Source organism: Brevibacterium paucivorans, from assembly GCF_016907735.1.
GTDB classification, from domain to species: domain Bacteria; phylum Actinomycetota; class Actinomycetes; order Actinomycetales; family Brevibacteriaceae; genus Brevibacterium; species Brevibacterium paucivorans.
In genome coordinates, this window is record NZ_JAFBCP010000001.1 from 745,382 (window position 1) to 802,794 (window position 57,413).

The 57,413-nt window shown below is 58.1% G+C and carries 56 protein-coding genes, 1 tRNA gene and 1 pseudogene (2 of these 58 running past the window's edge); 25 read left to right on the forward strand and 33 right to left on the reverse strand.

Annotated features, from left to right (window positions below; all coding sequences use genetic code 11):
• The 5 genes in view from JOE56_RS03480 to JOE56_RS03495 are tightly spaced (at most 6 nt apart) and all read right to left on the reverse strand, a layout consistent with a single transcriptional unit that may run on beyond the window.
• Positions 1–781: the 5' portion of a glycosyltransferase family protein gene (locus JOE56_RS03480; RefSeq protein ID WP_204514848.1), read on the reverse strand. 722 nt of this gene lie to the left of the window's left edge; only the first 781 of its 1,503 coding nucleotides appear in the window; its start codon is at positions 779–781; the stop codon falls past the left edge of the window.
• On the reverse strand, positions 778–1,257 hold the full coding sequence (locus JOE56_RS03485) for a GtrA family protein (protein WP_204514849.1): 480 nt from the start codon (positions 1,255–1,257) through the stop codon (positions 778–780). The genes JOE56_RS03480 and JOE56_RS03485 overlap by 4 nt, the downstream gene beginning before the upstream one ends.
• Positions 1,258–2,226 carry a glycosyltransferase family 2 protein gene (locus tag JOE56_RS03490; protein ID WP_204514850.1) on the reverse strand — a complete coding sequence of 323 codons (969 nt, stop codon included), beginning with the start codon at positions 2,224–2,226 and terminating at the stop codon, positions 1,258–1,260. It abuts the gene before it with no gap.
• Positions 2,174–2,401: a hypothetical protein gene (locus JOE56_RS11725; protein ID WP_420867783.1), complete on the reverse strand. Its 228-nt coding sequence runs from the start codon at positions 2,399–2,401 to the stop codon at positions 2,174–2,176. Before JOE56_RS11725 ends, JOE56_RS03490 begins: the two co-directional genes overlap by 53 nt.
• Before the next feature lie 6 nt (positions 2,402–2,407).
• The gene (locus JOE56_RS03495; RefSeq protein WP_204514851.1) at positions 2,408–4,531 is read right to left on the reverse strand and encodes an acyltransferase family protein; all 2,124 of its coding nucleotides are present in this window, start codon (positions 4,529–4,531) and stop codon (positions 2,408–2,410) included.
• Positions 4,532–4,705: 174 nt separating this feature from the next.
• Between JOE56_RS03495 and JOE56_RS03500 the strand changes: the two genes are divergently transcribed.
• From JOE56_RS03500 to JOE56_RS03510, 3 genes are all read left to right on the forward strand, one after another.
• A complete protein-coding gene (locus JOE56_RS03500; protein ID WP_204514852.1) occupies positions 4,706–5,776 on the forward strand; it encodes a methionine ABC transporter ATP-binding protein in 1,071 nt (356 codons plus the stop codon).
• On the forward strand, positions 5,766–6,428 hold the full coding sequence (locus tag JOE56_RS03505) for a methionine ABC transporter permease (protein ID WP_204514853.1): 663 nt from the start codon (positions 5,766–5,768) through the stop codon (positions 6,426–6,428). Before JOE56_RS03500 ends, JOE56_RS03505 begins: the two co-directional genes overlap by 11 nt.
• A 65-nt stretch (positions 6,429–6,493) precedes the next feature.
• Positions 6,494–7,330 carry a MetQ/NlpA family ABC transporter substrate-binding protein gene (locus tag JOE56_RS03510; protein WP_204514854.1) on the forward strand — a complete coding sequence of 279 codons (837 nt, stop codon included), beginning with the start codon at positions 6,494–6,496 and terminating at the stop codon, positions 7,328–7,330.
• A 129-nt stretch (positions 7,331–7,459) separates the two neighbouring features.
• Here JOE56_RS03510 and JOE56_RS03515 read toward each other — a convergent pair whose 3' ends face one another.
• A complete protein-coding gene (locus tag JOE56_RS03515) occupies positions 7,460–9,199 on the reverse strand; it encodes a formate--tetrahydrofolate ligase (RefSeq protein ID WP_204514855.1) in 1,740 nt (579 codons plus the stop codon).
• Between the two features lie 44 nt (positions 9,200–9,243).
• On the opposite strand from JOE56_RS03515, the gene JOE56_RS11555 reads away from it, so the two are divergent.
• From JOE56_RS11555 to JOE56_RS03530, 3 genes are all read left to right on the forward strand, one after another.
• Positions 9,244–10,041: a DUF805 domain-containing protein gene (locus tag JOE56_RS11555; protein WP_204514856.1), complete on the forward strand. Its 798-nt coding sequence runs from the start codon at positions 9,244–9,246 to the stop codon at positions 10,039–10,041.
• A gap of 153 nt (positions 10,042–10,194) precedes the next feature.
• Positions 10,195–10,794: a DUF805 domain-containing protein gene (locus JOE56_RS03525; RefSeq protein ID WP_204514857.1), complete on the forward strand. Its 600-nt coding sequence runs from the start codon at positions 10,195–10,197 to the stop codon at positions 10,792–10,794.
• 100 nt (positions 10,795–10,894) lie between these two features.
• Entirely contained in the window at positions 10,895–11,110 is a 216-nt protein-coding gene (locus JOE56_RS03530) for a hypothetical protein (RefSeq protein WP_204514858.1), read from the forward strand.
• Here the strand turns inward: JOE56_RS03530 and JOE56_RS03535 are convergent.
• The gene (locus tag JOE56_RS03535; protein ID WP_204514859.1) at positions 11,087–11,542 is read right to left on the reverse strand and encodes an NUDIX hydrolase; all 456 of its coding nucleotides are present in this window, start codon (positions 11,540–11,542) and stop codon (positions 11,087–11,089) included. The two genes, JOE56_RS03530 and JOE56_RS03535, sit on opposite strands and share 24 nt — an antisense overlap.
• 59 nt (positions 11,543–11,601) lie before the next feature.
• Positions 11,602–12,981, reverse strand: a complete 1,380-nt coding sequence (locus tag JOE56_RS03540) for an NAD-dependent succinate-semialdehyde dehydrogenase (RefSeq protein WP_204514860.1) — start codon at positions 12,979–12,981, stop codon at positions 11,602–11,604.
• Positions 12,982–13,151: 170 nt separating this feature from the next.
• Here JOE56_RS03540 and JOE56_RS03545 point away from each other — a divergent pair, with 170 nt between their 5' ends.
• Complete coding sequence (locus tag JOE56_RS03545) at positions 13,152–13,502, forward strand: nuclear transport factor 2 family protein (RefSeq protein WP_239530357.1); 351 nt, start codon at positions 13,152–13,154, stop codon at positions 13,500–13,502.
• A gap of 42 nt (positions 13,503–13,544) precedes the next feature.
• Positions 13,545–14,405 (forward strand): hypothetical protein, encoded by an 861-nt coding sequence (locus JOE56_RS03550; protein ID WP_204514862.1) that lies wholly within the window; start codon positions 13,545–13,547, stop codon positions 14,403–14,405.
• A gap of 27 nt (positions 14,406–14,432) precedes the next feature.
• Here the strand turns inward: JOE56_RS03550 and JOE56_RS03555 are convergent, their stop codons facing one another.
• The 4 genes from JOE56_RS03555 to JOE56_RS03570 form a co-directional block, all read right to left on the reverse strand.
• Complete coding sequence (locus JOE56_RS03555; RefSeq protein WP_204514863.1) at positions 14,433–16,061, reverse strand: long-chain-fatty-acid--CoA ligase; 1,629 nt, start codon at positions 16,059–16,061, stop codon at positions 14,433–14,435.
• Positions 16,054–16,824: an enoyl-CoA hydratase-related protein gene (locus JOE56_RS03560; protein ID WP_204514864.1), complete on the reverse strand. Its 771-nt coding sequence runs from the start codon at positions 16,822–16,824 to the stop codon at positions 16,054–16,056. The genes JOE56_RS03555 and JOE56_RS03560 overlap by 8 nt, the downstream gene beginning before the upstream one ends.
• Positions 16,825–16,840: 16 nt before the next feature.
• Entirely contained in the window at positions 16,841–17,803 is a 963-nt protein-coding gene (locus JOE56_RS03565; protein ID WP_204514865.1) for an NADPH:quinone oxidoreductase family protein, read from the reverse strand.
• 146 nt (positions 17,804–17,949) lie between these two features.
• Positions 17,950–18,915, reverse strand: a complete 966-nt coding sequence (locus JOE56_RS03570) for an ornithine cyclodeaminase family protein (protein WP_204514866.1) — start codon at positions 18,913–18,915, stop codon at positions 17,950–17,952.
• Between the two features lie 34 nt (positions 18,916–18,949).
• Between JOE56_RS03570 and JOE56_RS03575 the strand changes: the two genes are divergently transcribed.
• Positions 18,950–19,249, forward strand: a complete 300-nt coding sequence (locus JOE56_RS03575; protein WP_204514867.1) for a GNAT family N-acetyltransferase — start codon at positions 18,950–18,952, stop codon at positions 19,247–19,249.
• Between the two features lie 39 nt (positions 19,250–19,288).
• The gene (locus JOE56_RS03580; protein ID WP_204514868.1) at positions 19,289–20,746 is read left to right on the forward strand and encodes an NAD-dependent succinate-semialdehyde dehydrogenase; all 1,458 of its coding nucleotides are present in this window, start codon (positions 19,289–19,291) and stop codon (positions 20,744–20,746) included.
• A 2-nt stretch (positions 20,747–20,748) separates the two neighbouring features.
• Here the strand turns inward: JOE56_RS03580 and JOE56_RS03585 are convergent, their stop codons facing one another.
• From JOE56_RS03585 to galU, 4 genes are all read right to left on the reverse strand, one after another.
• Positions 20,749–22,059, reverse strand: coding sequence for a hypothetical protein (locus JOE56_RS03585; RefSeq protein WP_204514869.1), 1,311 nt, complete (start codon positions 22,057–22,059; stop codon positions 20,749–20,751).
• 69 nt (positions 22,060–22,128) lie between these two features.
• Positions 22,129–22,740, reverse strand: a complete 612-nt coding sequence (locus JOE56_RS03590; protein WP_204514870.1) for a GNAT family N-acetyltransferase — start codon at positions 22,738–22,740, stop codon at positions 22,129–22,131.
• Positions 22,741–22,742: 2 nt separating this feature from the next.
• Positions 22,743–23,312 carry a hypothetical protein gene (locus tag JOE56_RS03595; RefSeq protein ID WP_204514871.1) on the reverse strand — a complete coding sequence of 190 codons (570 nt, stop codon included), beginning with the start codon at positions 23,310–23,312 and terminating at the stop codon, positions 22,743–22,745.
• Complete coding sequence (gene galU, locus JOE56_RS03600; protein ID WP_204514872.1) at positions 23,309–24,205, reverse strand: UTP--glucose-1-phosphate uridylyltransferase GalU; 897 nt, start codon at positions 24,203–24,205, stop codon at positions 23,309–23,311. The genes JOE56_RS03595 and galU overlap by 4 nt, the downstream gene beginning before the upstream one ends.
• 22 nt (positions 24,206–24,227) lie before the next feature.
• On the opposite strand from galU, the gene JOE56_RS03605 reads away from it, so the two are divergent.
• Both JOE56_RS03605 and JOE56_RS11560 read left to right on the forward strand, forming a co-directional pair.
• The gene (locus JOE56_RS03605; RefSeq protein WP_204514873.1) at positions 24,228–24,857 is read left to right on the forward strand and encodes a 5-formyltetrahydrofolate cyclo-ligase; all 630 of its coding nucleotides are present in this window, start codon (positions 24,228–24,230) and stop codon (positions 24,855–24,857) included.
• 74 nt (positions 24,858–24,931) lie between these two features.
• Positions 24,932–25,075: pseudogene (locus JOE56_RS11560) on the forward strand (FmdB family zinc ribbon protein); the annotation flags it as partial.
• 14 nt (positions 25,076–25,089) lie between these two features.
• Here JOE56_RS11560 and JOE56_RS11565 read toward each other — a convergent pair.
• Complete coding sequence (locus tag JOE56_RS11565) at positions 25,090–25,368, reverse strand: hypothetical protein (RefSeq protein ID WP_338028676.1); 279 nt, start codon at positions 25,366–25,368, stop codon at positions 25,090–25,092.
• An 11-nt stretch (positions 25,369–25,379) separates the two neighbouring features.
• On the opposite strand from JOE56_RS11565, the gene JOE56_RS03615 reads away from it, so the two are divergent.
• Both JOE56_RS03615 and mscL read left to right on the forward strand, forming a co-directional pair.
• Positions 25,380–26,036 (forward strand): SAF domain-containing protein, encoded by a 657-nt coding sequence (locus JOE56_RS03615; protein WP_204514875.1) that lies wholly within the window; start codon positions 25,380–25,382, stop codon positions 26,034–26,036.
• Between the two features lie 136 nt (positions 26,037–26,172).
• Positions 26,173–26,649, forward strand: a complete 477-nt coding sequence (gene mscL / locus JOE56_RS03620; RefSeq protein ID WP_204514876.1) for a large conductance mechanosensitive channel protein MscL — start codon at positions 26,173–26,175, stop codon at positions 26,647–26,649.
• 70 nt (positions 26,650–26,719) lie between these two features.
• Here mscL and JOE56_RS03625 read toward each other — a convergent pair whose 3' ends face one another.
• Both JOE56_RS03625 and JOE56_RS03630 read right to left on the reverse strand, forming a co-directional pair.
• Entirely contained in the window at positions 26,720–26,914 is a 195-nt protein-coding gene (locus JOE56_RS03625; protein WP_204514877.1) for a hypothetical protein, read from the reverse strand.
• The gene (locus JOE56_RS03630; protein WP_204514878.1) at positions 26,901–31,319 is read right to left on the reverse strand and encodes a DUF4011 domain-containing protein; all 4,419 of its coding nucleotides are present in this window, start codon (positions 31,317–31,319) and stop codon (positions 26,901–26,903) included. The genes JOE56_RS03625 and JOE56_RS03630 overlap by 14 nt, the downstream gene beginning before the upstream one ends.
• Positions 31,320–31,460: 141 nt before the next feature.
• On the opposite strand from JOE56_RS03630, the gene JOE56_RS03635 reads away from it, so the two are divergent.
• Both JOE56_RS03635 and JOE56_RS03640 read left to right on the forward strand, forming a co-directional pair.
• Positions 31,461–32,603 carry a thiolase family protein gene (locus tag JOE56_RS03635; protein ID WP_102239103.1) on the forward strand — a complete coding sequence of 381 codons (1,143 nt, stop codon included), beginning with the start codon at positions 31,461–31,463 and terminating at the stop codon, positions 32,601–32,603.
• Positions 32,604–32,719: 116 nt separating this feature from the next.
• Positions 32,720–32,792 (forward strand) — tRNA-Arg (locus JOE56_RS03640).
• Between the two features lie 72 nt (positions 32,793–32,864).
• Here JOE56_RS03640 and JOE56_RS03645 read toward each other — a convergent pair.
• The 5 genes from JOE56_RS03645 to JOE56_RS03665 all read right to left on the reverse strand — a co-directional run bounded on the left by JOE56_RS03645 (position 32,865) and on the right by JOE56_RS03665 (position 37,816).
• Entirely contained in the window at positions 32,865–33,152 is a 288-nt protein-coding gene (locus JOE56_RS03645; RefSeq protein ID WP_204514879.1) for a GlsB/YeaQ/YmgE family stress response membrane protein, read from the reverse strand.
• 127 nt (positions 33,153–33,279) lie between these two features.
• Positions 33,280–34,857: a polysaccharide deacetylase family protein gene (locus JOE56_RS03650; protein ID WP_204514880.1), complete on the reverse strand. Its 1,578-nt coding sequence runs from the start codon at positions 34,855–34,857 to the stop codon at positions 33,280–33,282.
• A 60-nt stretch (positions 34,858–34,917) separates the two neighbouring features.
• Positions 34,918–35,910: a universal stress protein gene (locus tag JOE56_RS03655; RefSeq protein WP_204516056.1), complete on the reverse strand. Its 993-nt coding sequence runs from the start codon at positions 35,908–35,910 to the stop codon at positions 34,918–34,920.
• Between the two features lie 203 nt (positions 35,911–36,113).
• A complete protein-coding gene (locus JOE56_RS03660) occupies positions 36,114–36,632 on the reverse strand; it encodes an HNH endonuclease (RefSeq protein ID WP_102239100.1) in 519 nt (172 codons plus the stop codon).
• Between the two features lie 347 nt (positions 36,633–36,979).
• The gene (locus tag JOE56_RS03665; RefSeq protein WP_204514881.1) at positions 36,980–37,816 is read right to left on the reverse strand and encodes an NlpC/P60 family protein; all 837 of its coding nucleotides are present in this window, start codon (positions 37,814–37,816) and stop codon (positions 36,980–36,982) included.
• Positions 37,817–38,253: 437 nt separating this feature from the next.
• On the opposite strand from JOE56_RS03665, the gene JOE56_RS03670 reads away from it, so the two are divergent.
• Positions 38,254–39,675, forward strand: a complete 1,422-nt coding sequence (locus JOE56_RS03670; protein ID WP_204514882.1) for an MFS transporter — start codon at positions 38,254–38,256, stop codon at positions 39,673–39,675.
• Between the two features lie 77 nt (positions 39,676–39,752).
• Here the strand turns inward: JOE56_RS03670 and JOE56_RS03675 are convergent, their stop codons facing one another.
• Positions 39,753–41,267 carry an AMP-binding protein gene (locus JOE56_RS03675; protein ID WP_338028616.1) on the reverse strand — a complete coding sequence of 505 codons (1,515 nt, stop codon included), beginning with the start codon at positions 41,265–41,267 and terminating at the stop codon, positions 39,753–39,755.
• Positions 41,268–41,384: 117 nt separating this feature from the next.
• Here JOE56_RS03675 and JOE56_RS03680 point away from each other — a divergent pair, with 117 nt between their 5' ends.
• The gene (locus JOE56_RS03680; protein ID WP_204514884.1) at positions 41,385–42,185 is read left to right on the forward strand and encodes an SDR family oxidoreductase; all 801 of its coding nucleotides are present in this window, start codon (positions 41,385–41,387) and stop codon (positions 42,183–42,185) included.
• A gap of 3 nt (positions 42,186–42,188) precedes the next feature.
• The gene (locus JOE56_RS03685; RefSeq protein WP_102239095.1) at positions 42,189–43,391 is read left to right on the forward strand and encodes an acyl-CoA dehydrogenase family protein; all 1,203 of its coding nucleotides are present in this window, start codon (positions 42,189–42,191) and stop codon (positions 43,389–43,391) included.
• Between the two features lie 100 nt (positions 43,392–43,491).
• Here the strand turns inward: JOE56_RS03685 and JOE56_RS03690 are convergent, their stop codons facing one another.
• Entirely contained in the window at positions 43,492–44,178 is a 687-nt protein-coding gene (locus tag JOE56_RS03690; protein WP_204514885.1) for an iron-dependent transcriptional repressor DtxR, read from the reverse strand.
• Positions 44,179–44,287: 109 nt separating this feature from the next.
• The gene (pdxH, locus tag JOE56_RS03695; RefSeq protein ID WP_204514886.1) at positions 44,288–44,941 is read right to left on the reverse strand and encodes a pyridoxamine 5'-phosphate oxidase; all 654 of its coding nucleotides are present in this window, start codon (positions 44,939–44,941) and stop codon (positions 44,288–44,290) included.
• Positions 44,942–45,046: 105 nt separating this feature from the next.
• On the opposite strand from pdxH, the gene serC reads away from it, so the two are divergent.
• On the forward strand, positions 45,047–46,174 hold the full coding sequence (serC, locus tag JOE56_RS03700) for a phosphoserine transaminase (RefSeq protein ID WP_204514887.1): 1,128 nt from the start codon (positions 45,047–45,049) through the stop codon (positions 46,172–46,174).
• A gap of 26 nt (positions 46,175–46,200) precedes the next feature.
• On the opposite strand, the gene JOE56_RS03705 is transcribed toward serC, so the two are convergent.
• The 5 genes from JOE56_RS03705 to JOE56_RS03725 all read right to left on the reverse strand — a co-directional run bounded on the left by JOE56_RS03705 (position 46,201) and on the right by JOE56_RS03725 (position 49,628).
• Complete coding sequence (locus JOE56_RS03705) at positions 46,201–46,695, reverse strand: DUF456 domain-containing protein (RefSeq protein ID WP_204514888.1); 495 nt, start codon at positions 46,693–46,695, stop codon at positions 46,201–46,203.
• Positions 46,696–46,739: 44 nt separating this feature from the next.
• Complete coding sequence (locus tag JOE56_RS03710; RefSeq protein WP_204514889.1) at positions 46,740–48,014, reverse strand: MFS transporter; 1,275 nt, start codon at positions 48,012–48,014, stop codon at positions 46,740–46,742.
• Positions 48,015–48,095: 81 nt separating this feature from the next.
• A complete protein-coding gene (locus JOE56_RS03715) occupies positions 48,096–48,956 on the reverse strand; it encodes a DUF3027 domain-containing protein (protein ID WP_204514890.1) in 861 nt (286 codons plus the stop codon).
• The gene (locus tag JOE56_RS03720; protein ID WP_102239088.1) at positions 48,956–49,318 is read right to left on the reverse strand and encodes a cold-shock protein; all 363 of its coding nucleotides are present in this window, start codon (positions 49,316–49,318) and stop codon (positions 48,956–48,958) included. Before JOE56_RS03720 ends, JOE56_RS03715 begins: the two co-directional genes overlap by 1 nt.
• 55 nt (positions 49,319–49,373) lie before the next feature.
• Entirely contained in the window at positions 49,374–49,628 is a 255-nt protein-coding gene (locus tag JOE56_RS03725; protein WP_204514891.1) for a hypothetical protein, read from the reverse strand.
• A 181-nt stretch (positions 49,629–49,809) separates the two neighbouring features.
• Here JOE56_RS03725 and JOE56_RS03730 point away from each other — a divergent pair, with 181 nt between their 5' ends.
• Positions 49,810–51,810: a helicase-associated domain-containing protein gene (locus tag JOE56_RS03730; protein WP_204514892.1), complete on the forward strand. Its 2,001-nt coding sequence runs from the start codon at positions 49,810–49,812 to the stop codon at positions 51,808–51,810.
• Positions 51,807–53,435, forward strand: coding sequence for a DNA repair helicase XPB (locus JOE56_RS03735; protein ID WP_204514893.1), 1,629 nt, complete (start codon positions 51,807–51,809; stop codon positions 53,433–53,435). Before JOE56_RS03730 ends, JOE56_RS03735 begins: the two co-directional genes overlap by 4 nt.
• Here the strand turns inward: JOE56_RS03735 and JOE56_RS03740 are convergent.
• A complete protein-coding gene (locus JOE56_RS03740; protein ID WP_204514894.1) occupies positions 53,432–54,520 on the reverse strand; it encodes an EamA family transporter in 1,089 nt (362 codons plus the stop codon). The genes JOE56_RS03735 and JOE56_RS03740 overlap by 4 nt on opposite strands.
• A 173-nt stretch (positions 54,521–54,693) precedes the next feature.
• Between JOE56_RS03740 and JOE56_RS03745 the strand changes: the two genes are divergently transcribed.
• The 3 genes from JOE56_RS03745 to JOE56_RS03755 all read left to right on the forward strand — a co-directional run.
• Positions 54,694–55,452, forward strand: a complete 759-nt coding sequence (locus JOE56_RS03745) for a response regulator transcription factor (protein WP_204514895.1) — start codon at positions 54,694–54,696, stop codon at positions 55,450–55,452.
• Positions 55,453–55,547: 95 nt separating this feature from the next.
• Entirely contained in the window at positions 55,548–57,221 is a 1,674-nt protein-coding gene (locus JOE56_RS03750; protein ID WP_204516057.1) for a sensor histidine kinase, read from the forward strand.
• Positions 57,218–57,413, forward strand: the 5' end (the start) of a protein-coding gene (locus JOE56_RS03755; RefSeq protein WP_204514896.1) for a trypsin-like peptidase domain-containing protein. Its footprint extends 1,169 nt past the window's final position; the window shows 196 of its 1,365 coding nt (coding positions 1–196); its start codon is at positions 57,218–57,220; its stop codon lies beyond the right edge, outside the window. The genes JOE56_RS03750 and JOE56_RS03755 overlap by 4 nt, the downstream gene beginning before the upstream one ends.

Sequence of the window (57,413 nt, forward strand, 5' to 3'; positions counted from 1 at the left end):
CATCGTCAAGAATGACTTGATAAATCTGGTGCGTCGGTTTTACATTCCATTTCTTCGCGATTGCACCGTCCAAAGAAACCGCTGACGTGCCTACAAGTCCCACGATGGCACAACCTATGATAAACGCACTTATCGATTGTTTGACTCGCCCTTCTCCCAGCTTCGGGATGAGATTCCGTAGCTTTGGGGCGAAAAGTGGAGCAAGCCGCCAGCCAATAAAAATGCACATTGGCACAACAGCAGTGGCCGCGTTTTTCCTCACTACTGTCGCAAATATAAGCAACAAAAACGCTGGCACAATAAACCAAAGCGTTTTCTTGTTCTTGGGAATGACAAGCGCTAAACATCCGGCGGCAAAAAGTAAAAGTGCTGCCATGATGGTGTCTTTCCACATAACAGCCAGCTGGCTATAGGCCCAAGGCGAAACCAAAATCGCAATCATCGCCAAAGACGCTAATTTACTCTTTAGAATGCGGTGCGCAAACACGGCGAGCAGAAACACCGCCAGGAAATAGATACCAAGCTGGAAGGCTAGGAGCGAACCGAGCTTGCCCGTTACTGCATACAGACCCCGCCACAGAATAGCGACGATAGGCGGGTGCCAGTCAGAAAGATTCTTCATTCCCAGCATTTGTTTCGCTTGTTCAGAGATGTCGAATTCAGCACGCCCTGGGTAAAAGCCTAAGAAGGTAGCGGCGGCAAGTGCGAGGCACAGAAGCAAGAGCCCGACGTCCCACAGTAGCGCCTTGTTGTGTTTAGAAAGGCTCATCACTTTCGTCACTTTTCCTCGATTTTTTCTGTACGGGGAGCATCCGCCTCTTTGAAAACCCATGTTCTGTACGCATAGAACCTAAACGCCATAGCAAGAGCGATTCCCACGATGTTGGTGGAAATGTTGTACGAGATCGGGTCACGTAAGTTGAGCAGATACCACGTCACGCCCAGCGGAAGCACCGTGATAACCATGCCAATGGCATTCACAACCACAAAGAGAAGGAACCCGCGTACGTTAGACCCAGTAGTACGGTCACCATACGTCCATAGTTTGTTTCCTAGCCAAGCGACGATGACCGAGGCAACCGTTGAAATGATTTTTGCTTTTACCGGGCTTCCCGGCATAGTGGCGGGGATGCCCAAAAAACCGTACACTAGCAGGTTGGATAGGCCCACATCCACGATGTATCCGGCTCCACCAACCATGAGGAAGCGCATGACTTCCACACATAAGGAACGCCATTTTTGAGAGTCAGCGGGCATTTAGGATGAAGACTCGCTCAGGCCCACTGTTTTACTGGGCGGAAGTAGTTCCAGATAATGTAGGCGTGCCGTTTCACGTCGCACACGCCGCAACGCATCGCCAATAATGCCGACGGTTGCAAAGATGGCGGCGATAATCATAAGTGCCACTGCCAAAAGCGCTGTGGGAAAACGCGGCACCAATCCAGTGTTCATGAACTCAACGATGATGGGTACACCACATACAAGCGACGCAATCACCATGAGAAGGGCAAGTGAACCATAGAACAAGTTAGGACGTTCGTGTCGCATCATTTGCGCAATCGTCCCAAGGATCTTAAAGCCATCCGATACGGTGGAAAGCTTCGACTCGCTTCCTTCAGGACGGTCACGGAAGTCGATGCTGTATTCAGCGCAAGGAAGACGGAGCGACATCATGTGGATGGTCAGTTCAGTCTCGATTTCGAATCGTTTGCTCACTGCCGGGAATGATTTGACGAAACGGCGTGAAAAGACGCGGTAGCCGGAAAGCATGTCGCTGACGTGGGTGCCAAAAAGCTTACTCGTGATGACGTTGAACATGCGGTTGCCAAACTCGTGCCCTGCGCGGTAGGAGGACTCGGGGTTCGTGTCGCGCCGAACACCCAGAATGTGGTCATACGGACCGTTTACCAGCATTTCAATCATGTCTGGGACATGAGAGGCTTCGTACGTATCGTCGCCGTCTACCATGACGTAGATGTCGGCTTCGACATCAGCGAATGCCCGCCGAACAACGTTTCCTTTTCCGGGGCGTTCTTCATGCCGGACGATTGCTCCTGCCGCGATGGCTTCCTCAACAGTCCCGTCAGAAGAGTTGTTGTTGTACACGTACACGTCCATTGACGGAACGGCTGCTTTAAGGTCAGTGACTACTTTGCGGACAGTCACTTCTTCGTTATGGCAAGGCACAATGGCAGCAATTTTGTAAGTAGACAGATCCACTGTCATTTAGGCGTTCCATTCGTCTACTCTCCAGGCTCAATTGGTCTTGGAGAAACGGTGTCAAAGCTCGTACGTATGTCGCACTAACATGGTCATGATCACGATATACAAGGACGTTTGCAACAACAACGGGACACTCCTGTTCCGTGCAGAAATGTTGAAGCAGCTTAACCCGCTTCACAGCGCTTTACGTCTGAGCCTCCGTCATTTCGGCAAAAATTGGCTCTAACCACGACTCTAGAGTCTCTGCGTATGCCGGCGACACGTGGTTAGTGTCGCGGTACACAAGCCGTGAGCCAGCAACTGCGGGGCACACACCCTTGACGCAAAACGCGTCTGCCGTCTCCACGAGCTCCACATCGGACACTTCACGCGCTGCTTCGCGCATGGCGGCGTTCGTGCCCTGGTCCAGTTTCGCGTCACTTCGCTTAAAGTCACACGCTGACGGATCGTCCAAGTTCTCACTCACGCACTCAGGCATGTCCCCCGGCGGGTTGGGTGTATCAACAAAAGCCAATACCTTGGTGCCTTCACCACTCAGCTCCCGGAATACGTCCGCAAACCCTTTAGTCCCCGGCACCTTCTCACCATCCTGAGCCACAGCGTCACCTCGGACCAGGCCCGAGGTGAGAACGACCTCGGGCCGATCCTTCTTCAACCTCTCCACAACGTCACGGTTCGCGTCTTGACACTGCAAGCCCCCGGACCGCTCAGCGTTGAACGCACCCACCGTGAACGGGCACTTCTGTCGCAAGTACACCACTACCCGCCAATCGGTACCCTCGATGACCTTTCGCAAGGCCGGCACCCACTGCGCCGCGTGCGAATCACCCACGACAGCAATTGTCCGCCCGCCGTCCGAACCCGCAATCACACAATCTCGCGTGCGCTTTTCAGACACCGGAACGGGCACCTCAAAGGAGCACTCTGGAAATTTGGGCTCGCTCTCACGCGCGCTAATAGGAGCAGGTTCAATGGTGGTGTCTTCGCCAAAGAACACGTCGTAGTCGTACTCGCGCAATGACCCGTACCCAGGCGCCAACTTAGTAGGCAGATCAACAGTAGGAGCAGCCAGCACATCGTCGCGCAGGTTCTGCTGCCTGAGCTCGTGCGCGCTCACCCACCCCGGGACCACAGCGACCACGGCACCAACTGCCGCCACAGCCACCGCACCCACAACCGTGTGCGCGTTGCGGGTCTTAAGCCACGTCCACGACAAGATTGGCCTTTCCACCAGGTAGTAGCTGGCGCACGCCAGTGCCAGGCTCACCGCAAAAACCAGCAGTCCGCCCAGCGCGGTGATGCCTCCGTCGATGCGGGCTCCCGCGAACACCACTACCGGGAAGTGCCACAAATACAAGGAGTACGACCAGTCCCCCACCCGCTGGATGGGTGCCAAGCGCATGACGCAGTCTGGGGAACCCACGCCCGAGGTGGTCCCCGCTGCGATGACCGCCACCGTCCCAGCGATGGGCAGCAACGCGGCGACACCGGGGAACGGAGTAGCCGCCGAATACATGACCGCACTGCTCACGATGGCCGCGAGTCCACACCACTGAAGGGCCAGCCGCAACCACGGGTGTGACGTCCATTCGATGAGCACACACGCCAACAGCCCACCGGCCCCCAACTCCCACAGGCGCGTCCATGTCACGAAATACGCGGCCGGGTCACCGCTTGCCAGATGCACCACGCTGGCAAGGAAACTGATCGCGACAAACACAGAGAAGAACACCACCGTGATGCCTCTGAAGCGCCTGCGATGCTGATAAAACCCGGTTGGATACCGACGCAAAACCTGCCCGGCGATCAAACCGGCCGCCACCACCAGTAGAGGCCACACCACATAGAACTGTTCTTCTAAGGACAGCGACCAGAAGTGTTGGAACGGAGTGGGCTTTGCATCAGCTGCCATGTAGTCCACGGACTGGCGTGCAAGGGCGAAGTTCTGGATGTAAAGCGCTGAAGCGATCCCCTGCGTGGCCACATCTTTCAACCGAGTCAAAGGCAACAGCCACAACGACAGCACCGACACCACCACAATGGTCACCGTGGCTGCTGGCAAGATCCGGCGAGCGCGGTTTGCCCAAAACTGCATGAGCGAAAACTGTCCTGTGGTTTCGATGCGGTTGAGGATTCCGGCCGTAATGAGGAATCCGGAGATCACGAAGAACACATCCACACCCACAAAACCACCGGGCAACCAAGCGGGGTTGATGTGATAAACGACGACAGCGACCACGGCTAGTGCTCGCAAAAACTGAATCTCTGGCCTAAAGCGTTGTGCAGAGCTTGGCCTCGAAGTCGTCATAATGAACCATTCAACACCACTCGCCACGCGCCTCATTGGCAATCCCTGCCGTGTCTCCTTCTGACTGCCCCAAACGCCGCCGAATGTCATACGTGTCACATTCAGGAGTGCTCCGGGTCACACTATGTCATTTCATGACAAACCCGACCCCACTTAGCATCAACGTTCCGCAATATGAAAGACGCTAAACCACACAAGGAGTACCACGTGATCGAACTGCGCGATCTTCGCAAAGAATTTGCTGGCACTCCGGCACTGGATGGAATTAACCTCACCATCCCCGACGGTCAGATCCACGGAATCGTGGGACGTTCGGGTGCCGGAAAGTCCACGCTCATTCGATGCATCACCGGGCTAGAAACGCCCACCAGCGGCACCGTCACCATCGACGGCACCGCCATCACCGGGCAATCAGCCTCGGGTCTCAGGCGTGCCCGCCGGTCGATCGGCATGGTGTTCCAGCACGCGAATCTGCTGGACTCCTTGACTGCACAAGGCAATGTGGAGCACCCGCTCAAGGTGGCAGGCGTTCCGGCCGCCAAGCGGAAGGCACGGGCACAAGAACTCCTCGAGCTCGTGGGCCTAGCCGACCGGGCCAACAATCACCCCGCACAGCTGTCCGGCGGTCAACGTCAGCGTGTGGGTATCGCCCGCGCCCTTGCCACGGAACCCTCGCTCTTGCTGTGTGACGAGCCCACCTCGGCGCTGGACTCACAGACCACCAGCCAGATTCTGCAGCTTCTGCGTTCCTTGCGTGACCGCCTGGGCATCACTGTGCTCATCATCACCCACGAAATGTCGGTCGTGCGCGAAATCTGTGACGCGGTTACCCACCTTGTCGACGGAAGGATCGCCCACACCGGAACGCTCGAAAGTGTTCTGAGCGACCCCGCCTCACCACTTGCGAAAAGCCTCATTCCTCTTCCAGAAGGCACCGACATCACGGGAACCTTGGAAGTTGCCCTGCCTGCCACCTCGGTCACTGGCGCCGAGGCGGGAGCCGGCACAGTCTCGGGTGTCTTCGAAGCTGCCTCGCAGGCTGGGGTGCCGATCTCGGCCGTCCAAGCTGGCACCGTCGAAGTCATCGCTGATCGTCAAGTAGGCCGCTTGCGCGTTTCCACCCAACGACCCGAAGATCTGCCCCGCCTTTCCCAGGCACTCCAGAAGGCCGGGTACACGGTAGGTGGAACGACCTCGGCAGACAACGCCCACAACAACGGAAAGGAGGCCGGCGATGTGGCTTAACAACCCCGTCATCGCGAATGAACTGTGGCCCGCATTCTGCGAAACCCTGTTCATGACGTTGCTGTCAGCCTTGTTCTCCGTTGTCTTGGGACTGCCATTGGGAATCCTGCTGTGGCGCACAGCCAAGAACTCCCTGTCCCCCAACCCGGTTCTGTACCGGATCCTGTCAACGATCGTCGACATCGGGCGTTCGATCCCGTTCATCATTTTGATGATCGCGCTCATCCCGTTCACGCGCTTTATGGTGGGAACCGCACTGGGATGGTACGCAACGGTCGTGCCACTGACGGTAGGTGCGATCCCGTTCTACGCCCGCCTAGTTGAAGCGGCCTTGCGCGAAGTCTCCACCGGCAAGATCGAAGCCGTGACCATGATGGGAGCCAGCCGCGGGCAAATCATTCGCCAAGTCATGATTCCCGAGGCGCTGCCCGGCCTGGTTTCGGCAGCCACCGTGACCACCGTGACCCTGGTTGGATACACCGCCATGGCAGGCGCGGCCGGCGGCGGAGGTGTTGGCGCCCTCGCCATTTCCTACGGCTACCAGCGCTACCAGGGAGACACGATGCTGGTGTGCATCATCGTGCTCGTGGCACTCGTTGGCGTGTTGCAGTTCGTAGGCGACCGGATCGCACACGCCGTGGACCACAGGTAAACACCGGAACTTAGTGGCACCTGGCCCGCACTCAAGAATTTCACTCAAAGAGAAAAGGAAAACAGATGAAACTCCGCATTGCCGCAGCTGTTGCAGCTGCCAGCCTTCTGCTCACCGGTTGTGGTCTTGCAGGTGGCGGCTCCCAGGAAGTGGGTAAGAAGAACGGCGACGTCACCACGCTTACTGTGGGTGTTTCACCGGTTCCGCACGGTGACATCCTCAAGTACGTCGATGAAAACCTAGCAAAGGACGCCGGCCTTGACATCGAGATCAAGGAGTACACCGACTACACGCTACCTAACCGCGCGCTCGTTGACGGTGACCTGGACGCCAACTACTTCCAGCACAAGCCATACCTTGAGTCCGAAGCCGAAGGTCAGGGGTACAAACTCCACGCTTTCGAAGGTGTTCACATTGAACCGATCGCCCTGTTCTCCAAGAAGGTGAAGTCGGTTGACGAACTGCCTGACGGCGGAACAATCGGCATCAACAACGACCCAGCCAACCAGGGTCGCGCGCTGGACATGCTGGCCAAGGAAGGTGTCATCACCCTGGCTGACGGCAAGGACGCAACCACTGCGACCATCCACGACATCAAGGACAACCCCAAGAACCTGAACTTCAAGGAAGCCGACGCAGCCCAGCTGGCACGCACCTTGGACGACACGGACGCGTCGATCATTAACGGAAACAACGCGCTTGAGTCTGGCCTGTCCCCCACTAAGGACTCGATCCTGGTGGAATCCGCCGAGAACAACCCGTACGCCAACTTCCTGGCCGTGCGTGACGGCGACCAGGACAACGAGTCGATCAAGAAGCTCGACGAACTTCTGCACTCGCCTGAGGTCAAGAAGTACATCGAAGACACCTGGACCGACGGCGCTGTTCTTCCAGCGTTCTAAGGTACTTGGGATTTAGCTGGCTCTGATCGGCTGAGCACGGCCATGTGAATGCACAAAGCGGGGAGCCCCTGGTAGATCACCAGGGGCTCCCCGCTTTGCGTCTGCTACGTGAGCGTCAACGTGAACTGCTTAGAACAAACCGCTGATGTTGCCGTCGTCGTCAACATCAATCGTGTTGGCGGCAGGTTTCTTTGGAAGCCCCGGCATGGTCATGATGTCGCCACAGACCACCACGACGAAGCCCGCACCTGCAGACAAACGCACGTCGGCCACCTCGAGCACGTGTCCGGTTGGGGCACCCAGCTGGGTTGCGTCAGTCGAGAACGAATACTGGGTCTTGGCGATGCACACCGGCAGGTTGCCGTAACCGTCCTCGGCGAACAATGCCAACTTGTTGCGCACCTTCTTAGGAAGTTCTACCCGGTCAGCGCCGTAGACGCGCTGTGCAACGGCCGTGATCTTTTCTTCCAGCGTGGCGTCAAGTGGGTAGGTGAATTGTGGTTCGTCGCCCGAGGTGTCCGTCGCTTCCGCAACCGCGATCACCTTGCGTGCAAGGTCGGTTGCTCCCTTTCCACCCTGCGCCCAGTGGCGTGCAAGCGATGCTTCCACTCCACGTTCTTTGAGTGCGTCAAGCAGGGCTTCGTGCTCGGCATCGGTGTCAGACGGGAACGTGTTGACGGCAACGACCGGGGTAACCCCGTAAACGTCGCGCACATTTGAAATGTGCTTATCCAGGTTCACCAAACCGGCAAGCATTGCGTCGACGTTCTCATTCTCCAGATCAGCTTTAGCGACTCCGCCGTGGAACTTCAGAGCGCGCACGGTAGCCACAATCACGGCAGCTGAAGGGAAGATTCCCGCAGCCCGGCACTTGATGTCGATGAATTTCTCGGCACCCAAGTCAGCGCCGAATCCAGCCTCGGTGATCGCATACTGGCCGTAGTTCATCGCAGCTGTTGTCGCGAGAACCGAGTTGCACCCGTGGGCGATGTTTGCGAATGGACCACCGTGGATGAACGCTGGGGTCCCTTCAATCGACTGCACCAGGTTAGGCGACAGTCCCTTAGCCAAGAGCGCTGCCATGGAACCGGCAACTTCAAGGTCAGCGACGGTGACCGGTTTCTTGTCAAACGTGCGCGCAACGACGATGTTGCCCAAGCGTTCCTTCAGGTCGGCGATCGACGTGGCCAGGCAGAACACTGCCATGACTTCGCTTGCCACAACAATGTCGAAGTGGTCTTCGCGAGTCATTCCGTTGTTGTAGCCACCCAGACCGATTGCAATATCGCGAAGAGCACGGTCATTGAGGTCTACAACGCGACGGATCTCAACCCGGCGAGGGTCAATCCCCAGTGCGTTTCCCTGGTGGATGTGGTTGTCCAATGCCGCACATGCCAAGTTGTTAGCCAGAGCAATAGCCGCAAAGTCACCCGTGAAGTGAAGATTAATGTCTTCCATAGGCAGCACCTGGGCGTATCCACCGCCTGCGGCTCCACCTTTCATCCCAAAAACGGGGCCCAGGCTCGGTTCACGTAGCGCAAGAACTGCCGGGGTTTTGTCTTCCGGAACTTCCCAGCCTTCTTCACGGGCTACTTCGTTGATGCCGTCTGCAAGGCCAATCGAAGTGGTGGTTTTTCCTTCTCCTGCAGGTGTGGGACTCATTGCGGTGACGAGAATGAGTTTGGCAGGCGTGGTGGACGGAGTTGATGAATCGGCAGCTTCGCGGTCAGCAACGACAGTGGTTGCAGGGACCTTTGCCTTGTCATGGCCAAAAGGGATGATTTCCTCGACGTTGAGACCCAGTTTGGCTGCGATTGATGAAATAGGACGGACGGTTGCGTTACGCGCAATCTCTAAGTCAATGCTCATAGTCATAATGTTTACATAAACATCTTCCGGGTACTATAAAGAGCGTGAGTAATTACCCTCAATACCCAAACACGCCCGGATCCGGCAACGGCCCCCAGTCTGGTGGTAATAGCCCCTACGCATCCGGAGCGCCCAACCAATCACACAACTACGGTTCTCAGCCATACGGCTCCCAGCCAGCAGGTGCTGCTCAGCCATCACATGGCTCCCAGCCGGTAGGCAGCCCCGGTCAGCAGCCCTATGGTTCCCAGCCAACGGGTGGCGCCGGTCAGCAGCCTGCTTACGGAAACTCTTATGCAAACCAGGGCATGGGCGGAGGAATGCCTGCAGGATTCGGACAGCCCGGACCCGACGGAACCGTTCCTCTGGACCAGCCCCACTACGGCGCGTCGATGAAGGAAGCGACAGTCCGCTTCTTTAAGAAATACGTCCGCTTCAACGGATTTGCCTCACGTAGCGAATTCTGGTGGCCAGTGATCTCCCTCATGGTCATTAACGCCATCCTCTGGATCCCCTACATGATCGGCTTTTTCATGGCGACAGCTGGCTCCGCCGCAGCCGCTTCATCGTACTCTTCAACGGGTGCATCTGGTGGCAGTGGTGCTGCTGCCATCGGCAGTATCCTTATGATCATTTTTGGTGGAATCCTCTTTCTGTGGAGTCTTGCCATTGCCCTGCCTTCCATCGGGGTTACTATCCGTCGCCTCCACGACGCTGGTTACAGCGGATGGTGGATCCTCCTGTCCTTGGCACCTTTTGGAAGCCTCGTCGTACTTATTTTCTGCGCGCTTGAAAGCAAGCCTGAAAAGTGGCAACCCGAATGGTATGACCAAGGCGCATAACAGCAATAACAATATTTCACGAGTGGGAGTCACAGACGTGGCTCCCACTTTTGTTTTGCAACGTAACCGAACAGCAACGCGAACAAGGCCAGCCGAGCCCAAAGGTCTCGTAGGATAAACATGACATCGTCACGAACCCTTTTGGAGCAAACCATGTCACAGTACAACTATGGGTACCCACAAGCGACACCGTACCCACAGCCTCAGGCACAGCCATATGTGAACGTGCCACAGGGGTTCGGCTACCCCGGCCCCGACGGAACTGTTCCGCTTAACCAGCCGTGGTACGGAATCGGTTTCATGGAAGCAAACAAACGCTTCTTCAAGAAATACGTACGCTTCAACGGCTTCGCCTCACGTGGCGAATACTGGTGGTCATACTTGGGCATAATGCTGATCTCGCTGATTCCCGGAACCATCTTCGTGATTGGCTACGTCATGGTTTTCGCCGGCATCATTGGTGCTGCAGCGTCAGCATCATATAACGGAAGTGGCACCGGAGGAGGCGTGGCCGCCGGGTTTGGAATGATTCTCCTGTTTGTGGGCGGTGGACTTACGTCGCTCATAAGCCTTGCAATAATGCTCCCCTCACTGGGAGCCACCATTCGGCGGCTGCATGATGCCGGCTATTCCGGATGGTGGTACCTGCTAGCTTTTGTGCCGTTCGGAAGCATTGTCGTGCTGGTGTTTCTTTTCATGCCCACTAACCCAGAGAAGTGGCAGGCAGACTGGTTCGACACCTCGGAGGGCTAATCAACAACGACCTGTTTCGGGACTGCCACATGTGGCAGTCCCATTTTTTGTGCCTGTGACGTTGACTGAATGTGGCACACAAAAAGGAAAGTGAACAGGCATGCAACCATACAAGTCCGATCCGTGGTCAACTGATCTCTACGGTCTCCCGTCGGGCCCGAACACAGATCCACGCCCCTCACCAGCTCCCCTGCACGGTCCGCTCGCCCGCCCCCGCAAACGCCCGCGCGCACGCTTGGCTGTCGCCTCGGGCATTATCGCAGCGAGCGTGCTCGTGGTGGCGGTGGTGTGTTTAGCCCTGTTCTTTGCGCCCTAGGCTCCAGTGCTTCACAAGAGCCGGAATGACTTGCGTGCGCGTCAGCGGTGCGAACTGCCGGCCTGCCGTGTCTGGCGGAAGATCCACGTAGCTAAACCAATCAATGTCTTCGATCTCCTGTAAACACTGTGGCGCGTCAATATTGAGATCAGCCGGAACCGTTTCGCACACAAAGACGTGTCCGGTCACTGTGTGCCGGGCTTCGTTGGCCGCGGGGGCTGTGAAGGTCCCTAAGAAAAATAGCTGGCTTTCATCCAGGCGCAGCCCCAGTTCTTCGCGAATTTCACGCACCACCGTGTCCTGAGCTGTCTCGTCTGGCTCGGGTTTTCCTCCCGGCAACATAAACGACGTGGTCCCCTTCTTGCGAACCATGAGGAGCGCAGGTTTGCTGGGGTGCTGAATGACCAGGGCTGAAACGGTGATGTTTTTCATGGGATCCTTACACGAACAGGCCCGAGGTGGTGCTCACCTCGGGCCCGAATCGCTGTGTCTTATGCGTTCTTCTTAAAGAAGAGTTGCTTGTTTGCGAATTCGTCCATTGCGAGTGGTCCTAGTTCGCGACCAATGCCAGAACGTTTCACACCACCGAATGGCAGGTATTCGCGTGTTTCTTCTGGAGTGTTGATGTATACCATTCCGGAGTCGATCTGCGCTCCGACCTTTTCTGCGCGGGATGAGTCCGAGGAGAAAATCGCTGAGCCCAGACCAAAGGGAGTGTCGTTAGCCAGTTCGATTGCTTCTTCTTCGCTCGAAACCTTGAACACCATGAACGCGGGGCCAAAGAGCTCTTCGTAGTATCCGCGTGACCCTTTCTTCACGTCGGTGAGAACAACCGGGCGAACCCACGCACCTGGACCGTCGTAGTCTTCGCCACCAGCCAGGAGGGTTGCCCCTTCAGCTACGGTCGCCTTGACCTGTTCAGTAAAGCGTTCCTTTGCCCCGGTCGAGGACAGTGGAGCGAGCGTGCCTGGGTCTTCCCATGGGTTCTCCACGGCGATGTCTTTAGCGGCCTGGGTAATCGAAGAAACGAAGTCGTCGTAAATGTCTTCCATGACGATCATGCGCTTAGGCGAGTTGCACGCCTGACCCATGTTCCCCATACGGGTGTTGAACAGGAGATCTGCGGTCTTGGCAACATCTGGGGAGTCCAGCACCACATACGGGTCAGATCCGCCAAGTTCCAAGACGACCTTCTTGAGGTTCTTTCCGGCTTCAGCGGCCACGGCTTTACCTGCGCGTTCCGAACCCGTGAGCGAAACGCCCTGGTTGCGTGGGTCAGGCAGAATGACGTCTGCGACCTGTTCGTTGGTTGCGTAGATGTTGATGTATGCGTCGGCAGGAAGGCCAGCTTCTTGGAAGATCTGTTCCATGACTTCTGCTGACGACGGGCACTGTGGAGCGTGCTTGAGCAGGATCGTGTTTCCCAGAGCCAGGTTAGGTGCCGCGAAACGAGCCACCTGGTAGTACGGGAAGTTCCACGGCATGATTCCCAGAATCGACCCGGTTGGTTTACGCAACAGGTACGCGTCACCGTCGTTAGCGCCACGCAGTTTTTCTTCTTCGATGAACGCCTTGGCGTTGTCTGCGTAGTACTCGTAAATGCGAGCCGAAATTTCGACTTCACCCTGGCCAGCAGGAATGACCTTACCCATTTCAGTCTGGATGATCTTCGCCAGCTCTTCCGAGCGTTTCCGGTAAATCGCAGCGACCTTACGCAGGATCTCCACACGTTCTTCTACCGGAGTGGTTTTCCAACTTGCGTACTCCTTGTGGCTACGTTCCAGAGCATCCTTGATCTGGTCATCTGTAGCAGTGGGGTACTCTTTGACGGTTTCGCCATTTGCCGGATTTACAACTTTGTATTCAGACACGGTTTATCCCTTCTGTTGACGGGCTCACATGAGCCAGTTAGTTACACGTTATCAACGTTGACGACATGTCAAACGCCATCGCCACGGATTTCTAAACTGCGGACTCAGAACCCGTTTCACACTTCAGTTTCTCTGTCATTTCCAGCGCTTCTATGACTAGGCTGAAGAACATGGATATTCGACAGCTCGCACTCAACTACTACGCAACCGTGGACAAAGGTGACCCGGAAGCCACCTCGGACCTTTTTGCACAAGACGCAACCTACGACCGCCCCGGTTACGACACGTTCAAAGGTGAGGAAATCCGCGAGTTCTACCGCAACTCCCGCGTGATCGAATCCGGCGCTCACACCATCAACATGGTGGTCGTCGAAGGCTCCACCGCGGCCGTTCACGGCACGTTCGACGGAGTTCTCAAAGACGGCACAGAAGCCCACGAAGGGTTCGCCGACTTCATCCAGTTCAACGACGAAGGACTCATCGAAGCACGCAGGTCATTCTTCTATCGCGCAGCAGTGTGAAACGCGCGTGACTTCACCGGGGACGCCTGGCAAACTTTGAGCATGAGTACTACAAGCTCCGCCGTTTTGGCGCTCGCAGAAAACGAACTTGCCCAGGCCCAAGAAGCCGCCAACGTCAGCATGCGTGAAATTCACGACGCACACGAAGCTGCTGAAGCGTCGTTGTTGTTGGACAACGTGTGGAATGTGGGCAAAGCGGGAACTACCCAACTGGAACCCGGCTTGCTTGTGGCGCTTGCCCACTCTGGTAACTACGTAGGTGGCGCCTTTGACAACGACACAAACGAACTCATTGGTGTCACGGTTGGGTTCTTTGGCCGGCCACTTGGTAAAGCTATGCACTCGCACATTGCGGGGGTGCGTCACGACCAAGTGGGACGCGGAACCGGTGCCGCGATGAAGCTCCACCAACGCCTGTGGTGCCTCAACCACGGCATTATGCAAATGACGTGGACGTTCGACCCGCTGATCGCACGCAACGCGGCGTTTAACTTCCGCAAGTTGGGTGTCCACTTCGTTGACTACTACCAGGACTTTTACGGCCAGATGCGCGACGGCGTCAACGCAGGTCAAGCATCAGACCGCATGATGGTCAGCTGGAGCTTGGACCGTGCGCCTAAAGAAACGTCATCTAAACGTCTTGACGCGATTGATGACATTGATATGAACTACGCGCTCCACGTTGGCGAGTCGGGCGAACCGGTGGAAAGCGACGTGCCTCGATCCACTACGTACGCGGCGTTGCAGATTCCAGCAGACGTTGAGACCCTGCGTGGCGCCGACGCAGAGCTTGCAACCCAGTGGCGTCACGCTCTGCGCCGTGGCATTGTGCAGCTCACCCAGGACGGGTGGGACCTGGCGGGTCTGCGGAAAGACAACACTTATATCTTCACCCACGACTGAGCCAGTCCCACCCAATCTAGTGGGCCTTTATCCGTTCCACTGCTCCCGCAGCAGCTTCTTGTCCAGCTTTCCGACCGAGGTGCGTGGCAGTTCTCCTGTAATGATCACTTGGTCTGGCAACTGCCATTTGGCGAACCGGTCGCTCAGGGTTGCGTAGACGTCGTCTTGTGTAACGGTGCTACCTGGACGAGGTACCACGTACGCTACTGGGCGTTCTTGGTATTTGGGGTCAGGAACACCAATCACTGCAGCTTCCAGGACCTTGTCGTTGTCGAGGATGGAGTTTTCCATGTCGATTGACGAAATCCATTCCCCACCAGACTTGATGACGTCCTTGAGGCGGTCGGTCAGACGCAGGTGTCCTGTTGGCTCGATGACACCGACGTCACCCGAACGCCACCATCCGTCCATGAAGCGATCAGAGTTGTCGTCAAGCTTGTAGTAGCTTTCGGTAATCCACGGTCCGCGTAGCAGAAGTTCGCCTGCGGACTTACCGTCCCGCGGTAGTTCTTCACCAGTTGGGTCCACGATCTTCATTTCTACAAGCAAGCTTGGAAGACCTTGCGAGCGCTTGAGGTCCCATTCTTCGTCTTCGGTGAGCGTTGACCCTGGCTTGGTACGCACGTTCGCGGTGACAAGCGGGGTGGTTTCAGATGCCCCGTATGCGTGGATGACATTGGCTCCGGCCACTTCTTTGAATCCCTTAATGAGGGCCAAAGCAGGCGCCGTCGAACCAGATACCAGGCGCAGTCGCGACAGGTCTGGCACATTGTCCAGTGTCTTCAAGTATTCGAGCACTGGCGCAAAAATGGCAGGAGCTCCATTGGCAAGTGTCACCTGTTCGGTGACTAGCGCAGGCGCCACTTCAGCGATGTCGTTCGCACTGAACTTGCCGGGCAACACCATCTTGGCGCCAACTGCCACACCCGACTGTGGGAAGCCCCACGACATCACGTGGAACATAGGCGTCCAGGGCATGACCGTGTCTGCTTCTGTCACTGACAGGATCTGGCACAGGTTCAAAGCGTGGAGCACTACGGAACGGTGGGAGTAGAAGATTCCCTTGGGACGCCCAGTGGTTCCGGTGGTGTATCCGGCAAATGCGGCGGTGTTTTCCTCGACGAACTCAAAGTCATACTCTTCGCTGGCTTCTGCCATGAGGTCTTCAAAGAAGACAACATTGTCCAGCGTTGTGGAGATCTCGGATGACGGCTTGTCCGTCATGACGACCCACTTCTTGACGTACACCTTGGGTGCCAGTTGCTCCGCAATTGGCAGAAGTGATTCGTCAACAAAAACGGTTTCGGTACCTGAGTGGGACACCACGTATTCGAGGTCGTGGGTGGCCAACCGCAGGTTCAGCTGTACCAGGGTGGCTGCTACTGCCGGAATACCAAAGTACAGCTCCAGGCACCTCAGTGAGTTCCAGTCGAGCACCCCAACGGCACTACCTGGACCAATGCCCAAGTCACCCAACACATTGGCCAGCTTCTTGACGCGGCGTCCCAGTTCGGCGTAGTTGCTACGCTGCCATTCGCCGTCGATTGTGCGGTGGACAATTTCACGCTCTGGGAACACGCTCACTGAACGTGTCAGGAACGTGGTGAGGTTGAGCGGGAAGTTGTCGCCTTGAGTTGAGGCGCGTCCTTTAAGCACGGTTAACTCCTTTGAATACTGCGGGTCGTTTCTCCAAAAATGCGGCTACGCCTTCTGCATAGTCTTCTGTTTCACGAAGAGCGTCTTGCCCTGTTGCCTCCCGGCCCAGAGCCGCATCAAGTTCAGTGAGTGTCGCGTCGTTGATGGCACGTTTGGTGCGTCCCAACGCGACGGTCGCGGAGTTCGCGAATGTGGCCGCAATTTCGCTGGCCCGGGTATCCAAAAGATCGGGGGCAACGACCTCGGACGCCAGCCCCCATTCCAACGCCGAGGTGGCAGGCAGTTTCTCTGCCGTCAGCGCCATTCGGAGGGCACGGTGGCGGCCAGCGCTGGCCGCGACTAACGCGGTTGCCCCACCGTCAGGCATGAGTCCGATCCGAGTGAACGCGAGCATGAGGTATGACTTTTCGCTCATGAGAACGTAGTCGGCCATGAGGGCCAAGGAGCACCCGATCCCTGCAGCTGGACCGGACACCGCAGCAATCACGGGGACTTCGACGTCGCGGTAGGTCTGCATGAGTTGGGTAATTTTTTCCATGCCCAGGCTCCCTTGACCTGGGGACATGAGACTCACGTCAGCGCCGGAACAGAAAGCGCGTTCGTTGCCTTTCACGATGATCGCTTGCACCTCTGGGGACAGGTCAGCCAGTGCGGATTCAAGCGCAAGAAAGGCGTCGAGGTGCAACGCGTTCATGGCTTCGGGACGGTTGAACTGAATCGTGAGAATACCGTCGGTGAGATCGGTGAGCACTCCTTGGCTCATGGGTCCTCCAGTGTGTTTATGGGGTGAGTAGGATCTTGCCCATGACTGTCCGGTTGTCCAGTTCAGCTAGGGCTGCGGATGCGTCTTCAAGTGGGAACGTTGCGTGGATGCGCGGGTTGAGTTTTCCGGCTTTCACGTGCGGAAGCAGGGTCTGCCACTGTTCCTGAATGAGTCCCGGGTTAGGCACGGTTGCCGCACCCCAGCCCACACCTGCAACGGAAATGTTGTTCAAAAGCAGGCGGTTGACTTTGACCTCGGGGATTCCACCGGCGGTGAATCCCAGGACCAGGAGGGTTCCGTAGGTGGCCAGGCAACGGAGTGAGTCGGTGAAGCGGTCACCGCCCACAGGGTCTGCGACCAGGTCGACGCCACGGGGCTTGATCTTTTTTACGCGGTCTTTGAAACCGTCGGCAAGAACCACATGTTGTGCGCCCAGTTCTTTGACGATCGTTGCTTTTTCTTCGGTTGAGACGACTGCGATGACTTCAGCTTCCATCGCGAGCGCGACCTGGACAAGGGCGCTTCCCAAACCGCCTGCTGCGCCGTGGATGAGCACACTTTGTCCGGCTTGGAGCTTGCCGCGGTGGCGCAGTGCGAAGTCTGCGGTGAGAACGTTCATAGGCATTCCGGCGGCTGCTTCGAAGTCCACTTCGTCGGGGAGTTTCACGGTGTGCGTTGCGGGGGCTACTGCGTACTGTGCCCAGGCGCCTTTGTCGGTGATGAAGGCGACGCGGTCGCCCACCTGGAAGTCGGCACCTTTGCCAACTGCGTGGACGGTTCCTGCACCTTCGGAGCCGATGACGAACGGGACTTGGTGTTTCGTTTGGTACATGCCGCGGGTCTGCAGAAGTTCCGGGAAGGTCACACCGGCCGTGTGTACTTCAACGACGACGCATCCGGCTGGTGGTTCCGGGATGTCGGTGTCGATGACTTGCAGGGCCTCAGGGCCTGAAAGTTCTGGTAGCTGAACTGCTTTCATGTGTCTCCTTTGACGTTTTAGCACCAACGAGCTCATCTTAACGCTCGATCAGTAAAGGAGCGAAAAATTTTGTGACTCATATCATGCTGTGGTCAACGACCTCGAAAGCACAACGAATGCCAGCCACTCACATAGAGGCCAACGTGTCAGCCACGCTCACCTTTGACGGCTTCGTAAATCGCTGCCGCGACCACGATGTCTTCCCACGACATACCGGCCGATTTGAACACCACCGGGGCTTCACCAGTCACAGCGTCTGCATCCAGCGAGTCTGCCCACGTGCGGACGTCTCCCCATGTCAGGTGCCCTTCGTCGACGGCCTGGATGACGTCGCCACACTCCGCCTTCGCCGTGGCCATGCTTTCCACCATAACGGTCGCCCGCCCCAGCAGTTCGCCCGGAAGTTCGCGCGCCTCCGGGCTGTGCGACCCCATCGCCACAACACAAGCACTGTCATTGATCAGGGAGGCGTCAAAAAGAGGTTCGGACGCCGAGGTGGCAGTCACTACCAGCCCAGCCTCCTGGATGGCCCCAGTCGCCTGCGAGGATCCCGCGACGATCTGGTCGACTTCGATTCCGTGTGTGCGGGCCTCCTCAACGACGTGATCGCCTCGGCCGGGGGTGCGCACAATAACGCTTGTGCGGGTAATGGGCAGGTTCTGGCGAGCAGCGCGAATGTGTGGCACCGCCTGCACACCGTTACCGAACACCACCAGAGACAACCCGTCCGGGTTGCGCGTGTGAGCAAATGGGAGAATCCCAGCCATCGATACCGCCGGCGTGCGCAGGTTGGTGAGCGCAACTCCGTCGATGGTTGCGAGCGTACGGTGAGTGGTGCCATCGAGCAGAAGACACGTTCCTTGGATGAGTGGTTCGCCGCGAGCCGGGTTGTCCGGGGTGGCAGTCAATACCTTCACGCCCGCATACTCGCCCACTTGGGAGGGCATGAAGAGGAACTCGCCACCTCGGAGTTCACTACGGGTTCGCACGCCATCAGTTTCCGGATCAAAGCCTTCCGCCAAGGTGTTGCGCAGAACCTCTACGGCACCTGTAAAGTTCAGCGCAGCGTCTACTTGGTGAGAATCAATATGCAAAACTTCCTGACTCGCCATGTTCTCAGCATAACGAACGCCTACAGTGGGCTTTATGGAGTTCAACGCAGACGACGTAACAATCGTCCACAACGACAAGGACCGTCTTTACAGTGCGGAATACCAGGGCGCATCAATCGCGTTTTGCGCGTACACCGAAGACGCTCAAGCGCGTATCCGCGACTTTAACCACACCGTGACTCAGCCCGAGTACGGTGGTCACGGGCTTGCGGGCAAGGTGGTCCGGCATGCTCTTGACGACTCGATCAGCAACGGGTTCTCAATCCAGGCGGGGTGTTCCTACGTTGAGCACTTCATCGAAAAGAACCCCGAATACAAAGAACACCTGGCTTAAAAGAACACCTCACATCTAGCTCAAACGAAAGGGCAAAGCATGGACGTGCAGAACATTATTGACAAGGTACCTACCGGCCTATACATCAACGGGCAGTGGCGTGACGCTAAAAACGGCAACACGTTCGACGTGGAAAACCCTGCCACCGGTCAGGTGATCGCACAGGTTGCTGACGGCACCCAGGACGACGCTCTTGAAGCCATCAAAGTCGCCGGCGACACCCAAAACGAATGGGCCGCAACGGCTCCGCGCGAACGCTCCGAGATCCTGCGTCGCGCATATGAGCTGCTGATGGAACGTCAAGACGACATCGCTGCAGTGATGTGTTCTGAAATGGGTAAGTCGCTCACCGAGTCCAAGGGCGAAGTTGCCTATGGGGCAGAATTCTTCCGCTGGTTCGCCGAGGAAGCCGTGCGCGTTGGTGGCGACTTCACCATGTCCACTGACGGCAAAACACGCCTCATGGTTTCCCGCGAACCCGTTGGACCGTGCGTGCTTGTCACACCGTGGAACTTCCCGTTGGCCATGGGCACCCGCAAGATCGGACCAGCGATCGCTGCCGGATGCACCATGGTGTTCAAGCCCGCCAAGCTCACGCCGCTGACCTCACTTATGTTGGTCCAAGCACTCGAGGACGCTGGTCTTCCCGCCGGTGTGCTCAACGTGGTGACCTCGAAGTCAGCTAGCCGCGTTGTCACCCCGTGGATGGAATCCGGGATTGCTCGCAAAGTGTCCTTTACCGGATCAACCGGTGTGGGGATTGGACTCCTGGAGCAGGCCGCTCAGAACGTCATGAAGTCGTCCATGGAACTGGGCGGGAACGCTCCATTCGTCGTGTGCGAGGACGCCGATCTGGACGCTGCCGTCGAAGGTGCGATGCTTGCGAAAATGCGCAACATTGGTGAAGCGTGCACCGCCGCAAACCGCTTCTACGTCCATGAGTCCCTCGCCCAGGACTTCGCTACGAAGATGGTTGCCCGCATGGAAGCGCTCAAGGTGGGCAACGGCATTGAAGAAGGCGTGGACATTGGGCCATTGGTCGAAGAGTCCGCACGCGACAAGGTCGACAGCCTGGTGACCGACGCTGTTGCCAAGGGCGCGAAAGTCGCAACGGGCGGCAAAAAGATCGACGGCCCCGGCTACTTCTACCAGCCCACAGTTTTGACCGATGTCCCGCGCGACGCTGACATCGCTGTTGAAGAGATCTTTGGCCCGGTGGCCCCGATCTTCACCTTCAGCAACGACGACGAAGCGATTGAGCAGGCCAACTCGACCGACTTTGGACTAGCCGGCTACATTTTCACGCAGTCCCTGGACCGTGGACTGCGCCTGTCCGAGGAACTGCAGGTTGGCATGGTGGGTCTGAACACCGGCCTGGTGTCCAACCCTGCAGCACCGTTCGGAGGTGTCAAACAGTCCGGCCTGGGTCGCGAAGGTTCCAACGTCGGAATCGACGAGTACCTCGAAGTGAAGTACGTGGCCACGCCGCGTAGCTAAAACTACGCGCGACGACGCGCCAGAACGTCATCCACCACGGCACGGGCGTTGTCGTTCGCCAGCTTCTTGTCTGAGCGAATCGCCGCCTTGCCGTGACGCAGAGCCGCCGTGTCCTTTGCCGCGTCTTCGAGTTCTGGGCGGGCGCCCACCTCGGCGGCAAACGCACGTGCCAACTCTTCACGGTCAGATGGGGAGTCGCCGTAAGAGGTCTGCGCTGCCTCCATCTTGCCCGAGGTAGTCGCCGGCTCCGCTTGCGCCTTTGTGACGTACGTGGGTACAGGCATGTCCTTGGGGAACCAGCCCTTGCCCTGGCTAAGTTCTTCGAACTTTTCGCCCAAGTGAAGTTCCGGGGCTTCAGAAGCATCTGTCACGCTGAGTTTCTGCTCTGGCTCGCGAACCGCGACGACGTCCACCTTGCCGTTTTCTTCCTTGACGGCAGGGATTTCCGAGGTGATCGCCTCGGGCTCGGAAACTCGCAGCTTCGGAGCGGTTGTACGCGCAACAGGCTGTGCTTTTTCAGCACGCACGGTCTGCTGAGTGCGCACAGTCTTCTGGGCGCGTGAAGCCTGCTTGGCGCGCGGCGCTTCAGGTTCGTGCACACCGTTGAGTGCGACCACTCCGGTGAGGCACGCAAGCGAAGCAGCCATCGTGAGTACCGGCGCTGCAAAACTCAAAGGACCAAAGATCGAAAACGCTCCCGTGACCACTGCCGCCACGAAGAAGCCTGCGAAGCCCAACGCCAGCAACCGCTTGAGCTTGTTGGTTTCGTGCTGTCCTGGCGCGGAGACGGTCACGCTACCCTGCGATCCCCCGGTTGCCCTGGTGTGGGCCATGCGTGCCTGTGTAGCGGCCGTTGGAGCAGTGGTTTTGCGCGTGTGGTTCTGAGGTGCGTGGTTCTTAGGAGTCTGTGCGGTCATGTGAGTGTCCAATGGTCGGTGTGAAACAGCGACGGTTTCCATCCCGGATGCCGGGGCTAGGTATATGTGGTCGTGGGTGTCTTCTTGCGCCATTTCGGCTGTGTCCCGCCCACCGGAGACCACGGTGAGATGAGGTTCAGGGCGTCGCAAAGAAATGTTTGGCGGCTGAGCTGCGAGTGGGACACCAGTTTCAGGGATGTCAGCGATAGCGCCTTGAAGCAACATGTTCGGCTGAGATGCCTGGCCGTCACAATGTGTTCGCGAGCCAGTTCGTGGGTCGCGGGCAGACGGCGGAACCGTGTCCGCGTCACCTGTCTTTGCCGCCCCTTTTGCCAGGGATGGTAACGCGAACACAAGCACTCCGATGATGATAAGAATGACGATACTCGTGTCCACATTCTTACCTTATGAGCAATGTGATTCACCGCTGAGGACAACGTGCGGAGTGTTGCGAAAGCCTCTGTATTATTCGCGTGATACGCGCGACTGAGCGTTCCTGCGGTACCGGTTCAATACACCTTCTGGCGCCTCAGTGGAAAGCAACGCAAACGTACGGTGGTCTGCCCATTCACCATTGATGTGCATGTACTCCTTGCGCACGCCTTCGTCCCTGAATCCCAGTTTTTCGACAACGCGCAAGCTGGCTGAGTTTTCCGGTCGAATGTTGATCTCCATGCGGTGAAGCCCAAGTTCAAAGAAACAGAAATCTGTCGCAAGGGCAACGGCCCGAGGTGTATATCCCCTGCCTGCGACCCGTGAGTCGATCCAGTACCCCAGGGACGCCGACCTCAGCGATCCCCAACTGATCCCACTGACGGTGAGCTGACCTCGGAAACGGCCGTCCACAACAATTGCGTACGGAAGTAGTTCCCCCCGCTTTCCAGCACTGTTCAGCAGTTTGCGCAAACGCGAAAACGTGGGCAACTCCCCCACCGCACCTGGCGTGGTGGCCTCCCACGGTTCCAACCACTGGGAATTGACGGACCGAACCTCCACATATTGACGCTTGTCCGCTCGCTCAAGCGGACGCAAAGTAAGGTCAGCATCGACCAGCCGAGACGGCCACCAATCCACCATGACTAATCGCGCGAACGCTTAGGCATCCGAAGAATTGTGGCAGTGTCGCTCCCCTGCCCCTGGTCATCTGCGCCACCGGCTGCGGTCAACCGTGGTTTGGGTGGCTGGGGGTTGGGGTCCATGAGTTCCGCATACGCCGGCAAAATCTCAATGAGCGTTTCGGTGAGCGCACCCGAATTCGCCGGCAATGTCATCACAAGGGTCCGACCCACCCAACCAGCCACCATGTGTTCAAACATGGCCCGGTTGTGCCCGGATTCCATGAGCACATCACGTGCCACGTTCACAACACCAGGCGTTCGGGAGTCGAGTTCCAATTCAATCGTGTGGCATACCGGGTCAATGGACCGCACTGGCAAATCGCCCAAATACACGACCAAATCCAACGTGGTCCTGGCCTTCGTGAGCAGAGCACTGACATCCTCAGCGATTTCGACCGGATGCTCTACCGCGTTGAACTCATTAATCAAGCACACGTACGTCGCTTGTTTGAGTGCTTTAGGCGCGACCACCGCAGGATCATACGCGATTACCGCGCTGAACTGCGGTGGTTCAAACTGGCCAGCTGTCACTTAAGACCCGCAACGTATTCGGTCAGCCACGCGTTCAGATCCTCGCCGAGGTCGTCCCTGCGCCCAGCCAACGTCACCACAGCTTTGAGGTAGCTGAGTTTGTCACCGGTGTCGTAGCGGTCTCCGCTGAAGACCACGCCGTACACACCATTTGAGTTGGGGTCTTCGGCCAAGGTCTTGAGAGCGTCAGTCAGCTGGATCTCATTTCCACGGCCGGGTGGGGTGTTACGCAAGACTTCGAACACCTCGGGAGCCAAAACATAACGCCCAATGATTGCCAGGTTCGACGGAGCCTCATCAACGGCAGGCTTTTCAACCAGGTCAGTGATCTTCACGGCGTTCTCAACGTCTGTGTCTTCCACGGCCGCGCACCCGTAAAGGTTGATGCTGTCCGCGGGCACCTCCATGAGCGCCACAACTGAACCACCGGTCGCTTCCTGCACCGCCATCATGGTGGGCAGGATTGGGTTATTTTCATCGATGAGGTCATCACCCAAGAGAACCGCGAACGGTTCGTCACCCACGTGCTGTTCACCTTTGAGCACCGCGTGTCCCAGACCAAGTGGGTCACCCTGGCGCACGTAGTGAATGTCTGCAAGTTCAGAAGCCTGCTGAACCGAGCGCAACTTCTTGTCGTCGCCCTTTGCCTTCAGCGCTGCTTCCAAACCGTCAACCCGGTCAAAGTGGTCCTCCAGCGGGCGTTTGTTACGCCCTGTCACCATGAGTACGTCCTGAATACCGGCGTTGACCGCTTCTTCAACCACGTACTGGATGGCCGGTTTGTCGACAACCGGCAGCATTTCCTTTGGAGTCGCCTTGGTTGCGGGCAGGAAACGGGTTCCCAAACCAGCAACGGGAATGACGGCTTTCTTAACAGACTTCGAGTTACTCATGCCCTCATTCTAAGGTGCTGATATGGAAGGTTCTGTGGCACACGCCCGTAAGAAAGAGTTGCGTCAACAAATTCGGTCGAGTCGGGAGGCTCTCCCCGCGGATCACTCCGCGCGCTTGGACCTGAACACTCAGGTGGGCGCACTCATTCAATCTGTCATGCGCGAAGGTGCGCGCCCCAATATCTTGGCGTACGCCAGCATTGCCCATGAACCGTCGATTGACGGTGCCCTTGACCAGGCGCGGGCTGCTGGCGCCCGCATATTCCTGCCTGTTGTCACCGCCCCGGGTGAGCCGTTGATGTTTGGGGAGGTGACGAGTCCCTTGTGTGACCTTGCCCCGGTTGGTAAGTGGGGCATTCGCGAGCCACACCCAACTATGGAGGCAGAACGGCTGGTCGACGACCTCGGCCTTGCACTGATTCCTGGACTGAGCTTTTCCACCCAAGGTGGCCGGTTGGGCAACGGTGGCGGGTTTTACGACCGGACGTTTGGGCCGCAGGGAGTGGCACCACTAGGTGAGGTGTCACGGGGTGGGAGGTTGTTCAGCGTAGGCGTGTGTTTTGACTCCGAGTACGGCGCCGAGTTTCCAATCGCCCCATGGGATCTTACGGTTGATGGCGTTGTTACTGAGAACGGGTTGCGCACGGAGTAGGTGACTGGCGAGAGGCGTGACACATTCGGGTACGTGCATGTGTGCATATAATTGGGCGGTCAGAAAGGTTGATGATGCCCACTTACTCCTACGCATGCCGCGAATGCGATCACTCGTTCGATATCCACCAAAGCTTCAGCGACGACTCACTGACCACGTGCCCCGAATGTGGCAAGGAGTCACTGCGCAAAGTCTACGGTTCAGTGGGTGTCACGTTTAAAGGCTCCGGTTTCTACCGCACTGACTCGCGTAGCTCTGAGTCCGGCGGGTCTGGGGCTGGTTCTTCTGGTTCCGGTTCATCTTCAAGTTCTTCTTCGTCGTCGAACTCGTCAGGGTCGAGCTCATCTTCTTCCTCAAGCTCATCCGGCTCGAGTTCCTCGTCATCGTCAGGTTCATCTGGGTCGAGTTCGTCAGGCGCATAGGGTTCATAGACCCCTTCAACTAAATGGCACAGGTGAACGAGTTTTCCACAGATTCGCCAGAGCCCTTCCCGTAGCCACTTTGCGCTCACACACTTGAAGTATGAACGCATGGTTGAAGCGCCTGACAGGCTCCACGGACAAGAAACGCCCCCACGCACCGCCCCGTCGACTCACGCACACGCAACGTCGTCTGCTGGCAGCAGTGTGCGCGGGGCTCGCAACAGTAACCCTCGTCATGGTGCTTATCCCCCGCTCCCACGGTGATCGCATCGTGGTTGCGAACACGCACATCGACCCCGGCACCGTCATCGCATCTCGCCAGGTCACAACCAAAGTCTTTCCTCCTCAACTCATACCGGAAAACGCAGTTACTGACCCTTCGCAGGTAGTGGGAACGACCTCGGCATCTTCCTTGGACGCAGGCACACCGGTGACCACAACAGCACTGCTGGATGCCGCGCCCGCGAACATCCCTGAAGGGCACGTGCGGGTGCCCATCAGTGTGAGCGACCCGGCAACCACCTCGGTACTCAAACCCGGCCACCGAATCCAGGTGTATTCCGCAACAGCTGAGCAGGCCAGTTCGCTTGTTGACAACGCGTTAGTGATAGCAGTGACGACTGCGAACGACCAGTTCACCGGCCAAACCAGTGTGGTGACAATAGCTGTGAAACAGGAGGATGCACCCAAGTTAGCAGGGAATGCAGGGCTGAGTTTTGGGCTGCTGGGAAGCAGTGAGACGCAGAACACCTCATGATGTGTTTTTAGTTACTAAACGGGAGGCCTACAAGAAGTTGACCCTTAAACTTTGATAAATTATTAATGCTCAATTGAGCGCAAAATCCACTTCAGTATTTTCGGCACCAATCTGGCGTGCCCGTTGAAAGGCAGACATGTTCAAAGGATTTAGGGATTTCATTCTGCGCGGAAACGTCATCGAATTGGCGACCGCCGTTATTATCGGTGGCGCGTTCACCGCAATCGTTACCGCTGTTTCGGACAAAATCATCAACCCACTGATCGCGGCTATTGGTTCACCTGAAGTTGGTGGACTCGGATTCCGTATCCGCCCAGAAGTCCCGGAAACGTTTGTTGACTTCGGTGCCGTTATCACCGCAGCAATCAACTTCCTCATCATTGCTGCAGTTGTTTACTTCATCATCATCATGCCAATGAACCGCCTCAACGAATGGCGTAACCGCAACGCTGAAGAAGAAGACGTTCCAGCTACCAGCGAAGAACTGCTCACCGAAATCCGCGACCTTTTGGTTGCTCAGAACGTAGACGCTGGCCTTCCTGCTGATGCTAAGGTCAACACCGTTGCATCTGACAACGTTGACAGCGACTTTGGCGACGCCGGGAAGCACTAATCTGTAAGAGCTGAATAAGTTTTCGCAGTAGGCGCTCCGCATTGATGTTCGGGGCGCCTGCTTCTTTTGTTTACCCACGATCGGGGCGCGTAAACAACTGGTCGCCCCAGTGAGGTGGCTTCTCGTGCGACAAACCAGAGTCACTCGCAGCGGTTTCTCCCGACCGGTTACCCAACAGTCGCCGGTACTTTTCTTTGGCTAGTTGAGCTCGTTTCCGGCGCTGTGCCTCTGACTGTTCGTCCGAATTGCCGTTACGAGTCGTCACGCTCGTTTTCTCGCTCTTCTTCGCGAAGCCCGGCGTCGATCAAGTCCTCGTCCCGCAATACGCCCGTGTCATATGTGGGCATGACCTCGTCCTGGTCAAGCTCCCGGCCCTCGTCACCTGGGCTGGTTGCAGCACCCTCCTGCGACTGCTCTTCAAACACGGCCTTGGCACGTGCCTGCGCCTCACGGTAGCGGCGCACAGCCTTAGCAATCGTGTCGTTGAGGTCAGTGTGCCCACGGTAAGCCAGGGCAGTCTGCAACTGGTGTTCAAGTTCAGCATCATCACGGAACTGGTTATCCGACTGAATCCACTCGAGCATCTGGTGGAGCTCGGTCTCAGAGTACGCGTGCAGGGGCAACCCCGGGGTCACTTTGGGTCGGGACCCGCGACGCCCGGTGACAACTGAAGCCGCACGCGCGGCGTCCAAAACCGACTGTGGCGAGTGTGCTTCCACGGAATCACGCCACAGGTCAAACATGCGCTTGGCGACCGCTTGCGGGTTTGCAAACGCGTCCATCGACCACATGCGCGCACAGGTCCAGCCACGGCGTTCAAGCGAGTCACGGCGTAGGCGTTCGCGTTCGCGCACGCTTGGCGTCGATCCGTAAGCAGGGCCGTCGGTTTCGATCGCCAGCACCATGCCCTGATCCACGGTCTTGCCAACCGGCACTGCAATATCAATCCCGTGGTAGTTCACAATAGGGTGCGCGCCCAGCTTGCGCATACGTTCAGCAATGTCGTTGACAAGTGGGTTTTGCGCATTCGTCGCACCTGTGGCACCACCCGCGTCTCGCATGCCACGCGCACCAGCCGATTCCTGTTCGCCGGTGCGTGTCGCTTCACTGCGCGACGTCGCCACGACCGTCGAAATCAACTCAAGCAAATACCGTGCGCCGTGCTTGAGGCGCGAACGTTCTAAGTCTGTAGGTCCGTAGCTGGACACCAACGTCAGTTTCTGGCGCGCACGAGTGACAATTGCAGCCAAGAGCTTTTCGCTGTCCGGCTGTTCGAGCGACCCAAAGTTATACAGGACACGACCCTGCAAGGTGCGTCCGTAACCCACGGAGAAAATCACTGCGTCGCGCGCAAAACCTTGAACACGCTCGACATCGGTGACAACAAACGGTTCCTTTGTGGTGTCGGTAAAGAACGATGCCACGTACGGGTACTGCCTGATCGCAGACTGAACCGCCGACGCAACACGTTGCGCGTGCCACGGTGTCAAGGTGATGACTGCAAGCGACTGGCGTGGTTTGGTTCGCGCGTGACGCAAAACCAGGTCAACAACACGCGAAACTTCCTGGTCAGGGCTCTCCACTTGGCCGGTCACCGAATCCGGTACACCCGTCGCATCGGGAACGTAAGCAAACTCCAGACCGCTGCCTTCGCTAGTACGTGCAGTAGGCAAAGACGAAATAGCCGACTCATAGAAGTGCCCATTGACCAGGTCCAGCAACCCTTGTGGGGCAGATCGGTGGTACGTGCGCAGCCCCTTCAGCGGAAGGAACTCAGCCAATTCGGTGAACACGCTCGATGAGCTGGGCTCTGCAGGAACAGCATGCCTATTCACACTCACCGAGAACGGCTTAGGACCAGGCAACCTCGGGTCCCCTAGAGCCACAACTTGGCGTGCTCGCACAATTGACGGCAGTGCTTCGGGCACCGACAGACGAGCCGCGTCGGCAATGATGACCACGTCGAAAAAGTCTTGAGTCGCAAACACGTTTGGCACTTCAAACGGGCTCATCATCCACACTGGTGCCAATGCCGACAGCACGCGAGGCGCTTCAAGCGCGAGCTGTCGAATGTGCAGGTGAGGAGCGCGTAGCGCTGTGCGCACGCTTTCTGCTTCGGCCTTGAAGCTTGCGATAGCGCGACGCCACCCCGCAGCGTGAGCGTACATGAGGCGTTCGCCACCGGATTTCACGAACTCACGGTCGGCTTCGCGGAATTCTCGAGCCAAACTGTCCAACGCACGGGTGTCGTGGCCACTGATCTGTGTGTCAGCCGCGGCCATCTGCTGCAACACGGTTGCCCAGTAGGCCAGGTCGAATTCGGCTCCCACTCCCGCGTGACGCACCTTGCGTGCGCGCAGGTCATCCAGAAGGTCGCCCAGTCCGGCCTCGCGCAGTTTGTCATCCGCCGAGGTGCGCGCCGGCAAATCTGCCAGCGCCGCCCGGTCTTCGCCCATCGCACTCAAGCGGGCTTGGAGTTCCTCGACCAGCATGCGTCCCAGGTCGCCACCGTCAGGGGTGTCATCCATGATGGGGTCGAGTTGTCTCAACTTGATCTCGAGTTCCTGGTACACGTCGAACGCTTCAACTGCACCGTCAACGGCCCGCGGAGCCTGGGACGTGTCGCGCGTGAGCCGGTACCACTGGTCGCGCAGTTCGCGCACGTTCTGGAGTTCTTCGTGCAGGTCGGCAACGGGTCCGCGCGTGAGTGACGCGGCTTCTTTCTTCAAACGACCACGTTCGAACATGCCCTGGTCGATGTTGTGTTCCCTGCGGTACTGTCCTGAACCGGTTGCTGCGATGAGCTCTTCCAGGTTGGCATCGAACACCTGCTCCTTGAACCGTTTGAGCAGGCGTGACACGTCAACGATCGTCTTGAGGCACGCGCCCCACTCTTCGACGTTGCGTGCCGGGTTCATGCCGGCAGCGCGCAAAACGGGTTCGGTTTGCTTCGTCAGGTCTGTGACCAGGCGGGCGGCTCGTTCGGCGGTGGCGCGTGCGGTTTCGGCGTCTTCGTTGTTAGCGAATCGCGCCCCGAACCACACGGTGTCTTCCACATCCATCGTGAACGCGCCCAGGTCGGATAGTTTGAGCAACTCGTCTCTGAGTGCGTCGCGCGCGGCCGAGCTGAGCTTCATGACACGGTCATCGAACCGCACGTCGGTCAAGGGCCCCGGGTCCGAGGCGGTAAGCGCCGCAAGGTGCTCCAGGGTAGCAAAGACCGAGGTGCCCCACGGCTGCCGCTCTTGGTGCAGTGACGCTGTGTGCGCGTTCAGTCGGTCGCGCGCGTCGGTGAGCTTCTTGAGCAGGTCAGTGTTTTCGGGTTTTGAGCTACGTTCCGCGGAAATGATGAGTGAAACGAGTTGCTTCTTCACCTCGCTCATGCGTTCGCGACCGTCGACGACGAAGTTACGAACACCTGCGTCGTCGAGTCGAGTGGCGAGGTCATCCAACGCATCCGAGCTTTGCGCAACGTAAAGCACGCTCTTGCCCGCGTGAGCCAGTGAGGTGGCGAGCGCAGCGGCCACCTGAGTGTTGCCCGTTCCTGGTGGCGTGTCGACAGCGATAGACTCTCCCGCCAGTGCCGCGTCGACAACGGCTTGCTGGTCGCCGTCTACGTCAAGTGCCAGGAATTCTGAGGACGGTGAACGGTCCGGTAGTCGAGGGGTCGTCTGCGCGGCCATCGAGGCGCGCAGTTCACGCCTCTTGCGCAAGCGCTTCTGTTTTTTCTCGCCCGAGGTCTTAGCCGCTGAAACGGCCTTGCTGCCAGTCGCTTTCGTCGCGTCCGCGTTTTCAGACTCCGCGTTCGCTCCCAGCGTGGGGAGGTTTTTCGTGTTGGCGTCAGAAACGCCTGCGGACAGTCGGGGTTTTTTCGCCGAGGTCGTCGCTGCCTCCGCGGTTCCCTTCCCTTCCCCAGCGACGGGTGCAGAAGCAGAGCCACTGGAACGACCTCGGGACAGGGAGCCCCGAGCGTCAGCGTCACCAGCCAGGGCGCGCACGACTGGGTGGTCCATGGGGAGGTCGTCGCGTCCGAACGGGGTGGTGATGTTGGCGAATGTGGACACCACTAGGCGCTGGCCCACGAGCAGTCCTGGTACCGACCGGGTTACCGTGCGCAGTCGCTTGTACACGCCGGTGGGGTCGAAACCGTGGGACTCCTGCGTGGAGGCGATCCATTCGTCTGTGTCGATGTGGACACCGTGGTGCTTGCTCAGGTATTCCACCAAAGCTGGGTTGACGACGGTGTCGTTGGCCAGGGTGATTTCGAAGTCTTCGACGTTAGTTCCGCGGGGCACCAGTTCAACGTGGCGCAGCAGAATGGGCGCGGAAAAGTCGGTGCGGGTGCCGTCGATGTCACGCGACCACTGAGCGAAGCCGATCGCTAGGTGTGCGGTGTGGATTCCTCGTTCATAGGACAGCTGGTCTGCTTTGTGGCGGATTGATTTGACCCGGCGGCGTGCATCTGCGAGCTGTTCCGCGTTGCGAATGAGGCTGGACAGGCGCGTGGCACGCCCGGCAAGTAGCTGTGCCACGCCGGAAGGGTGAGCGCCGGAGAGATCGAGTGAGCCGTCACGCGAGTCACGGAAGTTGAGCATCGTGTCTCGGCCACCGATTTTTGTGGCACGTTCGTTCCACTCGGCGACTGCAGAGTTGATAGAGGAATTGCTCATAGACACATCGCAACACTATCGGTTTTCAAGCCTTGCTTAGTGGTGCCACACCGCCATCTCCATACCTTGGACAACGTTTCATGAATATGTGACTTAGCGCATAAGCTTGGCCGGGATAGGTTCTACCGCACGAGGAGAAAAATGAACGACGCAGTTATTGTTGCCGCTCGCCGCACCCCCACCGGTAAGCGCGAAGGAATGCTCAGTGGAATCCACCCGGCAGACCTTTCTGCCCTGGTAATTGAGGATATCGTTTCGACCACTGGCATTGACCCCAACCTCATTGACGACGTTATCTGGGGCTGTGTCACGCAGGCCGGTGAGCAGACCGGTGACATCGCACGCACCGCAGCACTGTCCGCCGGACTTCCCGAATCCGTCACGGGTGTGACGGTTGACCGCCAGTGTGGATCATCGCAACAGGCACTGCACTTTGCTGCCGCTGGAGTGGCTTCTGGTCAGTACGACATCGCGATTGCCGGTGGTGTCGAGTCCATGTCACGCAACCCCATGTTCTCGTCCTCGATGGGTAAGTCGCCGTATGGCACCAAGTTCAAGGACCGCTACCAGGGAGACGACCCCAACCAGGGAATCGGCGCGGAAATGATCGCTGAAAAGTGGGGCTTCTCGCGTACCGAGCTGGACGAGTTTGCGGTGCGTTCGCACGAACTCGCAGCTGCCGCAACTGACGCTGGCGCATTCGAGTCCCAGATCATTCCGGTGGAAACTGAAAACGGCACCGTGTCCGTTGATGAGGGCATCCGCCGAGGTGGTAGCGTCGAGAAGCTGGCGAAGCTCCAGACCGTGTTCAAGGAAGACGGTGTTATTCACGCTGGTAACGCGTCGCAGATTTCCGACGGCTCCGCAGCCATGCTGGTCATGAGCTCGCAGCGCGCTAAGGAACTGGGCCTCACCCCACTGGTGCGTGTTCACACTGCTGTGTTGGCCGGCGCCGACCCAATCATGATGCTCACCGCGCCTATCCCAGCAACGGAGAAGGCACTCAAGAAGTCCGGTCTGTCGATCAACGACATTGGCACATTTGAAATCAACGAAGCGTTCGCGCCTGTCCCACTGGCGTGGCTGAAGGAAACGGGCGCTAACCCTGACTTGCTTAACCCACACGGTGGCGCAATTGCGCTGGGCCACCCGCTGGGTGGATCGGGTGCCCGCCTCATGTCCACCATGATTCACAACATGGTGAACAACAACATTAAGTACGGCCTGCAGTCGATGTGTGAGGGTGGCGGCCAGGCCAACGCCACGATCCTGGAACTACTGTAAAGCCACACCGCGCAAAGTGAGCGTGACGGCGCAATATATTGCGCCGTCACGCTCACTTTGCGCAACCGGCACTTCTACGTAAATCCGCCGACCTGGTAGTATTGCCTGGTCTAGTTGCCCCCGTAGCTCAGGGGATAGAGCACGGCTCTCCTAAAGCCGGTGTCGCGTGTTCGAATCACGCCGGGGGCGCACAAAAACTGCACACACAAAAGTGGCCCCGGCAATTCAATGCCGGGGCCACGCTGTGCGTCAGCTAGCGAATTAGTCGTTAGCCTTACGCGCCAAGAAACCGTAAATAACCATCACGATCAGCGCACCGATAACCGCCAACAGGATGGTTCCCAGGCTCCACGGGTTGTTCATGATTCCCGAAACGCCGTCACCACCGAGCAAGCCACCGATGAAGCCACCCACGATGGCACCAACAACACCCAGAATCACAGTCATCATGAAGCCCATGCCCTGCTTACCTGGCATAACAGCACGCGCGATAAGCCCAATCAGACCACCAATAATAATCCACGAAATAATCGACCAGAGAAGTCCCATAATCGTCCTTTCCTAGTAGGCACGCCCTACATAAGCAGTGACTTGTCCACTAAACATTCAAATTAAAATGAAGGGGACCTGTCAATATAATCTCTGTCACACGTAAACCGTACGCTCGGCCCTACGGTTACGAGTTTTTCGTGACGTAGGGGTGGTCCGGGGTTGAACACATCTCCATGTGGGCGCCCTTGCAGAAGTATTCTTTCCCCGCATCAAACTTCGAACCACGGTACAGCTCAGACACGGTCACCATCGAGTAGCCCTGGTCTTCCAGGAACTTCAGAATGTCATCTGTCGCATCAACGGTCGGCTGGTGAATCGAGTGCATAAGAACAATCGAACCAGGGTGTACGTTGTTCTTGACGGCCGCGACCGTCTTGGGTGTTGACTTAGTCTTCCAGTCGAGCGTGTCAACGTCCCACATGATCACGCGTTTGTCGTAATCGCCTGCAATCTCATCGACCTTGCGATTGGTGGCACCGTACGGTGGTCGCAGGAGCGTCGGCTTCTCGAGCCCTGCGTCTTCAAGCGCTGCGTCAGTGTCGGCGATCTCCTTATCAGCCTTCTTAGCACCAACCTTGCTCAGAATCGGGTGCGTGTACGAGTGGTTACCCACTTCGTGCCCCGCATCAACCATTCGTTTAACTTCCTCAGGGTATTCCTTCACGTTCTTGCCAATGACAAAGAACGTGGCGCGCGCGTTGTGCTTCTTATAGGACTTGATCAACCGATCAGTGAGGTCGTTTCCACCGGGGCCGTCATCGTAGGTCAGGGCCACACATGCCGCCAGCGCACATGAAAAGCCGGAACCTTCTTCGCTGTCCTCATCGAGTTTCGCTACATCCTTCGACCCGTTGTCTGCGACCTCTTTACCCAGGTCAGAAAGCTCTTCATACTTTTTCTTCTGGTCTTTATAGGACGGCAACGCGTCCTTGCCGAACGTCAGGTCGTCCAGGTCGTCGTCACTTGGCAACGTTTCACCGGTGAACATGTCTTTGGCCGGCACGGTTGTGTCTGCTTCCAGGTCCGTGACCAGCAGTTTGACGGACTGTTCACCCTTCACCAGTGCTTCAATTCGGCTCACCACGTATTTTCCACCGGCAAAAACAATCTCGTTGCGTAACGTGACGTCGGCGTCGCTGTCCGCCGAGGTGTCGCCTGCCCCAGCAGTTTCTTCAGCTCCCGGCGCAGTGGTTTCGTTTTCGGTAGGCTCCGTTGTCGACGTGGATTCAGTTTCCGTTGCGCCCCCTGTTACACCTTCGGGTTCCGAGGTGGAATTTGGTTCCGTAAGACCGCCGGCTTCTGCTGTAGAGTCATCGGACGCTTCGGGTTTTTCGTCAGGCTCACGAATAAACGTCTCGAGCTCAGCCTGCTTGCTGGCGGGCGTCGGGGCTGGAGTGAAGGTCTTCTTACCAGCGAAAGCGCCACCTTCTTCAAGCTGGTCGAGCGCGAACTTCTCGACCTCTTCGTTCAGGGACGCGGCGCCGTTGACCGCCACTAGCTGAGCGTCAACGGAAACACCCTCTTTGTTTTTCACAATTGCCAAACGTTGCAAGCGTTCCTTCACACTTTCGGGAACACCGTCATATGAGGTGGAGGCTCCTTGCTCACCACGCTCTTCCTTAACGTTGGAGGTGCATGCAACACCACCAGCAAGAACGGTCGCAACAAGCGCCGTCGATGCGAACACTTTTTTAAACAGCACGAAAACCCTCCGTCAATACAGACGATGTATAAAAGCTTCTTGAGTTACCTGGACCGAACCTCAGGATTCGCGCTTAACGCGAACCACCATGGTGGGGCACTTGGAGTACGGCAAAACAGACTGGGAAGTCGATCCCAAAAGGAGACCCGCAAACCCGCCACGACCTCGGGACCCAATAACCAAAACCGACGCCGTATCCGAGGCGCGTACCAACGCTTCTGCCGGCTGACCGTCGTACAGCGACCAGCTCACGTCGAGGTCCGGGTACTTTTCGCGCACTGCCTGTGCGGCGAGCGCAAGCTTGTCTGCGCCTTTATCGACGTAACGCTTCATGTCACCGGTTGAAGGCAACCATTCAGGGCCCACAACAGTCGTGGTGATGACGCCAAGCAAAACCAGGGAGCTGCCTCGGCGATTAGCGAGTTCAGCCGCTTCCCACAGAGCTTGCGACTCTGCGCCCAGCGAGTCGATACCTACGACTACCTGGCCGGTGTAGTCGGGCCCGGTTACCGTGTCGGCGTCAATGGTTTCTTCAAACGAGTCACCGCCAGCATTGCGGATAGGACGCGAAGCCGTCTGTTCAGGGGCGCGATCAGAGTCGTCCGACCACGAAACCGGAATCACTACGGTTGGGCAGTGGCTGTGAGCAGGAAGGGCCGACGACACGGTACCCAAAAGACGGCCGGCGAAACCACCTCGGCCGCGGGACCCAACCACAGCCAGCGATCCCTGCTTTGATTCTTCAACCAAAACTCCGGCAGCGTCACCAATTTCGATGATCGCCTCAACTTCGACGCCTGCATCCTTGACCAGCGAGGCCGCTTCTCTGAGCGAGTCCGAAACCGTTGCGCGCACCGCGCTGTCGTCGATGGGCACATACGATACGTCTACGGTCGCAGAAGCCACGCTTGGGACAGTGTAAGCGCCAACAAGTCGAATGGACTTCTTCTGCGCCCGAGCTTCATCAATCGCCCAGGTCAGCGCGTTACGGCTGGCGCTCGAACCGTCAATTCCAACGATGATTGCTTCAGGATCGGCAACTTCGGTGGTCATCTGCTCTTCCGACACGGGCACTCCTTACAGATCGAAACCGCTTGTCCTTCAGTTTACTCCTGCCGGTTTTTTCCTCAGCGTTCGACCCGCTACGAAACGACAACGGTTGCCCGACGACTGTTGCACATGTGTTGCGCGTCGATAAACGTGCCCTGGCGAAGAGGGTTCGCCCGTGGCTCACCCCGGGCCCGAGGTGCGACAGTCTAGGCGGTTTTTGCAACCTCGGGTGAGCGCGCCAGTTCAAGGAACGGCAACCAGCGTTCGGCCGGGTTGTCGATGTCCCGCAACCACCAGTGGCCGGTTTGTGGGGCCACCGGAGTGAAAAGGAGCTTCCAGCCCATCTCTTCTGGCGTGCGGTTTCCTTTCACGTTGTTGCATGAGCGGCAGCATGCGACCAGGTTGGTCCACGAGTTCTGGCCGCCTCGGCTACGCGGAAGCACGTGGTCCACGGTGTTCGCGCCTTCGCCACAGTACGCGCACAGGTTCTTGTCACGTCGCAGCACTCCCCTACGGGAAAGCGCTGTTGTCCGCCCCCGAGGTGGTTGCACATACCGGTTGAGCAGAATCACCGAAGGCTGGTCCATGGATACGTGTGCGCTACGAATGAGCATGTCTTCGCTTGCCAGCACGGTGGCTTTGCCCGCCAAAACCAGGACAATCGCGCGCCTAAAGGACACGATCGACATGGGTTCATAGCCAGCGTTAAGAACCAGTGTTTTCACTTTTTTCTCCTGAGGCGGATGGGAAAACGCGCGAGGCGCCGTGCAAAAGCGCGACGCCTCGTTAAAGACAGACAGGAGCCACTTACGGGCTCCACACTTATCGAATGTATGGGTTCCGCAAACGATATAAGTCGACCACTGCGGTTGTGCATGCTGGCCTCCTTACATCGTGAGCAGTGAAAATGTTCAGCAGAACCTAGATTACCGGGCGTGCACCGCGATTTACCTGCGGTTGGCGCCGATTTGAAGAGAATTACGGACAGTTTGTCAAAAGTTCACCGTGAATGCGCGAAACCCCCGCGCTGTACCGATTTGCGCGGGGGTTTCGCTTTCACATCTGCGAAGTCTTAGAGAACGCGGACGAACGTGGCTCCGGAGCGAACCATCCAGTCGATGGAGCGGTAGGAGGTCTTGACGCGTGGGTTACCTGCGTCGTACATCATGCCGTTACCTGCGTAGATACCAACGTGTCCAGGCGACCAGATGATGTCACCAGGCTGGGCCTGTGCACGCGACACGGTCTTTCCAGCGCCGCGCTGAGCACCCGAGGTGCGAGGCAACTTCACGCCCACCTTGCCGTATACGTACGAGGTGAAGCCGGAGCAGTCCCAACCGCTTGGGCTGGTTCCGCCGGATACGTAAGGGGTTCCGACGTACTGGCGAGCCAGGGCGATAACCTGCTGTGCCTTTGATCCGCTTGGGAGTGCAACGTCTTCGTTAGCTTCGGACTTGGAGCTCTTCGAGCTCTTCTTCGAGGAAGAGGAGGACGAGCTCGACGAACCTGCAGCCGAGGCACCGGAACGGCTGTTTGAGGTAGGAGCACTAGCGTCAGCGTCATCGGTGGAAGGTTCAGCAACTGGTTCAGGAGCCTTCTTTGCGGTGACGTTTGCAGCCACACCGGTTGCGATGTCAGCAACGTCAGCGTCTGCTACAGCAGTTGCCTTCTGGGCGGTGAAGGTTTCAGCTTCTTCAGCCTTTGGTGCATCCGCGGAAACGGTTGCATCGTCTTTAGCGTCAGCAGTTGAAGGGAGAGTAGCGGTCACGAGCAGACCACCAGCAGCAGCTACAACAGCTGCACGCTTACCCATTGCGCCTGAGTTGGCGTTCAGTGCTTCAGTGAGTTCAGTCAGCGGCGTCTTGACGCGTGCGTCAGACCCGTGACGTCCCATCTTCTTTCCAGCCACGAGATTCCTCCATCTACCAGCCCTAGGCCGCCACTTTCATCGGTACTCTCACTGGGCCGTGTGACTAGCGGTAGCAGCCCGTGAGTGGATCAGTTCAAAATCCAACAGTGAAAACTGTAACCGAACGAAACCCCAATGTCACATTTCAGTTACAACCCGAGCACAGATAGGACGCATTTTTCTATATAACTCCAGGTCAGAGCACATAAAAAAGTTTATAACGAATTTTGATCCGTGGTTATATTTGCGTGATCCGGCTCTACTTTTCTACCTCAAGCGGATCATCACCGCCCCCTCACCGACGCTAGCGCACAGAAAAACAACACTTCACGACGCCGCGACTTCAAACCCTTGACTCACTCGGTGGCGTGCGTCACACTTATTCAAACCGATCAAACGATCGGTACGAGCTTTCATCAAAGGCGATAGGAGCTTCCATGACCGCGTCATCTGCAACTGCCACCCCTAACGCACACCACCTCAAGCACCGAAAACTTCTTGCCTCCGGTGTCGTTGGATCCTCAATCGAGTGGTACGACTTCTTCCTCTACGGAACGGCAGCCGCTTTGGTGTTCCCACATGTGTTCTTCCCCTCGGAAGGTCCACTGGTTGCCACCCTTCTGAGCTTCGCAACATTCTGGGCAGGCTTTATCGCCCGACCTCTTGGCGGTGTCATTGCCGGACACTACGGCGACAAATTCGGCCGTAAACCTATCGTCGTCGTATCTCTCCTTGTCATGGGTGCAGCTACATTTGTCATCGGGTGCTTGCCAGGCGCAGAGAACATTGGTTTGGTCGCACCGATCGCGCTTGGGCTTTGCCGGTTTGCGCAAGGTCTGGCCGCAGGCGGTCAGTGGGGTGGGCTTGCCCTTCTCCTCACCGAATCCGCTGGCCCTAAGAACCGGGCATACTCTGGCTCGTTCAACCAGATCGGCGTTCCGGCAGGAGCGTTCCTGGGAAACATCGTTTTCATCACTGCCACCTATGCGCTCACACAAGAACAGTTCATCGCGTGGGGCTGGCGCATTCCGTTCTGGTTCACAGCAGTTCTCTTTCCCGTCGTCTTGTTTATCCACCACAAGGTTGAAGACAGCCCAGAGTTCCGCGAGCTGGAGAAGAAGACTTCCGAAACTGAGTCTCAAATCGTCAAGGCACCCCTGTGGGTCGCTGTGAAGAAGCACTGGAAAACGATTCTGCTGGGTTGTGGTCTTCTCGCTTCGACCAACTGCATTTTCTACATTTCGATTGCTGGTGTTCTTAGCTACGGTGCGAACTACTTGGGCTTGGACCGCACTCACATGTTGATTGCCGGAGCTTTGGCGTGTGTCGTGGGGATCGCGACCACACCGCTCTTGGCACTGTGGTCAGACCGAATCGGTCGCCGACCCGTCATCATCTTTGGTGGAGCAGGAATCTTCCTGTTCGTGCCGATTTACTTCATGCTGATCAACACCGGAAACATTTTCTTGTTCGGAGTAGCCGTGTGCGTTTCGTCGGTGTTCCAGTGCGCGGTCTACGCGCCTCTGGCCGCGTTCCTGGGTGAGCTGTTTGAACCCGAGGTGCGGTTCTCTGGCGCTTCACTTGCCTACCAGCTCGCAGCGATTTTGATCTCCGGTGCGACACCGATCCTCATGACCTCACTCATCGCGTCTTCTGGAACCACGCACGGCGTGACAGTCATGGTCATGATCATGGGGGTCATCACGGTTGTGAGCGCCGTGTTGTTGAAAGAGACCAACCCCAAGTGGGTCAGGCAAGACCCTCACGCGGTTCCGGGCGAGTTCCTGTACGCAAAGAAACCAGCGCAGGCAACTCGCCACCCGGAGGTTTCGCGCGAGGACACCGAACCCGTGTCATAGCCTCATAGCAGTGGCTTCATAGCAAGAACGTGGCCGGTAGCAACACTGCTACCGGCCACCTTTATGACCTCCACACCTTACAACTGCGACACGTCGATCGCGCGCTTGAGGATCTTCCCGCTTGGTCCCTTAGGCAATGCGTCCACGAACTTGATAATCCGCGGGATCTTGTACGCCGAAAGCCTCTCGCGGGCAAACTTCTCGATTTCTTCTTCCGTCAGCGTGACCCCCGGCATGGGCGTAATAACCGCCGTGACGATCTGGCCGTAGTGGTCGTCGTCCGTTCCCAGCACCGCGGCCTCAAGAACACCAGGGTGTTCATACATCGCTTCCTCGATCTCACGTGGGTACACGTTGTATCCACCGTGGATGATCAGGTCTTTGAGCCGGTCCACTATATATAGGTATCCGTCCTCATCGACCCGCCCCAGGTCCCCGGTGTGGAACCAGCCGTCTTCGTCGATCGCTTGGGCCGTAGCGTCTTCTCGTTTCCAGTAGCCGGGCATATTCACCGGGCCACGCGAACACACTTCACCGACCTCACCTGCTGGCACCTCGGCGCCGGTCAGGTCCTTAATGCAGTACTCGAGTTCTGGCAACGGCAACCCCACCGACCCTGGTTTACGCACACCATCCAGCGGGTTCATACTCACCATCGCCGAGGTCTCCGTCAACCCATACCCTTCCGTGAGCACCGCACCAAAACGTTCCTCGAACTTACGAATGAGCTCAACCGCCGCGGACGCCCCTCCGGAAAGCGCGAACCGCATATGGGAGAAGTCGTAGTCACCTTCTGGCGCGTGCACAATCGCGTTCCACATCGTTGGGACCCCGGACACCACCGTGAGTTTGTCGTGACTCATGACCTTCAGCTGCTCAACCGGGTCAAACCGGGGCAACAGCGTCAGCTGCGTTCCGTGCGCAACCGCCACCATGAGAACGGACGACAAGCCGAACACGTGGAACAGCGGGAGGGAGGTGCCACCTCGGTCGTCTTCTGTCATCTTCGAGTCGATGCCACCAATGCGGGCCGCGTTGGTCAGGTTGCTCACCGTGAGCATGGCGCCCTTTGGGCGTCCTGTGGTGCCCGAGGTGTACAGCAGGACCGCGACGTCCTCACCCTTGCGTTCGACTGGGGTGAAGTCGTCAAACGGGGGAAGTTCGGCGAGGTCAGCCGGGGTGATTAGTTGGCATGCTTCAAACGTGACGCCTGCGTTCTGAGCGGACTCCTGCCCGGCTTGGGCCACCGCCGGATGTGCCACGACGCGACTAGCTCCGGAATCTTCGATGAAATAGTCGATTTCACGCGAGGTAGCCAGAGGGTTGACTGCCACAACTGTGAGCCCACTTGATTGGGCGGCAAAGAATTCAACGACAAATTCCGGTGTTGTGGGAGCGATGAGGAGCAACCGGTCCCCCTCATTCATCTCAGCGGATAGTTTCTGCGCCCGGCGCGCGATCAAGCTGGCTAACTGTCCACGGGTAATTTCCACACGCGGTTCCGTCAACGGCCCACGCAGTTGTAGGCGGTCGGGGTCTTTACGCGCGAAGTCGAAAACCGGCGTTGCGAGATTTAACGGTGCAAATTCCACGATTCTCCTTTGAAGCATGGCGGTCAGGTACTCACATACTAAAACAATATTTGCTCCCGAGCGATCGATCGGTGAAGATGTTTCTACAGACTTCATTGGGCTCGAAGAGGAGATCACATGGAAGTAAACGGGAACGTCGCGGTAGTTACCGGGGGCGCCGGCGGGATCGGGCAGGCCCTGGCAACGGAACTCGTCAACAGGGGTGCCCGCGTGGTTGTCGCGGACGCCTCCGAGGCGGTGACCGAGGTGGCAGCAAAGCTAGGGGGCCACGGTTGGCACGGCGACGTATCAACAGTCGCTGGAATCGAAGCGCTCATCGCTGAAACCGAAAAAGAATACGGCCCAATCGACCTGTTCTTCGCAAACGCGGGAATCATGGGGCAGTCTGGGCTCGGCGACGAGGACACGTGGGACATGGCCATCGACGTGAACCTACGAGCGCACATCCGCGCGGCCAGGCTACTGATCCCCGGGTGGCAGGAGAGGGGACGCGGGCACTTTGTGTCGACCGCCTCGGCGGCAGGCCTTCTCACCCAACTGGGGCAGGCGGAATACTCCGTCACCAAGCACGCGGCGGTGGGATTCGCCGAATGGCTTGCCATCACGTACGGCGGTGACGGCATCAACGTCACATGCGTGTGCCCTATGGGAGTGAACACTGCGATGTTGCAAGCCGGCACAACTGCGCAGAACGTTACGGAAAAAGTCGCAGCCGCGGCCGTGACTCAAGCCGGCCCGGTCCACGAACCACAGCACGTGGCACAGATTGTGCTAGACGGGGTTGAGAACAACGAGTTCCTGGTTCTCCCCCACCCTGAAGTTCTCGATATGTACCGCATGAAGGGGTCTGACTATCAGCGATGGATTTCCGGAATGCAGCGTTACCAAACCACCCTCACCAGCCAACACAAGGAGTAAAACATGTTTGAACAGACCGAACGTGGAAAAGACTACGAAGGACGTCTCAACGCGTTTATGGACGAGTTCGTGTACCCGGCTGAGCCGGTGTACCGCGAACAGATGCGCGAAGTTGGGCCGCACGGCATGCCGCAGGTCCTGGAGGACCTCAAGGCTGAAGCGAAGTCCCAGGGCCTGTGGAACCTGTTTCACCCGCACCCGGAGTGGGGGCCGGGCCTGACCAACTCGGAATACGCGCCGCTGGCCGAAATCACCGGCCGGTCCATTGAAATCGCCCCTGAAGCGATCAACTGTAACGCTCCTGACACCGGGAACATGGAAGTGTTCACGCTGTTCGGAACCGATGAGCACAAGGAAAAGTACCTGAAGCCTCTGCTGGACGGGACCATGGCATCGGCCTTCGCGATGACGGAGCCCGCCGTGGCCAGCTCGGATGCGACCAACATTGAGTTGCTCATGAAGAAGGACGGCGACGAGTACATTCTGGACGGTCGCAAGTGGTTCGCGTCCAACGCGATGCACCCCAACCTGGGCGTGTTCATTGTGATGGGCAAGACTGACCCTAACGCTGACACTCACCGCCAGCAGTCCATGATGGTGGTACCAGCTGACGCTCCCGGCGTCACCATTGTGCGCAACCTGCCGGTGTTTGGATATGACGACCGTGAGGGCCACGCCGAGGTGGTATTCGACCAGGTGCGCGTGCCGGCTAAGGACGTTCTCAAGGGCGAGGGTGAAGGGTTCGCGATCAGCCAGGCTCGTTTGGGACCGGGCCGCATCCACCACTGCATGCGTGCGATTGGGTGCGCTGAGCGCGCACTTGAGCTCATGTGTAAGCGCGCTGAGGAGCGTGTGACCTTTGGTCAGAAGCTGTCGCAGCGCGCGAACATTCAGGACTGGATTGCTGAGTCGCGTATCGAGATTGACCAGGCGCGCCTGCTGACCCTACACGCAGCGCACCTGATGGACACGGTGGGTAACAAGGTAGCGCGCACGCTCATTTCAGAGATTAAGGTCGCAGCCCCTGTCATGGCGTTGAAGGTCATTGACCGTGCGATCCAGGTGCACGGAGGTGGCGGTGTCACGAACGACTTCCCGCTGGCCTCGATGTACTCGCACATGCGTACCTTGCGCCTTGCTGATGGACCAGACGAGGTTCACAAGATGACCATTGCCCGCCACGAACTCAAGAAGTACCGGAAGTAGAGGAAATCATGTCGTATGCACCGCTGTGGGACTGAGCTGACGCACGTAGCGCTGCCTGATTCCGCAGTGGTGCTTACACGCGAATGGATCGCGTCGCTTGTCACACCACGGTGACAAACACGTTGTCGGCGGTCTCAGGTGGCAAGTCCAAGACCTCCGGCTCACCTTCAACGGTCAAGGTCAAGTACTCTCCGTTGACCCGCAGAGAAGCCACGGCATCCGGCACTACGCCTGTGCGCTTGAACTGCCCCAACAAAAACGTGTCCACCTGAAGTGGTTCACCGAGCCACTGGATCTTCACCGTCACGTCTTTATCCCTAGCGACCACGTCCGTCAGCGGGCGGGCCTGAGCCCCAGCTTCAGTTTCCAGCCCCAGATCCTCCAACCCCGGAATGGGATTGCCATACGGACTGGTCGCAGTTGATGGCAACATCTTCACCAAGCGCTCTTCTACCTGTCGACTCATCACGTGCTCCCACCGGCACGCTTCATCGTGAACGAGCTCCCAATCCAACCCGATCACATCGAACAAAAGCCGTTCAGCTAACCGGTGTTTACGCATCACCGAAGTAGCCAACTGACGCCCCGAGTCCGTGAGTTCAAGACTCCGGTCCGAATCCACAATCAGAAGTTCGTCACGCTCCATACGCGCAACCGTTTGCGACACTGTGGGACCAGAGTGTTCGAGGCGTTCAGCAATACGAGCACGCAATGGCCTGATCCCTTGCTCCTCAAGCTCCACAATGGTCTTGAGGTACATCTCGGTCGTGTCGATCAGGTCCTTCACAATACCCCTCAGCTCATGACTACCACTTGGTCAGTGGTCCATTTCATCATTCTATTAAGAAACCGATAAATCGCTAGGCATCTTTTATTCGGCCAGAACACTCTGCGACTTATGGAAACAGCCGTTGCGCTGTCCACGCCTCCGGGTCATCCAAACGCGTCACCTGTGAAGCCCTCACCTGAAAACGGTCGTGCAACCGACTTTCACGCCCATGCCAAAACTCCACCGTGTGCGCCTTCACCAGGTACCCACCCCAATTGTCAGGCCGCGTAACAGGGTCGCCAGCTGCCGCCTCGGCGCGGGCATACGCCTCATCCAACTCTGCGCGGCTACCCACCGGCTGGGACTGCCGGGACGCGATCGCACCGATCTGCGAACCCCGCGGCCTGACCGCAAAATACGCATCCGACTGCTGGGCGGGAACCCGCTCAGCAACACCTCGGACGCGCACCTGACGCTGCGCCGAATGCCACGGGAACACCAACGCCACCCGCGGGTCTGCTGCGATCTGGTGTCCTTTCGTCGAGTCGTAATTGGTGAAGAACACAAACCCGTCCGGGCTGAACTCCTTGAGCAGAACAATGCGCGAATCCGGACCGTCTTCATCGACAGTCGAAACCACCATGGCGTTGGGCTCATGCACATGCTCAGCTACCTCTTCATACCAGCGGCTGAACTGGTCAAACGGGTTGTCCCCCACCAGCTCATATGCGTTGTCCTGGTATTCGGTTCGAGTCGTGGCAAGCGATTCAATATGACTCATAGGCCAATAGTATCGCCGGGGCACCTGCACCCTACCGCCCGGCCACCGGCACAAAATACGGACCCGCCCGCACCCGCACCTTCCGCGCGCCCTACACTTGAAAATGTGACTGAGACTACTTTTACACCCATTCCGCCTGAACTGCTCCCTCGCGATGGTCGCTTTGGCGCCGGACCGGCTCGCATCCGCGACGAACAAATCACCGCGCTCGCTGAAGCCGGACGCACCGTCCTAGGCACCTCGCACCGGCAAGCCCCCGTAAAGGACCTGGTCAAGCGCGTCCGCGAGGGTCTCCACCGGCTGTTCTCACTCCCGGAAGGTTACGAAGTAGTCCTGGGCAACGGCGGATCCACCTGCTTTTGGGACGTCGCAACGTTCTGCCTGGTACGTTCGCGTGCAGCGCACGCGCAGTTTGGCGAGTTCGGTTCCAAGTTCGCAAAAGCCACAGCACAGGCCCCATTCCTAGAAGACTCCGTCATTTTTGACGCCCAGCCCGGCACCGCAACCACCCCACAAGCAACCGACGGGGTTGACGTGTACGCGTGGCCCCACAACGAAACCTCAACGGGTGTGGCAACCGACATTGTCCGCCCCCACGGGATTGACGACGACGCTTTAGTGGTCGTCGACGCAACTTCAGCCGCCGGTGGCCTCCCCGTAGGCATCTCCCAAACCGACGTGTACTACTTCGCACCTCAAAAGAACATGGGCTCCGACGGCGGCCTGTGGGTTGCGATCATGAGCCCGCGAGCCCTCCAGCGCGCACAAGAAATCAAGGAGTCCGGCCGTTGGATTCCAGCTTCCCTGGATCTGGTGACGGCCATCGATAATTCGCGGAAGAACCAGACCTACAACACCCCCGCGGTGTCCACTCTGTTGCTCCTGGCCGAACAGATCGAATGGATCAACACCCACGGCGGCTTGGACTGGGCTACGGAGCGCACCCGCACGTCATCGCAGCTGGTGTACGACTGGGCTGAGAAGCGCAGTGAAACCACCCCGTTTGTGACCAAGGTGCAGGACCGCTCCGCTGTTGTGTGTACCGTGGATTTTGATGACTCGGTAGACGCCGCCGAGGTGGCAAAGACTTTGCGCGCCTCCGGAGTTGTCGATGTCGAGCCTTACCGGAAGCTAGGTCGCAATCAGTTGCGCATCGCCACGTTCGTCTCAGTGCCGCCTGAAGATGTCAAGGCGCTTCTTGCGTGCATCGATTACGTGCTGGACAACCGCTAAGAGACACGGAGCCGGGCGCGACTGCGCTATGTGAAGTAGACGAAGCACCCAATAGCGAAAGCGAGCGCCGCGATCGATGCGAAGCTCAGCTCAACGACGATGCCCAGTGCCGCTGTTTTGAGGATCTCCCACGACGACGACCACGCAGCCGAGGTGTCTTTCAAACGCTGATATTCCATCACGAATAGGCCCACGACAAAGCCCAACAGGAGTCCTACCACCGGGATTAAGAAGAATCCCACTAAAGCCAGGACACCCGAAACGAGGAGGGTGGACTTGGGGATTTTCATGCTCGCGAGTTTGCGACCAGTAAGCACCCACGATGAAGCCATTCCCGCAGCGATACACAGCGTGATGACCGCAAAAACGATCCAGGTGGGAACTGTGTTGGCAAAAATTGCCCACACCAGGCTGGCGATCCAAATGAGGATTGAGCCGGGTAGAACGGGGATCACAATCCCCATCAGCCCCACACAAATGGCCAAGGCACACAGCACGGTCGCAATGATCATCACGGTCATTCGAGTTCCTTTCGTCGCACACAGTCTACGGAACCCTGATGCGGCTATGGGTGTGGGTGTTGCCCGTCGTACGTGAAGTACACCAACCTGCGCGAACGGGCCCGGTGGACGCGAAGGTTCTTCGCCGTCATCATCCAGATCGCACCAATCGATATCCCAATGACTCCCGACGCCCCTGCTACCAGTAGCGCTATTCGTGGCCCGTATGTGTTTGCGATAAATCCAGAGATCGGAGCACCCACGGCTCCCCCACCCATGAGAACTGCCGTGTACATGGACATGACGCGACCTCGCACGTGTGCCGGAATTGTGGTCTGCACAAAACCATTGGCTGACGTCAGCATTGTGATGGTGACAAACCCAACCCCCACAAGCGTGATCGCAAACAGTTCATACGTGGGTGCGACCGAAGCCAGAATCCCCACAAAACCGAATCCACCGGCAGCCCAAAACACGTATCGCAGCCTGGGTTTTTCACGGCTAGCCGAGCGTAAAGCACCTGCGACTGACCCAATCGCAATGATCGAGGACAAGAGCCCAAAACCAGCGGCGTCCTTTCCGAACTCCACGCGCGCCATCGTGGCGGAAAAGATATTGAAGTTGAATCCCAAGCTCGAAATCACGAACAGGATCGACAAGACCACCACAATGTCGGGGCGTGTTTTGATGTATTTGAAACCACCCACTACAGATTTCAGACCGCGGACCTTGGATCTGGGCGAAGGGTGCAGGCGAGACTTATCTAGTGAGATGAGCACTGCCAGGGTGGCAATATAGCCCACGCCACTGATCGCAAACACGACTCCTGCCCCTACCGAGGCGGTCAAAAGTCCCGCGACCCCGGGACCCAATAAGCGGGCCCCGTTGAAGGACGCTGAGTTCAGTGAAACGGCGTTGGGTAGCAGGCGGTCGCCCACGAGTTCTGAAACGAAGGACTGGCGGGTTGGGGCGTCCACGCACATGACCAAGCCCAAGAACAGAGACATGCCGTACACCCACCAGATGGTCAGCGCACCGGTTAGGTACAGGGTCAGCAAGACAAAACCGCTGGCCCCTTGAAGAGCCTGCGTGATCATGAGTACCCCGCGTTTGCTGAATCGGTCGGCTATCGCCCCAGCAAACGGGAATAAGAGAAGCTGGGGACCCAGTTGCAACGCCATACCAATACCCAAGGCAGTGGCGTTGTGGTCCGTAAGTTCGGTGAGCACCAACCAGTCTTGGGCGGTGCGTTGCATCCACATACCGGTGTTAGAGGTAAGAGCTGCTGCGAACCAGTTCCGGTAATTGGGCTCGCTCAATGAGCGGAATGTCGAGCTCATGTGCCCGCCCCCATTGCGCGTGTCCTCCTACCCGCTCCCCTTTAAGCGGTCGTCCACAACCGTTTATTTACGTACTCTACGTCAGTGTTCCGTTTGGTTGCCCTGGGCGGTGTCATCGGAGTCTGTTGAAGTTTCTGATCCCGAGGTGTCCACCATGTCGAAGTGTTCGACCTTGTCGTCGACAACCGCTTGCGGTGTTTCGTCGCGGCGTTTACGCGCATCAGTTTCTGAGTGCGCACCACACCCTGCGTCCAGCGACACCACTCGCCCATCAAACGGCGACCACTCGTTGGTACACACACCAAATTGCATACGCAACGAACCCGCGATCGGCAACAGGTACCCGCATGTGGAGCAGTGTGCGGAAGCGTGGCGCGCGTAGTCACCCTCGGAACCAGACTCGGAACGCTCCCACCGGGAAGCGGCACGTGTCAGACCGGTAGGTGACAGGACGCGCACACGCCCCAGACCCAATTCGTAGTTAGGAATCTGGTCGACGTTGTCGCCTGCGACCACCTCGACCTGCTCGAAGCCACCTTCTAAGTTGTCGTCAAAGTCCTTCTTTGGCAAGACGTCCCGCACGCCCAGGTCACCTGGCTGGATACGGTCTTGCCAGGGAACCCACTTGGGCGCTGTCAGGGCTTGGTCACCGGGCAACAAAGCAGTTTCACACACGGTGACGGGAGCATCTTCTTCTGGGGCACGCGCAATGACGGCCGTCCACGCCCATCCGGGGTACGCCGGATCCAAACACGCGAACGTGTGGGTGGCGCTACACCGCGCTTCGCAGGTGACACCGATGTGCTCACCCACGACCTCGGCGGGTACAACGTCAAGAAGTGCCCGCCGCGCAATGTCGACAGCGTTCTCGAGTACTGGGTCCAGTTCCATCGTGGAACCAGGATCCACAGATTCGAGCCATGCGGTAAACAGACCGCTCATTAGCCCTCCAGGTCGTCTGCGATGTGCCTGAGCACTTCAGCGACCTTATTCGAGAACACAGGGTCAGGGAATCGGCCCTGACGAAGTCCCGCCGAAGTGTCTTCAAGCAGTGTAATGACATCATCGATCATATCGGCCGACTTCTTGGGGTCACGGTTCCGCTTGGGTCCGTCCACAAGGCGAGCCTTGAGAACCTGCTTTCCGCGGCGCCCGTCAACAACGTCGAATTCGAGACGTGTTCCGGGCGCTACTTTCACACCGTCTGGAAGAGCTGACTGGTGCAAGAACATGTCGCCTTCGTCGCTTGTGACAAAGCCGAATCCTTTTTCTTGGTCAAACCATTTAACACGACCAATAGGCATAATTGTTTCCTTTCGGAGATGAGATAAGAATCTTGAAGATATAGAAGGAAGAGATTTACGCTTTGCGACGCTTCATGACCATGCGGACCCACAGCACACCCAGTAACAGAATTCCGAGTGGCGAGGCGACATATGCAATGGCCATCAGGAATGTAGGCGGCGTATGGTCTCGTACTCCCATGAGAACCACCGCGGCTACTGCTAACGCTCCTGCGATCGAGAAGACCAGCGCTAACACGGCCAGAAGGAAGTCCGACCCCGTCATGGTCGACGGTCGTTGAGGTACGCGGTCTTGTCTGTCACCGGTCATGCGGCCTCCTTCCTTCAGCAAAAACAATGGCCCAGATGCTGGGCCGATGGTAAATACAGTTCGTAAATACAGTGGCGAACCCGCTTCAAGCGAGCCCGTAAATACGCGTGTTGTTCGAATATTATACCGTGCTTCGCACTCTCCCGACACCTCCCCCACGCGAGTACTATACTGAGTCGAGATGTCTACTGTGTCATTTGCGTCGTGGATTAGCTCCGCACCCAAGGAATCACTCATGGCTGTTTTAGAGTGCCGCCGTGACCTTGTCCGTTCTGACACCGCATCGTTTCAACGCTTAGCCGGTCTCGCTTCTTCCCGTGCTGCGGTAGCCGTGGGTCTGGAGTCGCTCAACGCGCAACAGCTTCAGTTGGCATGGGCAATGGCCCGTAGCGCACGCACACAGCCAGTCATCACGGACCTGCAAGAAGGCCCCGCGCTCACAGCTCTCATCAACACGGCCCTCGCTTGGCCTTCCGGCAACGGTTACCGCATTCAACCAGAGACCATTGCAATCCTGCCCACCTCGGCCGCCGCAACGGCGACGCCTCCCGCGTGGGCAGACCGCCCCTCCCCAGCCCAACCGGAACAGATCACAGTTCCACACAATGTACCCACGAACGCCGCCGCGGCGGCGGTCAACCAAGTCTTGACAGACCTCGGCGCTGTCGTGGAAGCGCTCGCGGCTCTCAAACCTTCCCAACTGGTCCGAGGTGGGATAGGCAAACGAGATGTGTCCACTTTGGCGGCCCGCACCTCGGCGGAGGTTCCCACCGTGGTGTTCTTGCTGGAAGTAGCACGCGCGCTGGGACTCATTGGCGTGGGCGACTCACACGACGACCCCCAGTGGATGCCCACAGTTGCCTGGGACACATTTAACGACGACCGTGCGGCGGCGTATGTGTCAGTCGTCAACAGCTGGCTCAGCCTAGTGTCCAACCCGCTTCACGTGGCCGCAGGAACCACCTGGAACGACGAAAAAGTCCACGTTCTGGGCAACCACCAACCACCACCTGCACCCCGCCCGGTCATGCCGTTCGCCCGGTACCAGGTGTTGACCCTACTCAGCGAACTTGCGCCTGATCAGCAGGCGATTACCACCTCGGACTTGGTGGCCCATGCGCAGTTCAGCCACCCACTCACCCGCGGTTTCGACGAACCCACTGTTCGGCACGTACTTACCGAAGCTGAACACTTAGGGCTCACGTTCACCCCGTTCCACGCCACCGACGCATGCGGGCTCACGCACTTAGGCGCAACACTTGCCGAACATGTGACATCGCACATGACGGCTGAGCTCAGCCCCTTGTGGTTTGACCGCGACCGCCTGGCCGCCCCAGATGACTTCGCACAGATGGTCACGTCGCTCCTCCCTGAGCTGGAACGCACGGTGATCACCCAGTCCGACCTCACCGCTATAGCCACGGGCCCCTTGCACCCAGAAACCGCGACGGTCCTGGACCAAGTCGCAACCGTCGAAACTCGCGGGCAAGGAACCGTGTACCGCTTCACCCCCGCATCGATCACCCGCGCTCTGGAGTCGGGGCTGTCAACAGCAGCGATTCTTGAGCTCATCGAACGCGTTTCCTCAACCGAGGTGCCCGGCCCGTTGGACTTCCTCATCCGTGACACTGCCGCCAAACTGGGTCGCGTCACCGTTTCCGCTGCCCGCGGCGTCATTGTGGTCAACGACCCCGAAGAACTCGACCCGCTCATCGCCGACCCCCTCTTCGCAGCCGCGAAACTCACCCGGGTCGCGCCCACCGTGGCAATTTCCAGCGTGGGACCGGAACGCTTAAGCGTACTCCTGTCCACGCACGGAATCGACGTCATGAAGTCCTCGGCACCGGCCCCCACCCGGGCTCGCGTCCCCTCAAACACGCGCCCAGTGCGCACACGCACCACCCGGATGAACGACCTCGGCGCGTTCTATGACACACTCATGTCCCACCCCGGCGAACCTCAAGGAGCACCCACCACAATCGCGGGGACGATCCGGGATGCGATCGACTCACGCACCCCGCTCACACTCACCGTTGCGACCGCGGCTGGTGACCGCAAAGCGGTGACGCTCACTCCCGTCGCGGTCGCGGGTGGAATGGTCCGAGGTCGTCGCAGTTCCGGGGAAGTGACCGTCCCGCTGGTCAGAGTGATCGCAGCGCAACCCAGCAAGGAGGTGTCATGAGCGGGCCTCTAATTGTTCAGTCAGACCGCACGCTTCTTTTGGAGTCAGGGCACCCGGACGCGCAGGTGGCGGGCTTAGCGATCGCACCGTTTGCGCAACTGGCCAAGACTCCCGAATACGTTCACACCTACACGATCACCCCACTGGGGTTGTGGAATGCTCGCGCCAGCGGTTACGACGCGGAATCAGTCGTGAACACGCTGTTGGAGTACGCCAAGTTTCCTGTACCACACGAACTTTTAGTCGACATTGTCGACACGATGGACCGGTTTGGTGTCCTCACGCTGATCGACCACCCCACGCACGGGTTGACTCTCCAGTCCACGGATGCCACCCTACTGGAGCGGTTGCGCGCACACCCGGACATGCAGGGAATCCTGGGCCAAAGAATCGACGAAGAATCCACCGAGGTGTACCCGTCAGAGCGCGGTGAACTCAAGCACCGGCTCCTCAAACTGGGCCACCCCGTCGCCGACCGCGCCGGCTACATCAGCGGTGAAGCCCACACTATTGGGCTGAGCAATACGTGGAGCCTGCGCGATTACCAACAACGTGCCATCGACGCGTTTATTCACGGCGAATCGGGGGTCGTGGTCCTGCCGTGTGGCGCAGGCAAAACCGTGGTGGGCGCAGCCACCATGGCCCAGGTGCAAACCACCACGCTGATCCTGGTGACAAACTCTGTTTCGGCTAAACAGTGGAAAGCTGAACTGTTGCGCAGAACCAGTTTGACGCCGGAGGAGATCGGCGAATACTCCGGGAACCTCAAACAGATTCGCCCCGTCACGATCGCCACCTACCAGGTCCTCACCACCCGCCGAAAAGGGTCGTATCTACACCTGGAACTGCTGGACGCGCGCAACTGGGGACTGGTGATCTACGACGAAGTCCACCTGCTTCCCGCCCCCGTTTTCCGCCTCACCGCAGGACTCCAAGCCAGGCGCAGACTAGGGCTCACCGCCACCCTGGTACGCGAAGACGGGCGCGAAGAAGAAGTCTTCTCGCTCATTGGGCCCAAGCAGTTCGACGTTCCGTGGAAAGAAATCGAGGCAGCCGGGCATATCGCAACAGCAACGTGCCACGAAATTCGCGTCAAACTGGACCGGGACCTGCGCACCACCTACGCCAATGCAGAAGGCGAGAACCGGTACCGATTAGCCGCCAGCTGCGAAGCCAAAGTACGGGCCACCACGCACATCGTGAACAAGCACCCCGATGCCCAAATCCTGGTGATTGGGCAGTACTTGGATCAGCTCGAGGAACTGGGTGACGCGCTCAACGCTCCCGTTCTGACCGGTAGGACTCCCGAGGCGGAACGCGAGCGCCTCTACGAAGACTTCCGCAACGGTGACGTACGAGTTCTCGTGGTGTCCAAAGTCGCCAACTTCTCCGTTGACCTCCCGCAGGCATCCGTCGCCATTCAGGTATCCGGATCCTTCGGCTCCAGGCAAGAAGAAGCGCAGCGGCTAGGCAGGATCCTACGGCCAAAAGAAAACGCGCTCCCGGCCACCTTCTACACGATCGTCACGTCGAACACCATCGACGAAGACTTCGCGCAGCACCGACGGCGCTTCCTCACCGAGCAGGGGTACTCCTACACCATCGAAAACTTCCCCCGGGACTAACGTTCGGTTGAGCGTACCTTGGAAACTACCTCGGCCGAGGTGTCCGCAGGGTTGGTCTGCGAAGGGGCCTGTGAAGGAGGATCGTCCAGTGCATGTTCGTCCTCGTCTGGCTCCTCCACGATGACGGGAATCTGGCCAGTTGCCGGGTCGATATCTTCGATGCGCACACGCTCGCGCTTCATCTGCGCGTTTTCACCCAGCTTGACGAAGACGACTCCAGCCAAAACGACAACCCCACCGCACAGTTGCACATACGTAGGGAGGTCGCCCAGCATCCACCACGACGCCAGAACCGATGCCGGAACTTCCAACAGGTTTAAGAAGCTTCCCACTGTGGCACCGATGAGTTGCAGACCGATCACACCAGTCACATACGCAAAGATCGTCACCAGGACAATCGCGACAACGGCGGCCCACCACGGGATCGTGAAGTGCGCGACCGTCACCGGCTCATACGAAATTTTGAACGGCACCAGCCCCACCGCGCAGACCAACGCGACGACAGTCGCGCCCACCCCCATTCCAAACGCCAGGAGGGGGACTGTAGATACACCCATATCGGAACGCGCAGACATGACAAAGAACGTTGCCAAGCACCCTGCTGCAGCCATCGCATACAGGACACCCAGCATGTCCAACGTGGCACCTCGGGGGTCCAAAACAATGACCACACCGGCCATGGCCACCACCATTCCCACCAACGTGGCAACGGCAGGGTTCACGCGCGTGCGGATCCACAAGAAGAGCACGATCAAGATGGGTGCCGTCATTTCCAGCAGCAGAGCGATGGACGGTTTGAGCCGTTCGACTGCCAAGAAGAACAGCAGCTGAACACCAGCCATGGTCACAACACCGTAAGTGATGACACGGACGTAGTTGCCTTTGAGGCTTTCCCACTTTCCGCGCATCGCCCACAAGGCAGGGACCATGAGGAGGGCCGCGCAGCCGGTCAGGCGCGCAAACGTCACGCCACCGGCCGACCAATCCGACGCATACATCGTCTTAGCAATTGGAGCGGCTAAAGCAAAAGCCACAACGGAAATTAAAGTGAGAACAAAACCCCACAGCGTTGGTCGTGTCGTCATCGCGTACCCCCTCACGTATCAAACAGATAGTCACATCAAGCGATATTGGAGCAGACCGCTATTTATACGGTCAAGAGTGTCTCGCAACAGCGTTGAGACAAGTGTGATGAATCGCACATTCACATGCAGGTTAAATCCAGGAAACGTCCAGAATCAAGGCGCACACTGGAATCATGACTACTCAGCACGACAACACCGACGTCGAAGCTACCCTGCTCGTCGTTGACGACGAACCAAACATTCGCGAACTTCTTTCCACCAGCCTGCGCTTTGCAGGCTTTGATGTTGTCTCAGCCGCCAACGGCGCCGACGCCTTGCGCCTGGCCGAGCAGAACGACCCGGACCTTTTGGTCCTCGACGTCATGCTCCCCGACATGGACGGGTTCACCGTCACACGTCGTCTGCGTCAAGCAGGCAAGCACATGCCCGTGGTGTTCCTGACCGCTCGCGACGACACCTCAGACAAGATCACTGGCCTCACAGTTGGTGGCGATGACTACGTCACCAAACCTTTCAGCCTCGAAGAGGTCGTTGCCCGTATTCGTGCTGTTCTTCGCCGCACGCACGCACTCGACGAAGAAGACGACGCTGTTCTCAACGCTGGAGACCTCGAACTCGACGACGACACGCACGAAGTACGTCGCGCAGGCATCTACATCGACCTCTCCCCCACCGAATTCAAGCTGTTGCGTTACCTCATGCTCAACGCCAACCGCGTACTGTCCAAGTCACAGATCCTGGATCACGTGTGGGAATACGACTTCGGCGGAGACACCGGTATCGTCGAGTCCTACATTTCGTACCTGCGTCGCAAAATCGACGTTGCTCCAGACACGGACGAAGCTGGCAACCCCATTGAGATGGAATGGACCCCCATGATCCAAACCAAGCGCGGGGTCGGCTACATGCTTCGGACACCCGAATCTAAGTAAACGTGGTTCCGTCTCTCACGGCACGCCACAGCAACTCGGGCAAAGCGCCTCTCTGGGACAGTTGGTCTCTCACCACCAAACTGCTCACCATCATGATGACCCTCATGACTCTGGTTCTGACCGGAACCGGGGCGTGGACCCTAGAAAACCTGCGCGCCAGCCTGATTGAACGCACAGACGAGAGGCTCGTCAACGCCTCGCAGGCACTCGCTATTCAAGCGGCTGAACAGGTGTTGACGCCCTCTCCCATTAAGCCTCGGTCAGAAACGAGCGAATCCGTTCGCAAACTTTTGCCCGGTAGCTACTATGTGCAGTTCTTTACCCAAGGCGGCCAGGAAATCGGCTCGCCTCTGGCACCTTCTGAAACCAATGTGCCAATCTTGCCCACCATCGATGAGCAAAAAGTCAGCGATATGCAGGGGCAGCCGTTTAGCGTGCCGGGCACCAAGTCGCAGTGGCGAGTCCTAGCTCTGCATGTCCAGGACTCCGACATTGTGGTCGCAATTGGCGTGCCGTTCGACCGCGATATTGACGGCATTAGCGAATACACCCAGAACACGATTGTGGGTATCGGAATGCTGGCGCTGGCGATCGTGGCGGGCGTGGGTTATTTCGCCATCACCAACACGTTCCGTCCCCTGAAAGAGATTGAAGAAACGGCCTCTCGGATCGCTGACGGGGATCTCTCGCAACGTGTTCCTGAGTACCCTCGCAACACCGAGGTGGGGCGCCTTTCCGCTGCCCTGAACACCATGCTGGGGCACATTGAGGATTCGTTCGACAGTCGACGTCGAAGCGAAAACCGGATTCGTCAGTTCGTGTCAGATGCCTCCCACGAACTGCGAACCCCGCTCGTCACCATTCGCGGGTACGCGGAACTGTACCGGCAAGGCGCAGTTAAGGACCCCGAAATGGTTGGCCAGGCAATGAGCCGAATCGAAGCCGAAGCCAAACGCATGGGAGTCCTCGTTGAAGACTTGGTCACTTTGGCCCGCCTCGACGAAAGGCGACAGGTCGAGACCGGTTGGATCGACCTCGGCGCCGTTGTCCGCGACGCGGCTGCCGACGCAGCCGCACAAGCACCCGACCGCGACATCAGCTTCATCGCCCTAGACGGCACTGACGCTAAACCCGTTCCAAAAATCTACGGAGCAGAATCTAAGATTCGTCAGGTCATCGTGAACCTCGCAGGCAACGCGGTCCGCCACACGCCAGCAGGCACCGCAATCGAGTTTGCCGTGGGCACTGTGGGTGTCCCCGTTCGCGACACTGGCTCCGAGAACGACAGGGTTAGCAAGGATAAAACCGGCAAGGACAGAGCTGGCAAAGACAAAACCGGCAAAGATAAAGGTGGGAAGGACAAACCTACCCAGCTCGCCCGCACAAAGTCGCTCACCAGCCGCATTCTCAAACGCGAACCTCTCACCGAACAGTCCAACCACGCAATTACCCCTGACGTCAACACCATGGGCGTACAGGTGTCGGACAGTTACAAGGGCTTCCCCGCAGGCCGGGTTAGGTTTGAGGTCCGCGACCACGGTGACGGAATCGACCCCGAGGACGTCCCACGCATTTTTGAACGCTTCTACCGCCTCGACGCGTCGCGAACACGTGACACGGGAGGCTCCGGCCTAGGGCTCTCGATTGTCAAAGCAATTGTCGAGTCGCACCACGGAAAAATTTCCGTACAGCCCACACCAGGAGGTGGCGCAACGTTCCGCGTCGACCTGCCTATCCCGCCGGAAGAACCCAGAAAGGAACAACAGTGAGTAACAACCCGTTCGGTCCAGGGTCAGGCCCTGACGATCAATCGTTCCCTCGCACGTTTCCACCGGCAGAACAACAACCACAGCAACCCGCCCAACCCCAGCAGCCCATGGCACCTCAGCAGAGTTCGGGATACGGGAACAACGGTTACCAAAACTCATTTGGCTCAGCTCCCGCACCCGACCACACGCCAA

Bases quoted from the DNA above. Each gene is read 5' to 3' on its own strand.
- JOE56_RS03485 (WP_204514849.1), bottom strand. From the start codon at position 1,257: ATGCCCGCTGACTCTCAAAAATGGCGTTCCTTATGTGTGGAAGTCATG.
- JOE56_RS03490 (WP_204514850.1), bottom strand. From the start codon at position 2,226: ATGACAGTGGATCTGTCTACTTACAAAATTGCTGCCATTGTGCCTTGC.
- JOE56_RS03495 (WP_204514851.1), bottom strand. From the start codon at position 4,531: ATGACGACTTCGAGGCCAAGCTCTGCACAACGCTTTAGGCCAGAGATT.
- JOE56_RS03500 (WP_204514852.1), top strand. From the start codon at position 4,706: ATGAAAGACGCTAAACCACACAAGGAGTACCACGTGATCGAACTGCGC.
- JOE56_RS03505 (WP_204514853.1), top strand. From the start codon at position 5,766: ATGTGGCTTAACAACCCCGTCATCGCGAATGAACTGTGGCCCGCATTC.
- JOE56_RS03510 (WP_204514854.1), top strand. From the start codon at position 6,494: ATGAAACTCCGCATTGCCGCAGCTGTTGCAGCTGCCAGCCTTCTGCTC.
- JOE56_RS03515 (WP_204514855.1), bottom strand. From the start codon at position 9,199: ATGAGCATTGACTTAGAGATTGCGCGTAACGCAACCGTCCGTCCTATT.
- JOE56_RS03525 (WP_204514857.1), top strand. From the start codon at position 10,195: ATGTCACAGTACAACTATGGGTACCCACAAGCGACACCGTACCCACAG.
- JOE56_RS03530 (WP_204514858.1), top strand. From the start codon at position 10,895: ATGCAACCATACAAGTCCGATCCGTGGTCAACTGATCTCTACGGTCTC.
- JOE56_RS03535 (WP_204514859.1), bottom strand. From the start codon at position 11,542: ATGAAAAACATCACCGTTTCAGCCCTGGTCATTCAGCACCCCAGCAAA.
- JOE56_RS03545 (WP_239530357.1), top strand. From the start codon at position 13,152: ATGGATATTCGACAGCTCGCACTCAACTACTACGCAACCGTGGACAAA.
- JOE56_RS03550 (WP_204514862.1), top strand. From the start codon at position 13,545: ATGAGTACTACAAGCTCCGCCGTTTTGGCGCTCGCAGAAAACGAACTT.
- JOE56_RS03560 (WP_204514864.1), bottom strand. From the start codon at position 16,824: ATGAGCCAAGGAGTGCTCACCGATCTCACCGACGGTATTCTCACGATT.
- JOE56_RS03565 (WP_204514865.1), bottom strand. From the start codon at position 17,803: ATGAAAGCAGTTCAGCTACCAGAACTTTCAGGCCCTGAGGCCCTGCAA.
- JOE56_RS03570 (WP_204514866.1), bottom strand. From the start codon at position 18,915: ATGGCGAGTCAGGAAGTTTTGCATATTGATTCTCACCAAGTAGACGCT.
- JOE56_RS03575 (WP_204514867.1), top strand. From the start codon at position 18,950: ATGGAGTTCAACGCAGACGACGTAACAATCGTCCACAACGACAAGGAC.
- JOE56_RS03580 (WP_204514868.1), top strand. From the start codon at position 19,289: ATGGACGTGCAGAACATTATTGACAAGGTACCTACCGGCCTATACATC.
- JOE56_RS03590 (WP_204514870.1), bottom strand. From the start codon at position 22,740: ATGGTGGATTGGTGGCCGTCTCGGCTGGTCGATGCTGACCTTACTTTG.
- galU (WP_204514872.1), bottom strand. From the start codon at position 24,205: ATGAGTAACTCGAAGTCTGTTAAGAAAGCCGTCATTCCCGTTGCTGGT.
- JOE56_RS03605 (WP_204514873.1), top strand. From the start codon at position 24,228: ATGGAAGGTTCTGTGGCACACGCCCGTAAGAAAGAGTTGCGTCAACAA.
- JOE56_RS03615 (WP_204514875.1), top strand. From the start codon at position 25,380: ATGAACGCATGGTTGAAGCGCCTGACAGGCTCCACGGACAAGAAACGC.
- mscL (WP_204514876.1), top strand. From the start codon at position 26,173: ATGTTCAAAGGATTTAGGGATTTCATTCTGCGCGGAAACGTCATCGAA.
- JOE56_RS03630 (WP_204514878.1), bottom strand. From the start codon at position 31,319: ATGAGCAATTCCTCTATCAACTCTGCAGTCGCCGAGTGGAACGAACGT.
- JOE56_RS03635 (WP_102239103.1), top strand. From the start codon at position 31,461: ATGAACGACGCAGTTATTGTTGCCGCTCGCCGCACCCCCACCGGTAAG.
- JOE56_RS03645 (WP_204514879.1), bottom strand. From the start codon at position 33,152: ATGGGACTTCTCTGGTCGATTATTTCGTGGATTATTATTGGTGGTCTG.
- JOE56_RS03655 (WP_204516056.1), bottom strand. From the start codon at position 35,910: ATGACCACCGAAGTTGCCGATCCTGAAGCAATCATCGTTGGAATTGAC.
- JOE56_RS03670 (WP_204514882.1), top strand. From the start codon at position 38,254: ATGACCGCGTCATCTGCAACTGCCACCCCTAACGCACACCACCTCAAG.
- JOE56_RS03680 (WP_204514884.1), top strand. From the start codon at position 41,385: ATGGAAGTAAACGGGAACGTCGCGGTAGTTACCGGGGGCGCCGGCGGG.
- JOE56_RS03685 (WP_102239095.1), top strand. From the start codon at position 42,189: ATGTTTGAACAGACCGAACGTGGAAAAGACTACGAAGGACGTCTCAAC.
- pdxH (WP_204514886.1), bottom strand. From the start codon at position 44,941: ATGAGTCATATTGAATCGCTTGCCACGACTCGAACCGAATACCAGGAC.
- JOE56_RS03705 (WP_204514888.1), bottom strand. From the start codon at position 46,695: ATGACCGTGATGATCATTGCGACCGTGCTGTGTGCCTTGGCCATTTGT.
- JOE56_RS03710 (WP_204514889.1), bottom strand. From the start codon at position 48,014: ATGAGCTCGACATTCCGCTCATTGAGCGAGCCCAATTACCGGAACTGG.
- JOE56_RS03715 (WP_204514890.1), bottom strand. From the start codon at position 48,956: ATGAGCGGTCTGTTTACCGCATGGCTCGAATCTGTGGATCCTGGTTCC.
- JOE56_RS03720 (WP_102239088.1), bottom strand. From the start codon at position 49,318: ATGCCTATTGGTCGTGTTAAATGGTTTGACCAAGAAAAAGGATTCGGC.
- JOE56_RS03725 (WP_204514891.1), bottom strand. From the start codon at position 49,628: ATGACCGGTGACAGACAAGACCGCGTACCTCAACGACCGTCGACCATG.
- JOE56_RS03730 (WP_204514892.1), top strand. From the start codon at position 49,810: ATGTCTACTGTGTCATTTGCGTCGTGGATTAGCTCCGCACCCAAGGAA.
- JOE56_RS03735 (WP_204514893.1), top strand. From the start codon at position 51,807: ATGAGCGGGCCTCTAATTGTTCAGTCAGACCGCACGCTTCTTTTGGAG.
- JOE56_RS03740 (WP_204514894.1), bottom strand. From the start codon at position 54,520: ATGACGACACGACCAACGCTGTGGGGTTTTGTTCTCACTTTAATTTCC.
- JOE56_RS03745 (WP_204514895.1), top strand. From the start codon at position 54,694: ATGACTACTCAGCACGACAACACCGACGTCGAAGCTACCCTGCTCGTC.
- JOE56_RS03750 (WP_204516057.1), top strand. From the start codon at position 55,548: ATGACCCTCATGACTCTGGTTCTGACCGGAACCGGGGCGTGGACCCTA.